Annotated in this window: 39 protein-coding genes, 1 tRNA gene and 2 pseudogenes (1 of these 42 running past the window's edge); 15 read left to right on the top strand and 27 right to left on the bottom strand. The window is 33.0% G+C overall.

Annotated features, from left to right (window positions below; all coding sequences use genetic code 11):
• The 10 genes from ACFEL2_RS08400 to yidC all read right to left on the bottom strand — a co-directional run.
• Window positions 1-859: the 5' end (the start) of a type IV secretion system protein gene (locus ACFEL2_RS08400; protein ID WP_375331974.1), read on the bottom strand. It extends 2,375 nt beyond the left edge of the window; the window shows 859 of its 3,234 coding nt (coding positions 1-859); it begins with the start codon at window positions 857-859; the stop codon falls past the left edge of the window.
• Window positions 860-886: 27 nt separating this feature from the next.
• Window positions 887-3,580 carry a type IV secretion system protein gene (locus ACFEL2_RS08395; RefSeq protein WP_375331973.1) on the bottom strand — a complete coding sequence of 898 codons (2,694 nt, stop codon included), beginning with the start codon at window positions 3,578-3,580 and terminating at the stop codon, window positions 887-889.
• A gap of 44 nt (window positions 3,581-3,624) precedes the next feature.
• Window positions 3,625-6,531, bottom strand: coding sequence for a type IV secretion system protein (locus ACFEL2_RS08390; protein ID WP_375331972.1), 2,907 nt, complete (start codon window positions 6,529-6,531; stop codon window positions 3,625-3,627).
• 15 nt (window positions 6,532-6,546) lie between these two features.
• A complete protein-coding gene (locus ACFEL2_RS08385) occupies window positions 6,547-8,631 on the bottom strand; it encodes a type IV secretion system protein (protein ID WP_375332411.1) in 2,085 nt (694 codons plus the stop codon).
• 265 nt (window positions 8,632-8,896) lie between these two features.
• Window positions 8,897-11,854: a type IV secretion system protein gene (locus ACFEL2_RS08380; RefSeq protein ID WP_375331971.1), complete on the bottom strand. Its 2,958-nt coding sequence runs from the start codon at window positions 11,852-11,854 to the stop codon at window positions 8,897-8,899.
• Window positions 11,855-11,861: 7 nt separating this feature from the next.
• Window positions 11,862-14,276 (bottom strand): VirB4 family type IV secretion/conjugal transfer ATPase, encoded by a 2,415-nt coding sequence (locus ACFEL2_RS08375; protein WP_375332410.1) that lies wholly within the window; start codon window positions 14,274-14,276, stop codon window positions 11,862-11,864.
• A gap of 32 nt (window positions 14,277-14,308) precedes the next feature.
• On the bottom strand, window positions 14,309-14,596 hold the full coding sequence (locus ACFEL2_RS08370) for a VirB3 family type IV secretion system protein (protein ID WP_341747912.1): 288 nt from the start codon (window positions 14,594-14,596) through the stop codon (window positions 14,309-14,311).
• A gap of 98 nt (window positions 14,597-14,694) precedes the next feature.
• Window positions 14,695-15,609, bottom strand: a complete 915-nt coding sequence (locus tag ACFEL2_RS08365) for an acetylglutamate kinase (protein ID WP_341751515.1) — start codon at window positions 15,607-15,609, stop codon at window positions 14,695-14,697.
• Window positions 15,563-16,171 (bottom strand): ribosome biogenesis GTP-binding protein YihA/YsxC, encoded by a 609-nt coding sequence (gene yihA / locus ACFEL2_RS08360; RefSeq protein WP_341751516.1) that lies wholly within the window; start codon window positions 16,169-16,171, stop codon window positions 15,563-15,565. Before yihA ends, ACFEL2_RS08365 begins: the two co-directional genes overlap by 47 nt.
• On the bottom strand, window positions 16,161-17,849 hold the full coding sequence (gene yidC / locus ACFEL2_RS08355) for a membrane protein insertase YidC (protein WP_375331970.1): 1,689 nt from the start codon (window positions 17,847-17,849) through the stop codon (window positions 16,161-16,163). Before yidC ends, yihA begins: the two co-directional genes overlap by 11 nt.
• 525 nt (window positions 17,850-18,374) lie before the next feature.
• On the opposite strand from yidC, the gene ACFEL2_RS08350 reads away from it, so the two are divergent.
• The 6 genes from ACFEL2_RS08350 to ACFEL2_RS08325 all read left to right on the top strand — a co-directional run bounded on the left by ACFEL2_RS08350 (window position 18,375) and on the right by ACFEL2_RS08325 (window position 27,554).
• Window positions 18,375-19,304 (top strand): AEC family transporter, encoded by a 930-nt coding sequence (locus tag ACFEL2_RS08350; protein WP_341747908.1) that lies wholly within the window; start codon window positions 18,375-18,377, stop codon window positions 19,302-19,304.
• 292 nt (window positions 19,305-19,596) lie between these two features.
• A complete protein-coding gene (locus ACFEL2_RS08345; protein WP_375331969.1) occupies window positions 19,597-21,876 on the top strand; it encodes an NADP-dependent malic enzyme in 2,280 nt (759 codons plus the stop codon).
• A gap of 61 nt (window positions 21,877-21,937) precedes the next feature.
• A complete protein-coding gene (locus ACFEL2_RS08340; protein WP_341747906.1) occupies window positions 21,938-22,114 on the top strand; it encodes a twin transmembrane helix small protein in 177 nt (58 codons plus the stop codon).
• A 76-nt stretch (window positions 22,115-22,190) separates the two neighbouring features.
• The gene (gene parE / locus ACFEL2_RS08335) at window positions 22,191-24,173 is read left to right on the top strand and encodes a DNA topoisomerase IV subunit B (RefSeq protein ID WP_341751520.1); all 1,983 of its coding nucleotides are present in this window, start codon (window positions 22,191-22,193) and stop codon (window positions 24,171-24,173) included.
• A gap of 42 nt (window positions 24,174-24,215) precedes the next feature.
• Window positions 24,216-25,595, top strand: coding sequence for a S41 family peptidase (locus tag ACFEL2_RS08330; RefSeq protein WP_342259368.1), 1,380 nt, complete (start codon window positions 24,216-24,218; stop codon window positions 25,593-25,595).
• 468 nt (window positions 25,596-26,063) lie between these two features.
• Window positions 26,064-27,554 carry a sensor histidine kinase gene (locus ACFEL2_RS08325; protein ID WP_341751522.1) on the top strand — a complete coding sequence of 497 codons (1,491 nt, stop codon included), beginning with the start codon at window positions 26,064-26,066 and terminating at the stop codon, window positions 27,552-27,554.
• A 31-nt stretch (window positions 27,555-27,585) separates the two neighbouring features.
• On the opposite strand, the gene ACFEL2_RS08320 is transcribed toward ACFEL2_RS08325, so the two are convergent.
• From ACFEL2_RS08320 to ACFEL2_RS08310, 3 genes are all read right to left on the bottom strand, one after another.
• On the bottom strand, window positions 27,586-27,837 hold the full coding sequence (locus ACFEL2_RS08320) for a BolA/IbaG family iron-sulfur metabolism protein (protein WP_341751523.1): 252 nt from the start codon (window positions 27,835-27,837) through the stop codon (window positions 27,586-27,588).
• A 103-nt stretch (window positions 27,838-27,940) separates the two neighbouring features.
• Window positions 27,941-29,485: a patatin-like phospholipase family protein gene (locus ACFEL2_RS08315; protein ID WP_375331968.1), complete on the bottom strand. Its 1,545-nt coding sequence runs from the start codon at window positions 29,483-29,485 to the stop codon at window positions 27,941-27,943.
• A 180-nt stretch (window positions 29,486-29,665) separates the two neighbouring features.
• A complete protein-coding gene (locus tag ACFEL2_RS08310; protein ID WP_375331967.1) occupies window positions 29,666-32,164 on the bottom strand; it encodes a valine--tRNA ligase in 2,499 nt (832 codons plus the stop codon).
• Window positions 32,165-32,796: 632 nt separating this feature from the next.
• Between ACFEL2_RS08310 and ubiA the strand changes: the two genes are divergently transcribed.
• On the top strand, window positions 32,797-33,654 hold the full coding sequence (gene ubiA / locus ACFEL2_RS08305) for a 4-hydroxybenzoate octaprenyltransferase (RefSeq protein ID WP_375332409.1): 858 nt from the start codon (window positions 32,797-32,799) through the stop codon (window positions 33,652-33,654).
• 29 nt (window positions 33,655-33,683) lie between these two features.
• Here ubiA and ACFEL2_RS08300 read toward each other — a convergent pair whose 3' ends face one another.
• The 6 genes from ACFEL2_RS08300 to cysS form a co-directional block, all read right to left on the bottom strand.
• On the bottom strand, window positions 33,684-36,506 hold the full coding sequence (locus ACFEL2_RS08300; protein WP_375331966.1) for a 2-oxoglutarate dehydrogenase E1 component: 2,823 nt from the start codon (window positions 36,504-36,506) through the stop codon (window positions 33,684-33,686).
• A 255-nt stretch (window positions 36,507-36,761) separates the two neighbouring features.
• On the bottom strand, window positions 36,762-37,847 hold the full coding sequence (gene mraY / locus ACFEL2_RS08295) for a phospho-N-acetylmuramoyl-pentapeptide-transferase (protein WP_341751528.1): 1,086 nt from the start codon (window positions 37,845-37,847) through the stop codon (window positions 36,762-36,764).
• Window positions 37,844-39,214: a UDP-N-acetylmuramoyl-tripeptide--D-alanyl-D-alanine ligase gene (locus ACFEL2_RS08290; protein ID WP_375331965.1), complete on the bottom strand. Its 1,371-nt coding sequence runs from the start codon at window positions 39,212-39,214 to the stop codon at window positions 37,844-37,846. Before ACFEL2_RS08290 ends, mraY begins: the two co-directional genes overlap by 4 nt.
• Before the next feature lie 27 nt (window positions 39,215-39,241).
• Window positions 39,242-40,159: a translation elongation factor Ts gene (gene tsf, locus ACFEL2_RS08285; RefSeq protein ID WP_341751530.1), complete on the bottom strand. Its 918-nt coding sequence runs from the start codon at window positions 40,157-40,159 to the stop codon at window positions 39,242-39,244.
• A 430-nt stretch (window positions 40,160-40,589) separates the two neighbouring features.
• Window positions 40,590-41,477 carry a 30S ribosomal protein S2 gene (gene rpsB / locus ACFEL2_RS08280; protein WP_341751531.1) on the bottom strand — a complete coding sequence of 296 codons (888 nt, stop codon included), beginning with the start codon at window positions 41,475-41,477 and terminating at the stop codon, window positions 40,590-40,592.
• A gap of 192 nt (window positions 41,478-41,669) precedes the next feature.
• Window positions 41,670-43,052, bottom strand: a complete 1,383-nt coding sequence (cysS, locus tag ACFEL2_RS08275; protein ID WP_341751532.1) for a cysteine--tRNA ligase — start codon at window positions 43,050-43,052, stop codon at window positions 41,670-41,672.
• Between the two features lie 67 nt (window positions 43,053-43,119).
• Between cysS and rodA the strand changes: the two genes are divergently transcribed.
• Complete coding sequence (gene rodA / locus ACFEL2_RS08270) at window positions 43,120-44,220, top strand: rod shape-determining protein RodA (protein WP_375332408.1); 1,101 nt, start codon at window positions 43,120-43,122, stop codon at window positions 44,218-44,220.
• A 173-nt stretch (window positions 44,221-44,393) separates the two neighbouring features.
• A tRNA-Asn gene (locus ACFEL2_RS08265) sits at window positions 44,394-44,468 on the top strand.
• Here ACFEL2_RS08265 and ACFEL2_RS08260 read toward each other — a convergent pair.
• The gene (locus tag ACFEL2_RS08260) at window positions 44,427-46,058 is read right to left on the bottom strand and encodes a recombinase family protein (protein WP_375332407.1); all 1,632 of its coding nucleotides are present in this window, start codon (window positions 46,056-46,058) and stop codon (window positions 44,427-44,429) included. The genes ACFEL2_RS08265 and ACFEL2_RS08260 overlap by 42 nt on opposite strands.
• On the opposite strand from ACFEL2_RS08260, the gene ACFEL2_RS08255 reads away from it, so the two are divergent.
• The 3 genes from ACFEL2_RS08255 (at window position 46,052) to ACFEL2_RS08245 (ending at window position 48,562) form a co-directional block, all read left to right on the top strand.
• Window positions 46,052-46,801, top strand: a complete 750-nt coding sequence (locus ACFEL2_RS08255) for an IS3 family transposase (RefSeq protein ID WP_375331964.1) — start codon at window positions 46,052-46,054, stop codon at window positions 46,799-46,801. The two genes, ACFEL2_RS08260 and ACFEL2_RS08255, sit on opposite strands and share 7 nt — an antisense overlap.
• A gap of 498 nt (window positions 46,802-47,299) precedes the next feature.
• Window positions 47,300-48,052, top strand: a complete 753-nt coding sequence (ltrA, locus tag ACFEL2_RS08250) for a group II intron reverse transcriptase/maturase (protein WP_375331963.1) — start codon at window positions 47,300-47,302, stop codon at window positions 48,050-48,052.
• 141 nt (window positions 48,053-48,193) lie between these two features.
• Window positions 48,194-48,562: a group II intron maturase-specific domain-containing protein gene (locus tag ACFEL2_RS08245; protein WP_375331962.1), complete on the top strand. Its 369-nt coding sequence runs from the start codon at window positions 48,194-48,196 to the stop codon at window positions 48,560-48,562.
• Between the two features lie 154 nt (window positions 48,563-48,716).
• On the opposite strand, the gene ACFEL2_RS08240 is transcribed toward ACFEL2_RS08245, so the two are convergent.
• Window positions 48,717-49,607 (bottom strand): IS982 family transposase, encoded by an 891-nt coding sequence (locus ACFEL2_RS08240; protein ID WP_375331961.1) that lies wholly within the window; start codon window positions 49,605-49,607, stop codon window positions 48,717-48,719.
• Between the two features lie 106 nt (window positions 49,608-49,713).
• Between ACFEL2_RS08240 and ACFEL2_RS08235 the strand changes: the two are divergent.
• Window positions 49,714-50,100: pseudogene (locus ACFEL2_RS08235) on the top strand (transposase); the annotation flags it as partial.
• Window positions 50,101-50,222: 122 nt separating this feature from the next.
• Here ACFEL2_RS08235 and ACFEL2_RS08230 read toward each other — a convergent pair.
• Window positions 50,223-51,173: a hypothetical protein gene (locus ACFEL2_RS08230; RefSeq protein WP_341751533.1), complete on the bottom strand. Its 951-nt coding sequence runs from the start codon at window positions 51,171-51,173 to the stop codon at window positions 50,223-50,225.
• Between the two features lie 225 nt (window positions 51,174-51,398).
• Window positions 51,399-53,051, bottom strand: coding sequence for a biotin--[acetyl-CoA-carboxylase] ligase (locus ACFEL2_RS08225; protein ID WP_375331960.1), 1,653 nt, complete (start codon window positions 53,049-53,051; stop codon window positions 51,399-51,401).
• Window positions 53,052-53,416: 365 nt separating this feature from the next.
• On the opposite strand from ACFEL2_RS08225, the pseudogene ACFEL2_RS08220 reads away from it, so the two are divergent.
• Window positions 53,417-53,937, top strand: a pseudogene (locus ACFEL2_RS08220) (IS6 family transposase); the annotation flags it as partial.
• 199 nt (window positions 53,938-54,136) lie between these two features.
• The gene (locus tag ACFEL2_RS08215; RefSeq protein ID WP_341751535.1) at window positions 54,137-54,385 is read left to right on the top strand and encodes a hypothetical protein; all 249 of its coding nucleotides are present in this window, start codon (window positions 54,137-54,139) and stop codon (window positions 54,383-54,385) included.
• A gap of 28 nt (window positions 54,386-54,413) precedes the next feature.
• Here ACFEL2_RS08215 and ACFEL2_RS08210 read toward each other — a convergent pair whose 3' ends face one another.
• Genes ACFEL2_RS08210 through ACFEL2_RS08195 form a run of 4 tightly spaced genes read right to left on the bottom strand, consistent with a single transcriptional unit; the run spans window position 54,414 to window position 57,079 of the window.
• On the bottom strand, window positions 54,414-55,199 hold the full coding sequence (locus tag ACFEL2_RS08210) for a BPL-N domain-containing protein (RefSeq protein ID WP_341751536.1): 786 nt from the start codon (window positions 55,197-55,199) through the stop codon (window positions 54,414-54,416).
• A 21-nt stretch (window positions 55,200-55,220) separates the two neighbouring features.
• Window positions 55,221-55,814: an energy-coupling factor transporter transmembrane component T family protein gene (locus ACFEL2_RS08205; protein ID WP_341751537.1), complete on the bottom strand. Its 594-nt coding sequence runs from the start codon at window positions 55,812-55,814 to the stop codon at window positions 55,221-55,223.
• Entirely contained in the window at window positions 55,811-56,485 is a 675-nt protein-coding gene (locus tag ACFEL2_RS08200) for an energy-coupling factor ABC transporter ATP-binding protein (RefSeq protein ID WP_375331959.1), read from the bottom strand. Before ACFEL2_RS08200 ends, ACFEL2_RS08205 begins: the two co-directional genes overlap by 4 nt.
• Before the next feature lie 51 nt (window positions 56,486-56,536).
• A complete protein-coding gene (locus ACFEL2_RS08195) occupies window positions 56,537-57,079 on the bottom strand; it encodes a biotin transporter BioY (RefSeq protein WP_341751538.1) in 543 nt (180 codons plus the stop codon).
• Window positions 57,080-57,671 lie beyond the last annotated feature (592 nt).

Here is a 57,671-nt window from a genome sequence, read left to right as displayed (position 1 = left end):
ATAGAGCCGAAACAGATACACGATACCCTGGTGTTTTAATAATACCCTCGTAAATTGACCTAACTAGCCCATGATTCTTACCATCACCAAATAACTCAGCTTTTATTAAATTCGTTAAAAATTCAATAGGGTCAGGTCTAGTGTCAGTGACCCCAGATTTAATAACTACACGATACTGACCATTATTATCATCATAAAATTTATCTAAAATCTTAAAATATAATGGGCATTGAACGTATTTAACTTTATCCTCACCTTCATATTGATAACTTATTCCTCCAGCTTTTACTAATTCCCCTCTTTTATTAAGATCATAAAGTTCATAACCAACAAGAGGTTCACCAAGGTGGGCGGTAATGCCATAGGGTGTACGCTGTGTATCCAAAGAGAGATTAGGATTTTTATCACGCTCAGCAATTAACATGTATAGCCCTACACCATTTTTAAATAAACACGGTGCATTACTAATTTTGGCATCCTTACTACTAGTACACATCCTGCCATCTATAAATTGGCATATTTGTAGTCTCTTACAAAATTCAGATAAAGTATTGGTATTCTTTTCTTGACCATACCACGCACTCCAAGCTGATAATTCTGTAGAGTTGTTTTTATCTCCTTTAGAATAATCCCAAGTTTTTACCAATATAGTAAGTGGTTGACCATTTACATTATATCCAGTATTGATCCAAGGAGCTGTTTGATTATCTTGTTGTTGTCCGCTTAACTCTTCTTTTTTATATCTTGAAGAAATTACAAATTTTATAAAGCCAAAATCATCTGCATCAATGCACCTATCGCCAGTACATCCTGAAAGGCACAACATAGAAATTAATAAAATAGCAAAAATATTCTTCATTTATAAAAACCTAGGCTTAAATAGTAATTATTCCTTTTTATTAGATCCACCATCTGCTTCACCACCAGTGTCTAAATCATTTCTTGAGGCAAATATTTTGCCAGTATATTCTTTGTTGCTTTCAGGATCTTCTCCTTTCCTTGCCCTATAATTTTGATCTATCACCTTATCCTTAAATATCCTAGCTGGAGCAAAAGCTAGATCCTTGACTGGTTTTGCTACAGTTTCCATATCATGCATAATAGATTTTGTAGGATTATTAGGTTTTTGGAAATCACCCTCTTGTCTTGCAGGTGTTACGTTGGTTAATTGAGCAACTACTATAGTCACATAATCGACAAGTCCATAACACATTAGGCAATAAGCATAGAATAACAAGCTACTGGTAAATATTACCAAGAATGTCCCGGTAGAATTTAATAAATCCTGTGCATTATTAATTTCCGTAACATCCGGTGCAAAGAAAGGTATCCCAGGTAAAAATGGTAATTTAAACGAAAAATTAATCGGCATGTTCATATGCGTTAAATCTAATCCTATCTCTATTGGGATGAACGTACTATCCCAACATGCTCTTACCACAATTTTTAAAAGTTGTTCAGACATCACCTGATCTATTAATAGAAAAAATATTAATAATATGGTTGGTTGCATCATGTAGCTAAATAAAGTAGATAACCAGTTATCGAAAATGCTTTTTGTCTTCTCAAATAGTACCAAAATTATGAATAATGGTGCTAAAGATATCATAACCGCAAGACTAATATATGCTATAACGTAACCTATGATAACTTCCAAAATAGCTCTAAAATAAAGCGTCAGAGAATAAATAGTTATGATAGCAACAAAAGTAAGACCATTATGGATTTGGAGTAATTGTATAAATAAAAGCCCCCAAAATCTGCCATTGGTATATTTATCAAATATTGGATCAATAAAACCAAAAATGTTAACTGTAGAACTAGTAAGCCCTACTACATTGGTCATTAGATAGTCAGTACCCTTAATAAAGGCATTAAATAAGTAATTATTGAAAAAGTTCCAACTATCATCTCCTATTAGTATTACTATCAAAGTTATTTTTATAATTCTTGTTAATAAGTCTTTGGCAGTTATTTGAATAGCACCCGCTAAAAAGGTTAAAGCATATATTATTACGTAAAGAATCAATGCAGCTTTTATGATTCGGTGTAATGTTACATTTTTAGTTAGTTTAGTATAAAAATTCATAGTAAATTTATGAAACTCATCGGTAATAGGTTTAACTGCCCCGTTATATACAATATCTGAAAACCAAGTACTCCCCGTATAATTAGCATAATTTACCTTAATTAACCCCATTACCTCTTTATTAGGATTCTTTACTCTAACCCATAAATAGCCATCTTTGTCAGCATCAGTTGCAAAATCTTGGTTGATTTGTGTACCCACTAGCGATGCAAGTGGTGTCCCACCATCTTTCATTATTACATATTCAACTTCTATGTCTTTTTGTTGTGCATCACTAATACTCTTATCACCATTACCTATTTCCACCATCATAATGTAGCGTCCAAAATGTAAAAAACTACTACTTAAGTCTACAGCTGGGCTACTAATATAAGAACTAAGTGCATTAATATCTGAAAAAGCTCCAATCCAATCACTCATTAAAGGTTTATCTAGGGAGGTAAACATGCCTTGGATTGACCAATCAGTTAAAAAATCTAAATCTCCAGCAATATCAGATTTATAATATAAGAAACTCTTTTTTAGAAATTTAGAATATACAAAACTTTCCGCTTCTCTCTTTATAATCTGGTTATTTACTAGTATCCTCATCCCTCTCCCTTGATCATAGAAGCACACTGGAGAGTTATCTTTATCATTAGCAAAATCAGGACAAATTGTAATAATCTGTTGTATAGAACCTTGGGTTAACGGTTTACCAACTAATACTAACTTATCTAAAGCCTTATATTTGGTACTTGCTCCAGCACCCTGACACACTTTATCCCTTGAGGGGTCAATAGAATAACACAATTTTTCTGCAGTTGAATATAGTATTTTATTATCAAGGTTGCTATTTGTATAAAGTGACGGAATTCCTAACATATTATTGTCAAGCTCTGACTTTAAAAAATCTTCGTCAGTAGCTACACTAAAAAAATCTCCTGCTCCTGCAAGAGTTATATTTATTACATCACCTTTTTCTACCCGAATTTTCTGACGATTTTCAACAAAATTAAAATAGTCTACATAATTCTGCATTTTGCTAAATGCTAGACTTATATAATCTTTAGTTGGATCAGTTGCCTTAAATTTAGGAAAATTAGTAGCTTCATACTTTTTAGTTAAATGATTAAAAGTTTTAATAAATATTTGTGGTCTATTGAACCTTGGATCTATACGGTACATCACTCGGTATTTTCTTGGACTACTTACAGCTCCACTAGTACTCCAGTCAAACTTAATGGCTTTATCTTTTTTGACATAGTTACCAGTAGAATTCCATTCATTTGGTTTTGTAAGGTCTAAAGAAATGCTACCTTCTTGAAAACTATTGAATTTTGGTACTTCTAGACATGCTGAAAATAGAGCTGCAAGTCCACTTAAACTCGAACTCATCCAATCAAATTTAGCATCTTTCTCACTATCATCAGCTTTGACAGGATTACAGGCTAATAGAACTACTAAGGCAATAAACAGTTGCCCTTTAAATAGAAAATCTATCAACAACATTAGATACCTGAAATTTCTCATCCTATTCACTTCATTTTCAGTTATTACTTTGGATTCACATTAGAATCACTTTCATTACCACTACCACTCTCAACACCACTTCTTGGATTCTGATCCTTATTATTACCATCACTATCCTTGGTATCACCTTTTGACCTAGCTTTATTCCCTTTATCAATTGCTTTATTCCTATCTTTTAATCTACCGGCAGCTTCTTTCTTAATTGTATCTCTAGATGCCTTATCTAAACCAACCTTTTTTAAAGCTCCTTGTTCCATTGCCGATGACATTGCATGCCCCATAGATGTTGCAGAAGGTCCAGCGGTACTAGTCAACTTTGCCACCATTTTTCCAGAAAATTCAACATAACCATACATTCCATAAGCAATCATAATTAATGCAATATAATGTTGCATATTCAAACCCATCATGCCAGAACGAGAATCCATTCCCCAAGGTACAAACCAATTGATACAAAAAATCTCTAAATTAGAGAAAATCGCAGGAAGACCTGGGATAGCAGGAAATGGAACTTTTATAGGTAAAGCACATTTCCAACACACACTATAACCAGTTGCAAAATCCAAATAAATTGTAAATAACTGAGTAAGTATAATAATTCCTGCCATTAAAATTACTGGCTCTATCATATATCTAAAAGTAAACCTCACCCAATTATCAAATAAATATCTAGTGAAATCAAATAGCATAAACGTAAGAAACAATGGAGCTACACCAATTAATATAGCGATTGCCATAAATGCCATAATATAAACTGCCACGGCTCGAAGAGCGGTGATGATTACTATCATTGTAGCAATAAATACTATAACAAAATAAATCAATCCACTAAGACCCATAGAGATTAAAGAAAGCACTTGACCAGCAAAAGTTTTACTGAACAATATTTTACTCATTAATGCATCTAGGAACATGAAAGGATTTGTTATCTTATTCGTCGATGAAAACATGCTATAGCCACTCATATTGGAGATAATTCCATCTGAAAAATTAGTTACAAAATCAAATATATAATTATTGAAAAATTCAAAAGTACTTTCATTCATTAACCCACTAACTATAGCGATTTTTACTATCCTAATTACCAAATCCTGATGGTTGATTTTGACCATACCTAATAAAAACATTGCTCCGTATGACATAACGTAAAGAATTAATACGGCTTTTATATAGTTAAAAAAGTTAGTACAAGTAGTAACTCCCCCACCATAGCAAGTCATGTTCTTAAAAATCATCACAGCTGCATTCTTGATTTTGCCTTTTAATAACTCAAATAAAGGGGTTAAAATATTTAAAGTAAAACTACCAACTTTTTCTGAGGTAAAGAATTGTACTTGGTATCTACCATAACTTTCTTTATAATCCTCTTGTTTATTGTAAATTCTCATCCATAGATATCCATTGGCATTGGCAGTAATTTTTGCATTGCCGTCTGCATCATCCACTTTAATATTACTAGCGCTATAAATTGTACCAGTTTTGTTAGGATTTTCACTATATGGCATTATTAAATACTGTACTCCACCGCGATTATACGTAACATCATCAAAACTATTACCATTACTTCTCCGACATTTGGTCTGTTTAATATTTAATACATAACCACCTGTATTTTTACTATAGTCGTCATATTTTGACCATAAACGATATTGTAAATAGCTTTTTGCTGGCTCGGTTATAATATTGTTATAAATAATTTTATATTTCTCATTATCCGTTTTACTATTATTTACCGGATCGTAATCTTTGTCTTTATCATTTATTTTAGCAAATTTATAATCTGCTCCTAAAGATTTGGCATTATCCGAAGCCTCATTTCTACCGATCCTATATAATAAACCTGTTGGACCATCGGCAGAATACCAAAAACGTTTTTGACTTTGGTAGGTACTACTCTTTATTATAGTAGCATCTTTTGTATTATAATTACCCGGGTCAGGGCAGGTATCCTTTGGAATATTATCTGTATAGCTACATCTCAATTCTGTATTAAAGTACAACTTATTTAAGTCATCCGACCAAGAGAAAGTAAAACTATCATCTTCTTTATAAACTTCCGGAGCAGTTTTATATGTGCTAACATATGCACCCGCTTTAGAACATTCTTTTGGACAACAATTACTATCAAAAAAGCAACCCAGTTTATCACATCCCAACTTTGACGTGACACATTCCGGCACGCAAAATTTGGTTTGTTTATTATAATAATTATCCTGCCACTGACAATTATCAACATACTGCCCAAAATATATTGAATATCTACCACATAATGGATTGTATGTTCTCTTCCCTTCTGAGCAATCTGCCGTTTCTATAAAATTTTTAGATTCACCATCTTGCTTAACAAACTTAAAGATATTTTTTACACTAACCATACCTGGCAATTTCTTTTGATCCGGCAAAATTGATATGACAACCTTATCGTTAATAAACAATTCAGCTATATTTCGCCATTCATCAGTTTTAGCATCAAAAATTAAATATAGTGGTTCTACATTAGTTTCTTCAACCCTAGGAATGGCAACTTTGTTACCATTGTCATCCAAATCTGAAAGCTGTTGAATATTATTCTTTGGTACATAAGCCCTGCAAAGGCTTATATTACCGTCTATTTTAAACTTAATCTCCTGTTCATTTGTAACAGCTAGGTTAGTATTTAACCATTCTCCGTAACGGTTAGGATCATACTCAGTTTCAAGCGACCCATCTGGTTTTGTTTTAGTAATTACAGTATAGTTTGCTGTTGCATTAAGCATGATTGTATTAGTAATACGATCAGTACTACCTCCTTTTGCGTCTTGATCATATCTAAGGAGACAACCGTTGGTAATTTTTACTGACCCTATCATCGCAAGTAATACCATAACAACGCTAACCACTAAAGCCGCTATGCCTAATACCATTATGAGTTTTGATAAATTTCCTTTCATACAATAATATCCAACTTAACCACCGCCACCACCACTCATACCACCACCTCCTCCAGAACCCATACCACCGTCGCTACCGCCACCACTAGAACCTGCCATACCTTCAGCTTTGCCACCACTATCACCACCACCTGAATCTTTTGCTTCTTCTCCTCCTTTTCTTGGTTTTTCTAAAGGATTTTTCTGCGGTGGTTTTCCACCGGAGCTTTGTGCAGCATCGGCAATAAATTCTGCCCCCTTCTTAACCATATCAACTATCTTAGTAGGACTAGCTGTTACAGAATCCATGATAGGACCACCAGTAAGCTCGGCAGCAAATTGCCCAATTGATTTTGAAAAATAATAAAAAATAATTGAAAAAATTAATACATAAAGTAAGTCTACTAACAGTGATACGACATCTACAACAATTGATTTAATTGGAAAAACACTTAAAAGATGCTTCTCCCAACCTTCCCCTGAATAATATCGCAATAATTTATATCCGGCACTATTTTTACAATCATCAGTATTAGCATTTGGTAATCTAAGCTCAAAAGTACTAAACTGAACATCACTGCTATACGTATAGTCATGCCTCATAAACTCACAATTCTTGTATATTGCCGAATCATACATAGTAAGTAACAAGGCAATAAAACCAGCCACCACTGCGGGTTGCACTGCACAAGATATACAAATTTTTAGCCATGCATCAAAATATGCTTTGGTTCTAGTAAATAAAACCATAGGAATAAATATAGGAGAAATATAGGTCATGACATATATGGTAACTAGACATACTAAGTAGTGTGTTATAAAATATAAAATTATTGAAACAAATATTACAGAAAATATTATTCCAGATGCTACTATTATTATTTGTCCAGATAATAATAGACCAAACATTACAGTAAGAAATCTGAATCCTCCCACTTTCCTCAATGCATCCGGAGCTTCATTTCCAGGTTTTTTAAAGTTTACAGGATTATTTTTATTTTTGTTCGGCACACTTCTACTAGAAATGTCGTTTAAAACGGACTCTGTGTTATAATATAGTCCCATACCCAAATAATAACCTATCCTGCAATCAACAGCATCCCAAAGTGCATAAAACTTATACCCATCTTTATACTTACTAGTATCGTACTCACATAATCCTCGAGAGCCACCAGCATTAAAAACTATTTGAGCAAATTGTGGAGTAAGCTCCGTGAGTAATGGTAACCCATACTGAAGCATACCATTTTCGGTAGTTTCCTTTCCACCTTTAAAATATACTGGTCCAAGACCTGTAGCAAAATAAGTGACAATTATTAGCTTCATAACAAAAGATGCTATTTTATCTAAATTACCATATTCTTTGCTTAAAATCATATTAACAGCAAAAAACATAACATATAATATTAACGCCGCCCTAATAGATATTTTCAAAGATTCTTGGAAGGTTGAGAAAGGATTAAGGGCAGTCAAACTAATCTGATCATTTTTTGGATCACAGCTACTATAACGAAAAAAAACTTTATCTAGAGTTTCCTTTACACAATCTACAGCTAAGCCAGAAAAATTAAGTAATGACTGACTCCTTGTAGTACCCATATAACAAGTTTTACCTATATTCCGGCATTGTTCGTTTGGTGGTGCTATCGGAGCTGGTGTGGTAGTATTTTTACAAGCTAGTGGAAGTTGTCCTTTTGAGGTAGCCATAACTAGGCACAATCTTTTATCGACAATTTTTACTGTTAAAATAATATCTTTTAATAAAGTATTTCCACCTAAATCGGGATTATTATCAGTGCTTAACTCACTAAGACGCTTAGAATCATTTAAATTAAGAGTAATAACTTTACACTCTATAGGACTACCATCTTTATTTTTTAAACAGAATTTAAATTGTGGGTCAGTTGCATCACACCCATTAGGAGTACCGGTCATATCAATACTATATAGAAGATGCCCGTAAGCTGTGTTTTGTCTTAAATAATCATCTACTGCAAATGAAACTGATGGACACGGATCTCCAAAACCAGCAAAAACTTTGCTTGAGAAAAGTACCAAACAACATTGTATAAAAACTTTTATGACTTTACCAAATGTACAAGTTTTAAGTAGGTATAACAGCCCTAAGGTATCATTTCTGTTTCCCTTAATGTCATCCCTGCGAAGGCAGGAATCTAAAAAAGTAAAATAACTAAAGCTGTTATTAGATACCTGCTTACGCAGGGACGACATCACCCCTAACAAGTATGATATCACCCTTGACATCGTCATTCCCGTGTAGGCAAGAATCCAATAAATAGCCTGAAAGGCTGTTAAATAGTATAGATTCCTGCCCACATAACATCGAGGACTATTATACCTACTTAAACTTGTACAGTTGGTGACTTTATGAATTTTCATCAGAGCCATCTTTTTTTACATTAGTTCTAGCAGTTGTAGTTTTCTTAGCTGGTCTAGTTTTAAGATAGCTTTCCTTCCTAACTTTTTCCTCACGATTTTTTATTTCTTGTTTAATGTCACCAGCCTTTCCAGCTTGCACCGTAGAATCCTCAAGTCCTCCCAAAGTTTTAGAGAGTAACTCATGGGTCTTTTGCTCTTTTGGTAATTCCTTAGCAGGACTTGATTTCTCTACTGTCCTTCCTAATTCTTGTGTATTTGTTGTAGCTATCTGTGGTGATCTATTAACAAAATCCTCTGTTTCTACTATTTTATTAGTTGGAGGTAGAATAGGTTCGTCAATAGTCTGCAAATTAGCCCTTGATTCCCTTGAAGAACCTCCTGCATTTGAAGAACTCGATTCAGATACACCAGCTGCAATAGATTCTGCTATATGACGGGTTGGAGAGATAGGAAGTCCACCACCACCTAGAGACTTACCACCACCTCCTCCTGTTGTTGATACAGTATCTCTAGATGAACCGCTGGTGTCTAAGCTATCTTCTGCTGATTCACCACCAGTAGCTTTAGTATCTTCAGCTGATCCACCTCCACCACCCATATCCTTAGTAGCACCTCCAGCACCTCTAGCTACTTTATCAGCCGCCTGCATTTTACCAGCAGCTCCAAGAGCAGCCATACCAGCTTTGTATATTGCTTGTGGATGTATGGCAACACCACTAAGAGGTACACCTTCAGTCATATCAGCCGCAAAATCTGCTAATTGGCTACTAAAGTGATACATTAAATACAAAGTAAAGCAGGCAGTAATTAAAGCTAGAGCAATATCCTTAATTTTCTCAAAAACTAATTTGGGTGATACAAAGAACATACCGGGTCCCATAATAATGCCCTGCAAAAATTGGTATTTAGATAAATGATCGCTTGTACTACCACTACCTGGTTTTTCTTTCACTATTTCATTTAGGTTATCTTTGGCAAAATCAAAAACTGTTGCTAGTGGATTATTAAGCATATAACCTAGGCTATTTTTACAGCTTTTGGCATCATCTATACCTTTACTTTCATCTTTCGCATATTCATTCCAATTATTATTAACAAAAAATATTTTTACATGCCTTTTTCCATCTCCCCCACTTTCTATACTATTTTGTATAGTTTTACTTGTATATTTACAGTGACCATAAAAACCGAAATCATAAACTGAAAACATCATAATCAGAAAGGTTACCACTACCATAGGTTGTAGCAAAAATGATATTAATAACTTTACCCATGATTCAAAGTAACCACGAGTATATTCAAATAAAAACATTGGCACAAAAAGAGGAGCTAAAACACCTAATATTACTATAGATATCATGCACATCACTGTAGCATTCACCATAAAAGCTCCAACAGAAATCACTAATAAAGGATAGGACATTGCCAAGGATACTAGAGTCATGTTACCTGAAATAATAGCAGGAATCAGTAAATATACATAAGGTGGGGCTGAGAAACTAAAAAAGTCAAAACTCTTGAAATCATGATTTTTATATTGATTTTCTACCAGTAAGGTTGATAGGATATCTAATCCTAAATAATGGCTTACATGACAGTCTAATGAATCCCATAATGCCATATAAGAAAGATTTTTATCGTAATCTTTAGCATCAAATTTACACAACTCTGATGGAGAAGCATTCATAACCCAACCAGCAAGTGTATCTATTCCTCCTAATAATAAAGGAAAAGCCCATTGTACCATACCATCTAGTCGATTATAGTCAGAATTACTACCAGGAGTAATGTTTATACCTACAGAAAAATAGGTTACAAACAACATCTTTAATACAAAATTAATTATTTCATTTTTAGGAGGAACATCACCAGAAAGTATAATTTTAAAACCAAAGAAAATTACATATATAGTCAATAAAGCAGTAACAGTGCGGTGCATATTACGTTGAAATTGAAATAATATGCTACTTTCTCTTTTGCTTGAATTAATTACTTTATTAATATCATCAAATGTACAAACATCTTTACTAACCAGTAATCTTGCTGTCATTTCTTTAATACATTCTATTAATGGTGAAGAGATAACGATGGCTGCCTTAGAATTATTATAAGCTCTTTGGTAACAACTAGAAGATGATAAACCACAATCAACTATTGCCATTGGGTCAGTAGCGGTATTAGGACCTTTCTTAGTTCCACCATCAAGATTCATAAAAGTCGCATAAATCGATTCAGGGTAAGGTTCTCTAATATACTTACAGCCAACTGGTACCCAATCTGCTAATATAGTAGGAGCAGCCACACACATGGTATCTTTTATTTTTACTACTTTAAAAATAACTGGTATAGGTACGTCCAACATTACACTAGAATAACCATCTTTTGTGTCCTTATAAATAGTATGAAATGATGCTTTATTGCTCTTCCATGCTTCCATAATCTCTTCCCACGGATCAGAACCGGTTAATACGGCTTTAGCAATAACAAGAGCAGAAATGGCTATTGCCTGTACTCTAACAGCTGCTAGCTTAACATTATTACAAAATGCAAAGGTTAATTTAGGGTCATTTGGATCAATTTTATTATTTCTTGCACATTGTCCTCCGGGGTAATCTCCATCAAATAATTCATGGTCATTTATTTTAAGACGTAGCATGGTATTTGCATATAATCCTGGCGAAATTATATTAGCAACAGCAAAGGTAAAAAATGATGCTGGTATACAAGTGTGAGAAAATTCTGTACGTAATAAATCACCGATACCTTGAGTTTCACAGGTCAAACCTGAGAGAATATCAATTATAGTATCTAAAGTATCTTTTTGTTTTGGTTCTTCTGCATAACTATTATGGATAATAGTAAAATTTAGTAGACTGCATAGCACTACTATTTTAGCAAATATTTTTGTCCCACTAAGTAAATTTTTTATAAAATTATAATGCATAAATTAACTAAAGTGATTTTACTTCCTCATAAAATACCGGTAACCATTTCTCAGGATCATTACCATATTTCTCTCTAATCCGATCTAACAATAACACTGTTTCAACCCGACCAGAAAGAACATTGATAATATCAGTCATACCATCTAAACTTATTTTTGCAACAACTGCATCTACCCCTTGTTTTATTAAGAAATAACGCGATGTTGGATCTGTAGTTTTTATCAAAATATATTCACGTTGACTAAGCATAAAAGCACTACGATAAATATCAGTTGCCTTAAGGTTTGGTAAGAATATTTGTGTTGCAGTTTGTTGGATCAAGGTATCACTAATCCTGCTTTTAGCTGCATCTTCAACACTTTGGGTAGCAAAAATTACAAAAGTATTTAACTTACGCAAAACCTTTAGCCAGTCCTTAATTTTGGGAGCAAATACTGGATTATCAATCAAAGCCCACGCCTCATCAAGAACTATCATAGTTCTTTGACCATCTAAAGAAATACTAATCCTATGGAAAATATATAGTAGTACAGGAGCAAGACTAACTGGATCTTTTAACAGTTCGGTCATATCAAAGCCAAATACTCGAGCTTGCTGCAAATTAATATTATCTGCCTCATTATCAAATATTCTAGCATGAGAGCCTTTACCAACCCACATAGCAATCCTGCCTGCTAAGCTATTAGGACCATCTATGCCTAAAAATGCTACAACATTTTTTAATCTTCTATCTTTTTTCTCTAACTTAAAATTACCACTTACTGCTTGTGATAAAATCTTATTATCTTCTGATGATAACGACTCTCCATTAGAAGTCACCAATACTTTAAGCCATTCTAATATAAATGTTCTATTCTCCCCAGTATCATCAAGTTGCAAAGGATTAAAGTTACATTCTCCTCCTGGATCAATTGTGGTATAAATCCCATTAAGTGATCTAATAAATATTTCAGCACCGTGGTCTTTATCAAAGAAAAACATTCTAGGTTTAAATTTTTGTGCTTGTGCACATAAAAAATTCATTAATACTGTTTTACCAGCACCAGTTGGACCAATGATCAGAGTATGCCCAACATCTCTAACATGAAAACTGAAATAAAAAGGTGTTCCCGAGGTAGTATCGAGTACAGTTACATATTCTCCCCAGTGATTATTAAAAACCTTACCTAATGGATAATTGTGCATAGATGCAAAACTAGCCATGTTTAAAGTATTTATAGTCGAACCCCTTACTATATAATCCATATTTCCAGGAAGTTGCCCCCAATAACTTGGTTCCATATTAATTCTTTCTCTAACAGGTTGAATTCCAGAATTGGAGAGTTCAACAGAAGCCATAGATAGGGTATCCTCAAGGGATTTTAAATTACTATCAGAGCATAGAAGCGAAAAATGATGCTCTCCAAAACCAATATCACCACTGGTAGCCATATCAAGTGCTCGAGAGATTTCAGCAATTTGTGATACAGCTTTATCCCCTGCTTGAATCATTCTATTTTGTTGTAATTGCATTTTGCTAATCGCCACTGTCCTATTAGCAAAAACAAAACTTTGGGTCATTACAAACTCAAAAGGCATTTGTAAAAATCCGTCAAAAATTCCAGCTGACGTAGATGGTCCATACTCTAAAATACTTAATATACCGGCGTATCTTCTACCCTTTGGACCACGTGCTTCTATAGATCTAGAACCAAAAAACAATCTATGAGTGGGGAGATATTGGTCTATTGAATTTCTTGGAACGGCCATTTGCATTGAAGATCCACAATTCACCAAAGTACCCAAGAATTCCATAATATCACAACAATAGCCACTATTTGACTTGCGTACGCCAAGTAACCTCGCCGAATAACTATGGAATGTATTAACTACTCTTGAGGACATTTCTCGCAAACTATCCTGCATATCTCGCATGTCATTTTCCCAAGCTGATTTATCAGACTTTTGCATCAGCTTTTTAATGAAATATTCGATTATAGCAACCCCAGCTTTATCTAGTCTATAAAGAATACTAACATATAATTCATTAAAAAACGACCTAGAACCTGCATGTTTCTTACGCCATTCATTTGATAAATAAGTTGTGAAATCATTAGGTACTTTTATGGTAGGGTCAGAGGTATATTCAAGCCCATCAAAAATCACTGGTTTGCGTCTCCTGATCGTGTGGAAATACATCACAATATTGCCTGATGACATATTTTTAAGTAACGAATTCCTGATATTTTTTTTAATATCTAAATCTTCATCATCGGCTGTTTCAAAGGAGAAACCACCTACTTTTACTACTTGTAATAATTCATTATTTTTAGTTAAAATAGTATTACTATCCCAATGGCATTTATAAGGAATAAAATGAGAAGTAGGTTTTTCTTTCCTAGATCTCGACTCTTTGGCTGTTTTTGTTACAGATAATTTTATCATTTTGTCATTTTATACTTTGCTCATAAAACCTAGATACCGTATGAATTCGCTCCATAGAATGATTTATTAGGACACTGACTACATTTAGAAGATTTATTTAAAAGCAATTCTATAAATCTTGGTTCTTTAAAACATATTACATACCCTATCATATGAATCACAAAAGCAACAAGCAAATTCATAACACTATTACTTTGAATAAATAATGACATAGATATAATCATATTAAGTGCTGCAAATTTTATACTCACACCAAATATCATTGCAGGTCTTGTTAAACCGACAAATAACGGGTCTGATACTAAACTGCCTGACATAAATTACCTCTCTTTTGCTTTTTTACCAAAAATTAAATCTATAACTCACTACCCCAATTTGGGATAAGAATTAACTAATTCTTATCCCAAATTGGGGTTCACTCATATTCTTTACTTATAAACATACTTAACAATATCGAATCAGGGAAAGCCGAATTGAGAAAATGTACATAATTGCTACTGTTTTGAGTAGCACTTAAAGCTGCTTCAAGCAAGCTAACTTTTTCAGGATCAACAGTATTATTCAACATCTCTTTCAATACATTAATATCCCTTACTCGTATGTACTTCTCTCCGGCAAATTCTATCCCATCACATAATAATACTAAATGATCTGCATCTAATGAGGAAGCAATTATCGAGGTCGTCAGATTTACATCCAGCAGATGAGTATTGCCTTTCTCATCACTAGCTACTGGTGTTATAACAGGAATAATGTTGCTATCTTCAAAATTTATTAAAATCTCAGGGTTTATTATAACTGGTTCACTGACAAACCCAATATCTATTACAGCTTGATTACTGTCTCTCCTATGTGATAATTTTGATTTTTTAGCTTGAATAAGATTAGCATCTTTGCAGGAAATACCAATAGCATAACAACCTAAACTACAGAGCTTTGAAACTATACGCTTATTAATATAGCCAGACAGAACCATTTCCATAATCTGCGAGCTTTTATAATCGGCTACCTTAATATTATTGATAAATTTTTCATCACAGCCAAACAATTTTAGCGTATCATTTACCAAATTAGTATGATCATGAACTATAAAGATTTTAATGCCACAACTGTCAAGTAACTGTATTACCTCTGCAAAATTCGTTAACAATTTGTCATCATCAATAATTAATGACGGTAGCTTAAATACCATGACTTGGTCTCTAACTTCACTACTACGTCTTATTATGTCTTTAATTAGGCTAGTATCTTTGACACGGGCAAAACCTTTTCCCTCCTTTTCTTTATAATTTAATGCATTTTGCCAAATTAAACTGCAATTCTTTTGCACCTTCTTTACTCCTGCTACTTGTATAAATTACATTACAGGAGTAGCCTAAAGTTGCAAGAAAATTCTGTGTTAACGTCGTTAGGTTTTCTCTATGTGTTACCTTATCCGACTTTGTAAAAACAATTTGAAAATTTTTATTACAAGAAAGTAATAATTTAGCAATCTCTATGTCATTTTGCTTTATTCCTCTTCTAGCATCAATCAATAAATTTACCAATTTGAGGTTTAAACTCGTTCTGAGATAACAGGCTATTAAGGTTTCCCACTGCTGCCTTATGTATATTGGTACTTCTGCAAAGCCATATCCAGGAAGATCAACTAAAATAAGTTTATCGGCAAGGGAGAAAAAATTTATTTGCCTAGTACGACCAGGGGTATTAGACACCCTAGCAAGACTTGAATTATTGCATATACTATTAATCAAACTTGACTTGCCAACATTTGATTTGCCGACAAATGCAATTTCTGGCAAAAATATGCTAGGAAACTGATTTATTTTTGCCACACCAGCGATGAATTTTACTTCTTGACGGAAAAGTTTTGTAACCTTATCAACCGACATTATTGTCTAACTTATTGATGTAATATTGTTGAATTATCGATAAAATGTTATTCCAAGACCAGTAAATCAGCAATCCTGCTGGAAAACTACTAAACATTACTAAGAAAACCAGCGGCATAAATTTCATTACTTGAGCTTGAACTGGATCAGCTGGCTCTGGACTCATCCTTTGCTGTAGAAACATAGTCAGAGCCATAAAAATGGGCCATACACCAATCATCAGGAAGCTTGGACACGTAAATGGCAGTAATCCAAACAAGTTGAAAATTGTTGTGGGATCTGGAGCAGATAAATCTTTTATCCAACCAAAAAATGGTGATTGACGCATCTCAATAGTTACATTTAACACTTTATAAATTGAGAAAAATACTGGGATTTGTACAATAAGGGGGAGACAACCAGCTATGGGATTAACCTTTTCTCTTTTGTACAATGCCATAACTTCTTGGTTAAGCCTCATTTTATCATCAGCATATAAAGCCCTAATTCTCTCGACTTCAGGCTGAAGATTTTTTGTCTTTTTCATCGAACGATATGATTTATTAGCTAGAGTAAACATTAGCAGTTTTATGATAACAGTTACAATCAAGATACTAATACCGAAGTTACCAACATAGTGATAAAAAAAGTTCATAGCATTAAAAACTGGCTTAGTGATTATATAAAACCAACCAAAGTCAATTGCCCTGTCAAATAGCATAATATTATATTGCTTTTCGTATTTATCTAATAAATCAACTTTCTTTGCTCCGGCAAATAATCTTTGTGATATAGTAAATTTGTTTCCTACTTCTATAGTTTGAGTTGGTGAAATGAAGTCAACCTGATATTTTTCAATACCGTTTTTTATTACACAATTGAAATTAGAACTATACTTGCTAATTTTATCCGGAATTAAGGAAGCTAGCCAATATTTATCTGTTATGCCAATCCAATCAACAACGCCTTGCGGAAATTTTTCAATCTTTTTATCTTTTAAGTCATCAAAGGAATGTTCTTTAAGCCTACCATCAATAGCACCAATTGGTCCTTGATGCAGGATATTAGCCACTTTCTCTTTGCCATTATATTTACGGTTAATTAGTCCATAATATTGCACTGAGATTGGTTGCTTACTATCATTTACCGTAGTTTGCTCTATGGTAAATAAGTAATTACTATCCATATTTATCGTAATCAAAAATTTAATCCCATCTTTGTTAGTCCATGATAAATTTACAGCTTTTTCAGGAGTTAACTCATCATTATCAGCCTGCCAAAGAGTTTCGCTATCAGGAAGAATAGTACTGTTATCTTTATTAAACCAACCTATTTCAGCAAAATAAGCTTCTTCTGACTGAGAATTAGCAAATAATACCACAGGTTTACTATTTGGTGATAAATCTTGCTTATATTTCAACAAGATTAAATCATCAAATCGAAGACCTTTTAAAGAAATTGATCCGGAAAGTAATTCTGAGTTTATCTGAATTCTCTTGGTAGCAACAAAGGATTCAGCTTCTTTAGATGCTTCTACTTGAACATTCTTTTTCTTTAACTCTTGAACTTGCTTATTATATATTTTATTTTGCTGTTCTAATTTTTGTAATCTTGGTTTATCGTAAAAATATTGCCATCCAAAAATAATACCAAGGGACAAGACAATGGCAGCTGCCAAGTTAACTATGTTATGATTCATCACGGTCTAAAAATAATTTAAGTTTACTAGAATATATACTACTCGTAAATGAAGAGTTGATAGACGAAGATCAAAATCATGATAGTAGCAGGAGTCGAAGGGTCGAGGTGCTAGGCGTACATTTAGTACGTGGCTACCTACGAACCCTGAAGACGACAACGCAATTCTTGATTTTCATCGAGTATATCAGAATATTTGATTCCACTAAGTATTTTATATATAATTAATTTAGGTACATACAATAAAAATAGCTCCCTCATCTTAGGAACTTCATTAGACTTCCCTATGAGTTCTATAAGATTTAAGCAAAATAATCAAGAAATTTGATTGATACTCAAAGGGTCATTTGAGTATACGTCTTGATTTGCAATCAAACTCTGATATTATGCGAGGTAAAATTTTAATCGTAACACGCGAATTCGGCATAAGAATTTGTCAATTCTTATGCCGAATTGGGGTATAACATAATATTTACAGCCAATTGCTAATTGTCTAGCAATTGCTAATTGGGATAATTGTAAACTGATGAACGAAATCTTCTCTAGTACATTACCTGTTTTGTTGATTCCCTTGTTTGGTAGTATTATCAAAAGGAAATGGTTGACTTCTGAAGAATTTTGGCGAGGATTAGAGAAATTATCATATTTTTTTCTTTTCCCTATTATGCTTTTTAATAATATATCTGCAGCCGATTTAAATGCATCGTCTATAATAAAACTGGTATTTGCATTAATCATCTCCACCTCTATTATTTCTTTGGCTTTAATTATCTATCAGAAGAAAACCAATTTTGACAAGGTTCAGTTTACTTCAACTTTTCAAGGTGCAATACGTTTTAATAGTTATATATTTTTTGGTGTTAGTAGTCCTCTCTTGGGTCAGGAGGGACTTGCTATAGTATCTGTGATTTCATCCTATATGATCATTTTTACTAATATCATATCAGTAATGATTTTTGCACGTTATATCCCTGATAGTTCAGTAGCTAAGTCGCCTAAAGCTAGCTTTATATTGATACTTAAATTGATAGTACAAAATCCCTTGATTATAGCTAGTATAATTGGATTTCTTTTTAATTATTCTGGTTTAGAATTACATCTTGGTATAAAAAAAACCTTATCTAGCCTGTCCAACTCTGCTTTAGCTATAGGTATGCTAAATGTTGGGGCAAGTCTCAAATTTTTTATGCGTGGTGCTATTTTACAAAATGTATTGCTTACTAGTTTTGTTAAGTTAGTGGCTTTTCCTGTTGTCACAATAATTGTGTTGTCACTAATGTCAATAACTGGTACTGCTAAATCAGTTGGTGTCCTGTATAGCTGTCTGCCGTGTGCTAGCACTGCTTACGTTCTATCACGCCAACTTGGTGGTGATCCAGAATCTATGGCATCAATCATTACGTTCACAACACTTTTTTCAATAGTATCATTGTCAGTTCTTATGTGGATGATATAACTAATAAACTCAATTTCGGATTAATTTCATTAATCCGAAATTGGAATGAGAATGTAAACAATCAGGCTTAAAGCGGTTTGACGCCTGATTGTTAAATATTTCATTTGCTAATAATCTTATTTTTATACCAATAAAAATAAGATTATTAGCGATAATAGATTAAAATGCATTCGTAGAACCGTTTCAAGAATGCATTTTTCTGATATTTTAACCAGTTTTGGATTAAAATTAAAAATTTTAATCCAAAACTGAGGTTAATAAACACTTGAAGTAATTAAGAAGGAATAACATCATGGGTGAAATGAATAAAATAAATTATCTCAAAGCCTTAGAATATCATCAAAAAGGTAAGCCAGGCAAAATTGCTATTGTGACAACTAAGCCTTTGGATACTGCACATGACTTGGCTTTGGCTTATTCGCCAGGGGTAGCAGCTCCGTGTCTTGAAATTGCGAAAAATATAGATGATATTTATAAATATACTGCTAGAGGCAACTTAGTTGCTGTAATAACTAACGGTACGGCAGTTCTTGGTCTTGGTAGTATAGGGGCAGCTGCGTCGAAACCCGTAATGGAAGGAAAAGCCGTTTTATTCAAGAACTTTGCGGATATTGATTCTATTGATCTTGAAATAGATACGACTGACCCTGATGAGTTTGTTAATGCAGTAAAATATCTTAATTACAGTTTTGGAGGCATTAATTTAGAAGATATTAAATCTCCAGAATGTTTTATAATTGAAGAAAAATTAAAAAGCTGTATGCAGATACCTGTTTTTCATGATGATCAGCATGGCACAGCTATTATTGTTGCTGCAGGTTTAATTAATGCAGCTTATCTTACCAATCGTTCATTTGATAGTCTAAAAATTGTCGTAAGTGGTGCAGGGGCAGCGGCAATTGCTTGCATTGAATTATTAATTGCTCTTAGTGTAGACAAAAAAAATGTTATACTATGTGATAAAATGGGGGTAGTTTACCAAGGTCGGCAAGAAGGCATGAACAAATGGAAAGAATTATATGCAGTCGAGACCGATCTTAGAACTCTGAGTGATGCTATGAAGTCAGCCGATGTATTCCTTGGTTTATCTGTTAAAGGAACAGTATCTAAAGAAATGGTAGCTAGCATGGCTGCAAATCCTATCATTTTTGCCATGGCTAATCCAGACCCAGAGATTACTCCGGAGGATATACAGCTAGTTAGAAGCGATGCAATTATTGCTACTGGACGCTCTGATTATAATAATCAGATTAATAATGTTATGGGATTTCCATATATTTTCCGTGGAGCTTTAGATGTTAGAGCTACTACTATTAATCAGGAAATGAAAATAGCGGCAGCAACTTCTTTAGCTGAATTAGCAAGACAAGCTGTTCCGAATGAAGTTTATAAAGCATATCCTGGTAAGAAAATGGTTTTTGGTCCAAATTACATAATTCCTGTACCATTTGATCCAAGATTAATTACCACTGTTCCGGTAGCGGTAGCTAAAGCTGCCATAGATAGTGGGGTTGCTAAAATTACCGAATTTGATGTTAAGAATTATGCAAAGGAGCTGGAAAGTAGGTTAAATCCTACCTCTCATTACATGAATCTATTATTTGAGAGAATTCAACAATCAACACCTCAAAGAATAGTTTTTGCTGAAGGTGAGGAGGAAGAGGTAATTATAGCTGCTATGAGTATGCGGGATGCTTCGTATGCTCATCCTATCCTAGTTGGTAGATCTGATAAAATATCTGCTGTTTTAAATAGAATAGGTATGAATTATGATTTAGATGGTATTACCATAATGAATGCTGCTATTAACCAAAATCTTGATAAATATATAGATACTCTTTATAGCCGGTTACAGCGTAAAGGTTACTTATACCGTGACTGTGCTAGACTAGTTAAAAGTGATAAAAATATATTCTCAGCTATCATGGTAGCTTGTGGCGATGCTGATTGTATGGTTACTGGTGTAACAAAGAGCTATTATAGTAGCTTAGAGGATATTATGAAGGTAATGGAAGCCAAAGAAAATAACAGAATTTTAGGTTATTCCATTCTGATTGCCAAGGAGCATAATATAATTATTGCTGATAATAGTGTGGCTGAACTGCCAAATGAGCAAGATCTTGTAGAAATAACCTTGCAGACTGCTAATATAGCAAAAAATATGGGAATGACACCAAAGGTTGCACTACTTTCCTTCTCAACTTTTGGTAATCCAATGAGAGAAAAGGCAAATAGAGTACGGGAAGCTGTTAGAATTTTAGATAGTATGAGTCTAGATTTTGAATATGATGGCGAAATGTCAGCTAATGTTGCTCTGAACCCTAATCGTAATTCATATAAGTTTTGTAGGCTATCAGGTCCTGCTAATGTATTAATTATGCCCGGTCTACATTCGGCTGCAATATCAACACAATTGTTGCAAGAATTAGCTGGAGGTGTTTTTATAGGACCAATAATTAATGGTTTTGAATATCCGGTACAAATAGTACAAATGGGAGCGTCAGCAAGTGAGATAACAAAAATTGCCACATTTGCCTGTATAGATGCAATAAATCTCTTGAACGAAAGATAATTAATTTTCGGATTTTATATTATTTATGAATAGGTTATAATAACTCTTTCGAGGAATTTTAATGATATATACGTTAATTGCTTTAAGCTTGACTACATTAGTCTTAGTGATAGGGATTGTCTCTATGGCTATTGGTGGGAAATTTGATAAAAAATTTAGCTCAAAATTAATGTCACTACGGGTTATATTTCAGGCAGTTGCTGTATGTTTGCTTGCTTTTCTCTATCTTTCAAAATAGTGCAAAAGGCTCTATAGTAGTGGCTTTCACCTTTTGCACAAATTTTACCCAAAAACTTGTAAGTTAATGCCATAATATGTCTGATCTATTTAGTTTTAATGATAAAAAGCCTAAAATTAATAATTCATATACTGCAAAAGATATTGAAGTATTAGAAGGGCTTGAACCTGTACGCAAGCGTCCTGGTATGTATATTGGCGGAACAGACGAAAATGCTATGCATCATCTTGTTTCGGAAGTACTGGATAATGCTATGGATGAAGCTGTTGCTGGTTTTGCTAACATTATAACCATAAGAATGCATGTGAATAACAGTATCACTATTTCTGATAATGGTAGAGGAATTCCTGTCGATAATCACCCCAAATTTCCTGAAAAATCTGCTTTGGAGGTGATTCTAACTCAGCTTCACTCGGGAGGTAAATTTGCGAATAATGTATACCAAACAGCAGGTGGATTACACGGAGTTGGTATTTCTGTTGTTAATGCTTTATCTGACTATTTAGAAGTTAAAGTGTACAAGCAGGGTAAATTATTTAAGCAATCTTATTCTAAAGGGCATAAATTGAATGATTTAGAAAGCGAAGATGTTGCAAAAAAATTAAAGGGAACATCTATACACTTTCATCCTGACCTAGAAATTTTTGGTGAAAAATCGTGTTTTTCTCCTAAAAAAATATACGAATTAGCTAAATCAAAAGCCTATTTGTACAGGGGAGTAATGATAGAGTGGCAATGTGAGATTGAGACTAAAAGTGATGTACCGACAACAGCCCTGATCCATTTTCCAGATGGTTTGAAGGATTATTTAATATCAAAAATAAATCATGACGATTTAGTTAGTGGAGAGATTTTTTGTGGTAATATTGATTGGGATCAAGATCACGTAAAAGTGGAATGGGCAATTGCTTGGAATAAAAATGAATACCAACCCTTCATACAATCATATTGTAACACTATTCCCACCCCCCTTGGTGGAACTCATGAACAAGGTTTGCGTAATGCATTACTTCGCGGCTTAAAAATATACGGCGAGATGATAGGTAATAAAAAAACAACTCTACTTACTATTGAAGATATTCTTGAAACTTCTTCTATTGTTCTCTCTATCTTTATCCAAGATCCAATATTTCAAGGACAAACAAAAGAAAAATTGGTTTCACTAGGGGTTAATAAAATAGTAGAAAACATTATTAAGGACCATTTCGATCATTGGTTGAGCAGTAATAAAGTAGCCGCAAACCAATTAGTTGAGCATATAGTCAATATTGCTGAATTCCGAATAAATAAGCGTAATGAAAAAAATACCTTACGTAAAACTGCTACACAAAAATTGCGACTACCAGGTAAATTAGCCGATTGTACAAGAACGTCTCCTAATGGGACGGAGCTATTTTTGGTTGAGGGAGATTCAGCTGGAGGATCAGCTAAGCAGGCAAGAGATCGAGAAACACAAGCTATTTTGCCTCTTCGGGGCAAAATCCTAAATGTTGCCAATGCGACTCTAGAAAAGATTACTAATAATCAAGAAATTCAAGATCTAGAAGTGGCACTAGCATGCGGTAGCCTTAAAAATTACCGAGAAGAAAATTTACGTTATGAAAAAATAATAATTATGACAGATGCTGATGTTGACGGAGCTCACATCGCCTCACTGTTAATGACGTTTTTTTACCTTCGTATGCCAAAGCTAGTATCATCGGGTCATTTATATATTGCAAAACCACCACTTTATCGACTAACACAGTCTAATAAAACTTACTATGCAATAAATGATCAACAAAAGACTGATTTAACTGCTAGATTATTAAAAAATAGTAAAGCTAAAATAGACATTGGTAGATTTAAGGGACTGGGGGAAATGATGCCAGCTCAGTTAAAAGAAACAACAATGAATCCAAAAAATAGGTCACTTTTAAAAGTTACTATAGATGATTTTGATAATATTGCTAAGATGGTAGACAATCTTATGGGCAAGAAACCAGAAAAACGTTTCCAGTTTATTTATGATCAGGCTTTAATTAAAATGGATACTATTATAAACAATCTAGATATTTAAAATTGTGTCATCTACCAACTACTTATAAATTACAGGAGTACTATGTTCTTACGTTTAATTACAATATTATTATCAAGTTCTATCATTTTTTCTAATATAACATTTGCTGAAGAAGTAAAGAAGAAAGAATTACCAAATTCAGCTTATTTAAAACAATTCCAAGATATCTTTGAACGTGTTAATAGAGACTATGTCCAAGATCCTGAAAAACAAAAAATGACTGATGCAGCTATAGAAGGCATGTTAACTTCGCTAGATCCTCATTCTAACTACATTACTGATGAGGATCTAGAATATTTTCTTGACCACACTAAAGGAGAATTTGGAGGTATTGGTGTTGAAGTGCAGTATGACAATGGTGCTATCAAAGTCATTTCCCCTATTGATGATTTACCAGCTTATAAGGCAGGTATAAAAGCTGGAGACTATATTGTGGGGGTTAATGATGAGTTGGTATCAAATTTGGGATTTAATAAAGCGGTCAGAGAGATGCGTGGAGAACCAGGGGCAAAGGTAAAATTATTGGTAATCACGGAAGGTGAAAGCAAGCCAAAGGAACTTGAACTTACTAGAGAAATAGTTACAATTACACCAGTAAAAGCCCATTTAGAAAGAAATAATATCGCTTACGTAAGGATAGGGAGTTTTAATGAACATACTATTGCAGAATTAAAAAAATCTATAAAAACTTTAAAAAATGAAAGTAAAAATGGTCTAAAAGGTATTATCTTAGACCTACGTAATAATGGTGGTGGTTTGTTAGATCAGGCTGTTGCGGTTAGCGAATATTTTATTGATTCTGGGGTAATCGTTACTACCAAAGGCAGAAGCAAAAATAGTAACTCGGTATTGACTAGCAATAAATTTGCAGAAAAAGCACCATCTGTCCCGATTGTTGCTCTTATTAATGTTGGATCTGCTTCAGCTGCAGAAATCGTAGCTGGTGCATTGCAAGATCATAAAAAAGCAGTAATACTTGGAACAAAATCTTTTGGTAAAGGGTCCGTGCAAAGCTTTGCTACAATTAGTCCTAGAGCTGCTATAAAGCTTACAACAGCTAAATATTACACTCCTAGTGGTCGTTCAATTCAAGCAGAGGGTATTGAACCTGACATAGTGGTTGAGATGGCAGAAGTTAAGTATCCCGAAACAAAATCAATAGATAAGAGATTTTCTGAATCTTCTCTAAAGAATTATCTAAAAAACGATAATAATAAAAATGATGATAAAAAAGTAGATACTACAGATAAGAATAAAGAACTTATTAAGAAAACAGATGATACTACAAAAAATACCAAACCAAAAAATACTCTAGAACAATTATCTGATCTTTATAAAAAAGATTATCAATTTGCTAGAGCTTATGATTTAATTATGGGATTAATCTTGACTAATAAAAGTAGCAATGAATTGAAAAAATAAAGGGTATACTCAGGTAGAACTTCAAGAACTGGCGTTCCCGCGACCAAAGATCGAAGCTGCTCCGTTACTCATGTACGCTACGCTGCTCGATTTTACTACTGCTAGCTCTTCTTGAAGTTATACTATCGTCTACCAACTCTTCATTTACGAATAGTATACAATGGGTAGGGTAATTGGGCATAACTGTTGAAAGTTAAAAAATCGTCTATTAGCGAAGCGTTGTTGTAAGGCTTAAACCGTCTATTAGCGAGCGAACGTACGTGAGGCTGGCAATCCATGAAACTTGTCATATAGATTGCTTCGTCGACCTTATGGTCTCCTGGCAATGACATGCTAGATTCTTAAGTTGACGCCTATGCGAATTCGTGTGATTAGGAATGATAAGGTTACAAAGGAAATATCAGCTATTAGTTATGACTTTAATATTGTCCTGTGTCTATATGTGTAAGTAATATATGTGCAAACCTAATGATTCAAAATAAATATATTGTTAGACTGTCATCCATTGGCTTATTTATAAACATTATTGTAAATATGATTTACTATCGTTACTTCATTATTGAAGAAATGATTTTAAAGCAAGTCGGAGAAACAAATATTAAAATAGCTGATGTTTATACAAAAAATGTTTGGGATAGGAATAGAACTGCTGTAGATAAGATACATGAATTTGGTTATATAAATTTATTACAAGATACAGATTTTATTAGGTTTGCAACTACTTCAGTTGATATTTTTGTTAATCTTAATGCCTATATTTCTTTATATGATCTACAAGGTAATAAAATTATAACTAGTTCGCCAATTCAAGTAACAAGTCACCTGAATTTTCCTGAAGATACTCTGTATCAAAAAATTCTTACCAAAATTGATAGATATTTTTTAAAAGAATTGAGTATAGAACAAGCCTTTAACAAAGCTTTTAAAGGGATAACAACTCATCTATTAATTCCTAGAGCCATGTTACATATATCAGGGGAGGTAAAGAAAGCATCTTGTATAACAAGTTATATCCCAATAATAAACCGTGATCCATTGAACTATCCTGTTGATGGTGTATTAGAGATACATACCAATATTACTAGTTTATGGGCAAGTATTATAGAGCTTGAAAGAAAAGTATTATTAACTTTTATTATCATTTTGGTAATATTTTTAGTTATAGTTATGAGCAACACAAATTATGCACAAAAAATTATAGACCGGCAATTTGAGGCTAATAAAGCATTAGAGGAAGCAGTAACTAAGGTTAGAAATGAAAGTTCTGCTCATACTAAATTTTTTGCCAATGTTAGTCATGAGCTGCGTACCCCTCTAAATGCTATTATAGGTTTTTCAGAAATTATGATGTCTACACCTTACAATAAGGAACATGATGTTTATGTAAAAGATATTCATAACGCAGGCAAGCATTTACTAGGTATAATAACCGATATATTAGACTTGTCAAAAGCATCTGCTGACAAGCTATTAGTTGATTTTGTAGAGTTAGACCTAAATAAATTAATTACTTCTACTATAAGGATAATGAAACCAAGAGCTGACCAAGCGAATGTAGCATTAATTGAAAAACTACCAAAAGATCATATTATTATAAAAGCAGATCCCAAAAGGCTTAAACAAGTATTTTTTAACCTTTTATCTAATTCTATAAAATTCACCAACGCATTAGGTTCTATAACAATTCATGCTGAAAAAAATGAATCTCAAGGACTGGTTTATGTGCAAGTTATAGATACTGGTATAGGAATTGATGAGAAAGATATTCCAAAAGTACTCTCAACATTTGGTCAAATTGATAGTGCCGTTGGCAGAAAATATCAAGGGACTGGTCTTGGTTTACCACTCACTCGAAAGTTGGTTGAACTAATGAGAGGTAAATTTGATCTACAAAGTAAAATAGGTATAGGTACAACTGTAACACTAACTTTTGCTTATGATAGTAGTATAGAACAATAACTACCCCAATGTTGGGAATGCAGGTGTATGATTATTTGACTATATTTAATGGAGAACTGGTAGTTTTTATGGTGATAGCATGTAATTTATTATTATTCAGTATTTCTGCTAAAGCTTTTTTTACCATCTTGTGCTGATTAATTAGACTAATTCCAAGAAAAGCATCATCTTGTATTTCTAAGGAATAATGATCCTGATCTCCAGCTAAATCAACAATTTTTATTTTGGCATTTGGAAAACTATAACGTATAATTTCTTCAAGTTCTTTAATAGATATTGCCATTGTTCTTTAGAGTTTTTTATGTAACATACAACAAAAGCTTAAAGTCTGCAATCAGAGAAATTTAAAAGTCGGTCGACTGGCAAAGTAATGCATTTTTTACTTTCTAATAACAGTCAACTAAGTCGTCAGCATGCTCGTATAGTGTATCCTGTCCCTCAAGTTTAGTCACTTCTTGAACACAAGAAATATTATACTTATCATCATGAGAGGTACTAATTATTAATGACTTAATATTTTCTAATAGCTCTGAACGACTCTCTGTATCTAACCCTACAATCCATTGAACTCTTTTCTCTACTTCTTCAGGTAGTGATGCAATTGTAGTAAGATCTAACTCTTCAGGAGATACATTATTAACATATTCTAATGCACACTTGGAATCCTTTGCATATAACTCTTTAATCCACTGCAGTGTTGTTGTAAATTTCTCACTAATTACAGTAGTATCTATTTTTTCATTAGTCACTATAGTACTACTAGATTCTAATTCACTACTTACCATTGCATTTAAGCCTTCAGGTTCTGCAGTAGCTACCACTATATCAGAATAGTCTGATTTTCTATCACCTTCATAATCTTCATCATTAGCTCCATTACTTACCGTTATATTTGAGACTTTAGATTCCTCAATATTATCTTTCAAATCAACTTTTAACCTATCACACAGATCTTGTACTAACTTGGAATTATTTTCCAAATATTGCTCAGCAACTATTTTTAACTTTGCTATATTATTTTTGCTAGAATTGTCTAATTTGCTACATTCTTTTGGAATAGGAACCCATATCTCTGTATTTTGTCCTTTACTTGTTAGATCTAACCTAACCTCATTTACATCAGCTTCTTCGTCATTTTCCATAAGTGTATCAATTAAGCCATTAATTAACCACCCTAATGCTCCATCAAAATTAGGTGATGGTATTCGGGCTTTTGTTTGCTCACCTTTCCCAAAATTGATAGAACAAATCATAATGTGTTCCATAATGTCTGCTTGTTCATGATAACTAAGCCCTTCTTTAAGCACCTGTAGCACTGTAGCAGCTGGACGATTAGCACCAAGACCACCATCGGCAAAAGCATAAGGCTTACCTGCAGCATAATCATAATCTCTTACAGCTTCTTCATTAATAACAACTTCAAAATAAGTTGGGGCTGCTACAGTTGCAAGAAGCACATCCTTTATTCTAACATGTGGACTATGTTTATCATGACTGTCAAAGATCTTCATCCTATTCTTTCCTTCACTCAAATCAGCAACTGGTATAATAAGACGGCATAGACTATCATCTAATCTATTATCCCCTAAATGCTTTTCTAGCATTTCCTTCAAAGGTTCTTGACTATATTTGTGTTTTATTATTCCCAAGTTAAACCAGCTTTGAGGGAAGATTTTAGGAGCAGCGTTTTCAAATAATTCCAAAACTTCTCTAGCTGAATAAGGTTCTGTCGATCCTCCTTCTTTAGGAGTGGTCAATAAGGCTGCAATTAACGCACCAACACTAGTGCCAGAAATAATATTAAATAATTTATATATAGGTTGCTGGGTTATTTCTTCTATTCTCGCTAGTATAACTAACTCAGCTATTCCTTTTACCCCACCACCTGAAAGGCAAAGAACTTTATTTTGTCCTGTTTGATTTGTAGTCATAAACTGTGCCTCCGTAACCTTTTAAAGTTTTATGATATTTAATTTAGGTTATCATAAAATTTATATGATAACAAATAAAATTTGTTATCATAATAAATAAAGGCAAGGAGTAAATTATATAGTATCATAGGAAACCCTAAAATATTACACAGCAAATTTGTAAATTGATTTATTAATTTTTCAAAGCATTTGAGTATATGTTACATTAACTACGATATCACCATTCTTTAAAACTTGATTTGTTGATGAAAATTGCTCAACAAATTCTATGGTGCGAGCAGACGTAACGTTTTTGAGATCTATTATTAGGTCGTCAGGAAGTTTTTCTCCTATAATTTCTAGTAGCTTAATATCAGCTTTGACTGACAAATTCTTTTCCGCTTTAGCTTTTCTAACCAAGTCTAGTATTCTAACAAGTCTATCAGGCTGAGTTTGATCTACCGGAAAAGATAAATTTTTGATTTGAGGCCAGCTGCCCCTTGTATGTATAGATTTTGTACTATACAAAATTTGCCAAATTTCTTCTGTTATATGTGGAAGGAAAGGAGCTAATAATTTAAGCAAGATTTTTATAGAATGATATAAGGTTATTATGGCACTATACTGCCCTTTATTATCTGAACCATCCATATTATAAGCTCGGGTTTTAGTTATCTCGAGGTAATTATCACAAAATACTGACCAAAAAAACTTTTCTATCAAATCCACAGCATTGGCATACTCATAATTTTGCATATCTGATTCAATTTTGCTTACTAACTCAACTAGTTTTACTATTAACCATTGGTCAAACTTATGACAAATCTTGCTTTCTATATCAGAAATCTGGGAATTTTTATCTAGTGGGTCTAATTTATCAAAATGAATAGCAGCAAATTTAGCAGCGTTCCATAATTTATTAACAAGCCTCTTACCATTTTTCATTACGTCTTCAGAGTAAACAGTGTCTGCCCCAAGTCTAGATTTAGAAGTCCAATAACGCGTTACATCAGCACCGTATTGCTCTAGCAATTTTTGTGGCACAATAATATTCCCTTTAGATTTTGACATTTTGCTACGATCGAATGCAAGACACCATCCACTAATCATGATGTTTTTCCAAGGTAGGGTATTTTCATGCAATTGGGCTTTAAGTATTGTGTAAAAAGCCCATGTCCTAATAATTTCATGAGCTTGCGGGCGTAAATCAGCTGGAAATAATTTATGGTGACGCTCAGCATCTATATTAAACTTTTCAGATATACCGTAACTACTTAATTGCGGCGAGATGGCACTAGTAGCCCAAGTATCCATAACGTCATAATCTGGCTCTACCTCTTCCCGTGAATAGCCAATTGGTAAATCTTGGGTGGGGTCTACTGGTAGTTGGGTTATATCTGGAAATATAGCTTTGCCTACTTCGCCAATTCTTTTAGAATACCAAACAGGGAATGGCACACCAAAATAGCGTTGACGACTTATACACCAATCCCATGATAGGCTATTTATCCAGTTCTCAAGCCTAATTTTCATATTTTGGGGATGCCAATTAATCTCATTTGCTCGTTGCATTAAAATGTCTTTATGTTTTATCGTACGAACAAACCATTGAGGTGTTGTAAGTATTTCTAGTGGTGCTCCCGAACGTTCAGCACATTTTACTGTTTGAGTAACTTCTACTTGTTTAATTAATAAATTTTTCTCTTTTAAGATTTCAATAATTTTACCTCTAGCATCTTTTATTTTTAAGCCATTTATCTGATTATAAGAAGATGAATTTGATAATTCGGCTGGGAAATCTATCATACCTTTTTTATCTATAATAATCTTCATAGGTAAATTATGTGTTCTCCACCAAGTTATGTCGGTTACGTCGCCAAAAGTACAGCACATAACAAGCCCAGTTCCTTTATCTATTTGCACTAAATCATCTGCTAAAATAGGTACTTTAACATCAAATAGCGGTGTTATAGCAAATTGCCCTTGCAAATGTTTGTATCTATCATCATTTGGGTTATAAAATACCGCAACGCACGCTGCTAACAATTCTGGTCTAGTGGTAGCAATAATAATCTTCTCACCCTTATTAGTTTGGAAAATTATGTCATTCATCATTGAGGTTTTTTCTTGATCTTCGATATCAGCCTGAGCCAAAGCCGTTTGATCAACTGTATCCCACAATATTGGTTGATTATTGCGGTAAATTTCTCCTTTATCGACTAAGTCTAAAAATGACATTTGTGATATTTTTCGTGATAACGGATTAATTGTTTGATACTCTAAGGTCCAATCAACCGATAAAGCCATTTGATTAAATAATGAACGAAACTTTTCTTCCTCAGAAATAACGACTTCTTTACATATTTCAATAAATTGCTCTCTTGCCATACTAGCTGCTTTTAGCTGCTTTTGTTTTTCAACTAAACGTTCGGTAGGCAAACCATTATCATCAAAACCGATTGGATAAAAAATATTTTTACCCAGCATCCGTTTAAAACGGACGATGAAATCCGCCTGGGTATAACTATAAACATGTCCTATATGCAGTTGTCCTGAAACTGTTGGTGGCGGAGTATCTACTACAAAACTATTTTCTCTTGTTTCATTTTTATCCCAAAGATAAATTTTTTGTTCTTGCCACAATCTTTGCCATTTTCTTTCGCTTTCACTAAAGCTATAATCTTTTGGAAATGCTATCATAATAATATCCTAATTATATAGGGGGTGTTGCTAACTAACCTGAATTCGATATATAGCTAACTCTGACTAGTATTACGCCGTCATTACGAGGGGAGACCAAAGGTCGACGAAGCAATCCATTTTTGATTATTTTTTGTGGATTGCTTCGTTGCCACTAAAGCGATTCCTCGATAATAGACGTTTTCGAGTTTGGTATAATATACTCGGTGAACTTCAAGAATTGGCGTTGTCGTGTCTAAAGATCTCCGCTGCTCACGTACTAATGTACGCTCCGCTGCTCGACTTTGACACTCCTAGCTCTTCTTGAAGTTGACCTTCGTCTACCAACTCTTCATTTACGAGCAGTATACTAATCGGGTTAGCTATAACGAGTTATGCCAAATTCGGTTATATTTGAATATAGCAGATTTTTATGTTCCACTAATAGCAATTATCATTATTTTTGTGGTATTGCGCATTTTTTTAACCAAGATATATAATAGACTTACTGCATAAGTCAATCTAGTTGGTGATTTTGTCGTCGAAACTCGCCTCCGCTCCTCACGTACGTCTGTGTACGCGAAGGTAGCCGGCTTCGTTTCTCCTAAAAATCCCTCAACTATCTTTGATTTATGCAGCAAGTCTAATAATTAATAGTAATGCCAAATAAATTTTTTCTAAGCCTTAGTTTGATGAGGCTGTACAATCCTACTGGTTATCTGTTGGTATTTTTCTCAGCCTGCTTTGGGGTTCTTCTTACCAATATTACAATATATAGTTTGCTAAAATTATTATTATTATTCTTTATCGGAAGTATCATTACTAGGGGAGCTGGTTGCATTCTTAACGATATTTTTGACAAAGATTTTGACAAACATGTTTTACGAACAAAAAACAGACCTTTGGCGAATGGATCATTGAATGTAAGTGACGCGATAATTTTATTAACTATATTATCAATTATTTCCCTGACCATTTTATTGTCATTAAATAAAACAGCTATTTGCCTAGGGTTCTTTTCCTTTATCTTGATCGTTTTATATCCACTAATGAAGAGAATTACTTTCTTTCCACAAGTATTTCTAGGGTTAACATTTAATGGAGTTTTAATTGGTAATAGTGCGGTAATTGATAAAATATCACTAGAAGCTGTTATTATGTATATTGCCTGCTGTTTTTGGACTATCGGTTATGACATTATTTATGGCTTTATGGATATAGAGTACGACAAAAAGATTAATGTCAAATCAATGCCTATATTGTTAGAAAAGAAAAATTATAAACTGCATTTATATGTTTATTATACTATTTTCATAATATTATTCATAGTTGCTAACATTATAGCGACCCATCACCTTAATTATATAGCTATCCTTTGTGCTTATATGATGCTGATTTGGCAGGTAATAACACTAGAAATCTCAGACCCACAAAATTGTCTTACTAGGTTTAAAAATAATAATTACGTTGGTTTAATCTTGGCTTTAGGTGCATTAGATTTGTATAACTAAATAATTATGCTAACGTTTCTAACTTAACTCTACCCCTTAATTATCAAGGCTTCTTCAAGCAATTTTTTCTGTTGCTCATTATGTATAATCGGTGAGCCAACTGCTGGTGAAGCAGACTCATTCCTACCAACATATACAAATTGATTATTAATAGATGCATTTTTTAGGATATCATTTAAGTGATCTTTAACAAAATTCCATGCCCCCATATTTTTAGGTTCTTCTTGACACCAAATAAACTCTTTAGCTTTATGATATTTACCTAATATTTTAACTGCTATATCCGTTTCGAACGGATATAGCTGTTCAAGCCTAATAATCACAATATCTAAAATATTCTTTTCTTCTCTTTTTTCTAATAAATCATAGTAGACTTTACCACTACATAATATAATTCGTTTCACTTCCTTGGCATTTATAGCATCATTAATTTCGTCTAGTACAGGTATAAATCTCGTATTCTCATCAAGCTGGGAGAGAGGTGATACAACCATTTTATGTCTTAATAAAGATTTTGGTGACATTACTATTAGTGGTTTACGAATATTACTGTATATTTGACGACGTAATAAATGAAAAAATGAAGATGGCGTCGTAGGATATGTAACTTGCATATTATTTTCAGCAGCAAGCTGCAAGAACCTCTCGAGTCTTGCAGAGCTATGCTCTGGACCTTGTCCTTCAAGTCCATGTGGTAGTAGTACTACTATACCGCTCATCCTCAGCCATTTGCTTTCGCTACTGGAAATGAATTGGTCGAAAATTATTTGAGCTCCGTTAGAAAAATCGCCAAATTGAGCTTCCCAAATTACTAAATCTTTTGGATTAACTAATGAATAACCATACTCAAAACCTAAAACTGCATATTCAGATAAATTACTGTCAGCAATTTCAAAATTTGCTTGCCCAAAATTTTCTTGGTTTTGCGATAAATTATTTAATGGTGTATAAGTTCTATCATCCACCTGACTATGTAGCACTGAATGACGGTGAGAGAAAGTGCCACGCCCACAATCTTGACCAGTAAAACGTATTCTAGTGCCTGAATTTAATAAACTAGCAAAGGCTAACTGTTCTGCAGTTGCCCAATCAATAGGTCTATCTTGCTTTAAGGTATTTTCTCTTAATTCAAATAATTTTGCAAGTTTGGGATTTAAAGGAAAATCTTTTGGTATCTGACAAAGCTTTATACCAAGTTCTTTTAAGGTATTTTTGTTAACACCAGTAGGGAGCATTTGAGCATTTGATCTAGTATAACTAGACCATAAACCTTCTAAAAACTGAGCTTGCGGTTGATAATTTTTGGCTTGTTCATATTCTTGATCTAATTTTAGTTTAAATTGTTCTTTCAATGCAGGAAAATAATTTTTGTCAATTATTCCGCCTGCTATTAGGTTATTTGCAAAAATAGTTGCCGGGGATTGCTTATTTTTTATTACATTATACATAACAGCTTGAGTATACATAGGTTCATCACCTTCATTATGACCATATTTACGATAACAAATGATCTCAACGACTATGTCTCTAGCAAATTTATACCGATAATTCACTGCAATATTGGTAGCCTTGATCACTGATTCAATATCATCACCATTTACATGTAGAATTGGACTATTAATTATCTTAGCAAACTCAGTAGAATATCTACCTGGTCTAGTGTCATAACTATTCGCTGTAAATCCAAGCTGATTATTAATGACAAAGTGAATAATCCCGCCAACATTATAAGGCTTTAGATCCGACATAAATAAACTCTCAGCTACTACACCCTGACCACAAAAAGCACTATCACCATGAACCAAAATACCCATTACTTTTTTACGATTAGTATCTTGGATGCTATCCTGTTTTGCTCGTACTTTACCAGCTACTACCGGATTCACCGCTTCTAAATGCGATGGATTATCTGCCATAGAAAGATGTACCTTAACCCCCTCTCTTATCTGATCTGATGAATAGCCAATATGATACTTCACATCACCTGAAACACCTAAATCGGTTGGCAATATACTACCTGTTATAAATCCGGACAAAATAGCTTTATAAGGTTTAGTCATTACCTTAGCCAGTGTGCTAAGTCTTCCTCGATGAGCCATACCTATTACTACATCTTCTATTCCATGGATAATAGACATATCTATAGCTTTATCTATAGCCACTACACTTGCCTCTCCACCTTCCACTGAGAAGCGTTTTGCTCCAGGAAATTTGGTATGTAGATATTGTTCAAATCCTTCAATTTCTACTAAGTCTTGTAATATATTCTTCTTGTCTTGTTCTAATTCTAATAGACTCTGGTTATTTTCTATCTGCTCAAAAAACCAAATTTTCTCATCTTCATTGGTCACATGAGCAAGTTCTACGGCAATATCTTTAGTATAAGTTTGATCAAGTAAATCAACTAATTCCTTAAGTGAACATGCTTTTATTCCAAAAAATTCATCATCAATTTCTATAATATTATTCAACTGATCTTTGGTAAAACCAAAATCTTCTATATTAAGTCTCAAGTCATTTTTAGTCTTAAGAACCTCAAGATTTAAGGGATCTAGCTTGACTAAATAATGTCCATAATTACGGTAGCTGGCAATCATTGCTTTTGCTCTGAGCTTGTTAGTTGCAGCAGAAAATTCCGTAACATACGGTAGAGGTTTTTCTTGAGGTGAAGTAATAACATGAGCAATACTTTTTGTGTTCTGAGGGCTATTATTATTTCCAATATTTTGGAAATAATTTTGCCAACTTTTATCAACTGCTGTATGATCTGATAAGTATAGCTGATATAATTCTTCTATAAAGACAGCATTACTACCAAATAAAAAGCTGGTTTGTTTAAAATTCTTATCCATAACTCCTATTCTTGATTAGTAAAAAACCTAGACAATATTCTCCGTGGGGGATGACATCGTTTTTGGTCTTGTAACCTCATTCGATATAAGAATTAGTAATTCTTATATCGAATTGGCTTCTTATAATGAAAAATGCATTCTTGAAGCGACTGGTACGAATGCATCTTTCTGATATTCTAGCCAGTTTTGCATTAAAATTAAAGACTTTAATCCAAAACTGAGGTTATCCATCCTCCTGAATTGACTATAGCTTTTTTACCGCAGTTTTAGCGAGGATAAACCAATTAGAGCAAATATTATGGCTATAATCCAAAAACGTATCACAACTTTTGATTCCGGCCAGCCATGTTTCTCAAAATGATGGTGCAGCGGGGCCATTTTGAAAATTCTTTTACCATTAGTAGCTTTAAAATAATATACTTGAATAATTACTGATAAAGTTTCAATAACAAATAATCCGCCAATAATTGCTAGTACAATTTCATGTTTGGTTATAACGCTAATAACACCAAGAACGCCACCTAGACTTAGGCTTCCAGTATCTCCCATAAAAATTTCTGCTGGCTGGGCATTAAACCATAAGAATCCTAGGCTAGCACCAACAATTGAAGCACAGAAGATAGTTAATTCAGAAATATTTGGTATATACATAATTTGTAGATAATTTGCATAGAAACTATTACCGACCAAGTAAATAATTAAGGTAAAAGAACCTGCAGTAATAGCAATAGGCACTATGGCAAGACCATCAAGACCATCTGTTAGATTTACCGCATTTGATGCACCAACTATCACAAACATGCTAAATGGTATATAAAACAAACCTAAATCAATCAATAAATTTTTAAAAAATGGAATAGTGAGCAGATTGTTTCCCTGACTATTGGAGTCTCTTAATAGTAAACAGGCAATTAGACAAACAGTGAACTGAAATAATAATTTCTTCTTTCCGCTAACGCCTTTATGGTGGTTTTTTGTTACTTTAGCATAATCATCCATAAAACCAAGTACACCAAAACTAACAAAGACAAATAACACTATCCATATATATTTATTAGTAAGGTCAGAGAATAATAGAGTGGAAAGACAAACGGTGAAGAGAATCATTATCCCCCCCATAGTTGGTGTTCCTACTTTTGCTTTGTGCGTTTCTGGTCCGTCGTCACGAATTGGTTGACCATATTTTTGTAAATTTTGTAAAAATCTAATTAATCTAGGTCCTATTAAAAAAGAAAGGGTCAAACTAAATAATATGGCAAGTCCAATACGAAAAGTAACATAGTGGAATAAATTTGCTATATGTAATTTATGTATATAGGGGGCAAGAAGGTTGTATATCATTGTAGCAATTCAAAAGATTGTATAATTTTACTAAGTTGGATACTGTTAGATCCTTTTAGTAAGAGTAATTCATCGCCTTTAAGTAATTTATTTAAGTTTTCTATCAACAAATCAACATTATAAAAATGCATTTTTTCTATGTCATTTGGCAAAGAATCGTATATATGTTTGGTAAGATTACCTACTAAAAAAACCCTCTTAGTACCGGAGTCAATAATTGCTGGTATTAAGTCTTTATGGAATTTTATGGAATTTTCTCCCAATTCTAGCATATCACCTAGTATAGCAACTTTTTTCTGTCCACTAAGCTGTTTTAGATATAATAAAGCAGCTTTTACTGATACTGGATTAGCATTATAATAATCACAGATGATTTGATAGTTTTGACCATTATATTTAGCGTTGACTAATTTACCACGTCCTTCAGTTAATGATATTTTGTTTAATTGTGTTGCTGCAGCATTAATATCTAAGTTCAGTATTGTTGCCACCTGAAGAGCGGCAGTATAATTTCTAGCATAATGTTCCGGTACAAAAGGAATTTTAGTATCTATTTTAGTGTTACAGATAGAATAATGTAGACGTACTTCTTGTCCAAAATGCTCATATGATGTTAATCTAGAATCTGTGCCTTCAGATTTACCAAAACTATATATATTATTAATCGATAATTGTTTAAGATTCTGTAAAATTCTGTCATAATATTGATGGTCTGAATTTACAACAGCTATGCCATTTTTTGGCATTCCTTCAAAAATTTCACATTTGGTATCAACCAAACTAAGCATAGATTCAAAAAATTCAAGATGGGCTTCCGCTATTGTGGTGATTACTGATATGTTAGGTCGTACCATTTTTGTCAGCTCTCTTATTTCTCCTGAATGATTCATACCCATTTCAAAAACAGCATATTCTATATCATCAGGCATCGAAGCAAGATTTATAGGCACGCCAAGGTGATTGTTAAAATTTCCTCTGCTAGCAAAAGTAGGTCCAAAATAACTTAATATAGTTTTGATTGCTTCCTTAGTACCCGTTTTACCAATACTACCGGTAACACCAATAAACCTTGCTTTAGATTTTTTACGTTTATACTCAGCCATGTGGTGTAGAGCAGTTAAGGTATCAGAAACCATAATTACTTTATTATCAGATAATCCTTTTATTTCCTTACTAATAATTACTGCATTTGCCCCTCGCTGCAGAGCATGTAAGGCATAATTATGTCCATCATTATTACCTTGCAGAGCAATGAACAGATCGCCGTTTGTAACGGAATTGGAATTAAACTGAATCTGCCTCCCCTGAATATCAGGATGTACTTCAATATTCAACGCACTAGTTAAGTCTTTTGCTGACCAAATCATTATTTTCTCAAATATAATCAGTTTTTCCTAACTTTGCATGACAGCTGCAACTTCGTCCGCAAAATTTTTATCTTCTTGCTTTATGCCTGCACCTAGTTCATATCTTATAAATTGTGTAATTTTAATCGAAGTTCCTAATTCTTTTGCAGCGTTATCCATAACTTCAGAAACTGTTAATTTATCATCAAATAAAAAGTTTTGTTCAAGCAGAACAACTTCTGCTAGGAACTTACGTATTCTACCTTCAACCATTTTTTCAATGATATTGTCCGGTTTACCGGAAGCTTTTGATTGTTCAAAAAATATATTTCTTTCACGTTCAATTAATGTTTGATCCAAACTTGATGCATCAAGACTATAAGGATTACTTGCCGCTATATGGGTAGCAATTTTCTGTCCTAATTCTAGAAGCTTAGCTTTATCTTTAGTAGTTGATTGTAAACCAACAATGACAGAAATCTTACCTAGACCATCAGCAACAGTATTATGTACATAAGATGCAACTACACCTTCTGATACCCGTAAAACATCCATACGACGTAGATTTAAATTTTCACCAATTGTAGCAATATTGTCTAATATTTCTTCTTCAACTGATCTACCTGTTGATGTTTTTGCTAATTTTAGTGATGGTAAATTATCTTGTTTCAAAGCTAGTTCAGCAATATTCCTAACCAATTGCTGAAACTTATCGTTTCTTGCAACAAAATCTGTTTCCGAATTTACTTCTATAATAGCCCCAACATTATCTTTAATGCTTATTGCTGTTAGTCCTTCAGCAGCAATTCTATCTGCTTTTTTTGCTGCAGCTGATAATCCTTTTTTTCTTAACCAATCAATAGCTGCTTCAAAATCTCCCTTTGCTTCAAGCAAGGCCTTCTTGCAGTCCATCATTCCTGCAGCAGTTTTCTCTCTTAATTGTTTTACAAGTCCAGCATTTATCATTTTACTCTCCTTATTTAAGGTTTATAGTTATTTTTATTGGATTGAGGAGTAGTATACTCGGTGAACTTCAAGAATTGGCGTTGTCGTGTCTAAAGATCTCCGCTGCTCACGTACTAATGTACGCTCCGCTGCTCGACTTTAACACTCCTAGCTCTTCTTGAAGTTGACCTTCGTCTACCAACTCTTCATTTACGAGCAGTATATACTCAAGTATAACTTCAAGAATTGGTGTTCCTGCGACCTAGCATCCCTACACCTTCAATGTCATCCCAGCCTAGGATATAAAATGTCTAAAGCACCATTCCTGTCTGTTTCTTTAGATTCCGCACTGAAGTAGGAATGACATCGAAGGGGAATCAGAGATAGCATCAACCCTAACAGGAATAACATCGAGGCTACTTAATTAAGTTAATACCCCCATAAGTACTAGTTATTTTGTTGTTGCAGCAACTTCTGCAAGCTCTAAAGCTGTCTCAAACTCTGACTCTAGTGCTTCTTGATTATTTAGATTTAAAGTTTTAGAAAATTTCTTGGTTGATTTTAACTTAGTAACACCTTTTATATTTGTACCTTTTTCTTCATGAGTAGCTATGCTTCCTAAATCAACGCCAGATGCAGCTAAAGCCTCTTCTATACCGGCAAGTACGGCATCAGCAAACAAGGTGCAATAGAGTCTTATAGATCTTATTGCATCATCATTACCGGGAACAGGGTGGTCTATATTATCTGGATTGGAATTAGTGTCAACAATAGCAATTATTGGAATACCTAACTTTACTGCTTCTTGGATTGCTAAATGCTCCTTATTAGTATCAATTACCACAAGCAAATTGGGTCTTGTCCCAATATGTCTAATACCCCCTAAGGATTTAAGTAATTTATCCTTTTTACGGGTCATTTCCAGTATTTCTTTCTTAGTATAACCGGAATATTCCTCTTCATTCCCCAAAACTTTCTCAAGATTATCCAGCTTTTTTATTGAGCCAGAAATTGTCCCCCAATTAGTTAACATACCACCAAGCCATCTGTGGTTAACGTAATATTGCCCACATTTCTCTGCATACTCAGCTACTATATCACTGGCTTGAACTTTAGTACTGACAAATAATATTTTACCGTTTTTCTTGACAGTTTCATAAATTACACCCAAAGCTACCTGCATTAGAGCAGCAGTTTGTTGTAAGTCAATTACGTGAATATCATCTCTTACACCATAAATGTAAGATGCCATTTTTGGATTCCAACGTGAGGTTTTATGACCAAAATGCACCCCAGCATCAAGTAAATCTCTGACATTAACAGCTTTTAGTTTAGACATTATTAAATCTCCTTAAAATGTTAGTTATGTACCTACATATTATAGGTACTCCTCCGCAAGAGTTGATACCAAAGAAATTGGACTAACAACTAGGCTCTTACGTGTGAATTTTGCTTTAATATTAATAAGCAAAGCTTATTATATATTTGATCAACATATTTGCAAGGGTTATGTTGAACGTAATATTCTTAATTAAACTTTTCTCCAACTAGTTGATCCATCTAGCTTGTCTTCTAGAATTATGCCATCTTTTGATAAATTTTGACGAATTTGGTCGGCTAATAACCAATTTTTTTGTAATTTGGCTTGCCTACGTTGCTCAATATGTTGGAGAATCGGTTCATCATTTATTTCACAGTAAAACCACTTACTCGCTGGTTGGGTCATTAGACCTATAAAATTGCTGCATGAAAGTAAGTAAGAGGCATATAAGTACTTATCATCTTCTTTGTTACTTGCAAAGATCAGTTTAGCATAATCGTTTATTACTTTAATGGCTAGAGGTGTATTCATATCATCGAATAAGTGAGATAAAAATTCTTCTGGAATGTTCTGCACGTTAAGTTTGTTAATGTCCAAATTCTCTATCGCTCTATACCAATAATTCATTGTTTTTGTAGCATCTTCTAGAGCTTTATTGTTGTAATCTAATGGTTTACGGTAGTGACTACTCAGTAACAGTAATCTAACTACGCTACCAGGGATTTTTTGGTCTATTAAGTCTTTTACCGTAATAAAATTATTGAGCGATTTACTCATTTTCTCACCATTACAGGTTAGAAATCCATTATGCACCCAATATTTAGCAAAATGAGAGCTCGGGAAAGCACATGTACTTTGTGCTATCTCATTAGTATGATGAGGAAAAATTAAGTCTGCCCCTCCACCATGAATGTCAAAATTTTCTCCGAGATATTTATAGCTCATCGCTGAACATTCTATATGCCAGCCTGGTCTACCTCTTCCCCAAGGACTATTGAAATTTGCCAATATTTCTTCATCTTTACCAGCTGGCTTCCATAATACAAAATCATGTGATTGCTTTTTTGATGGATTATTTTCAATACGCACTCCCTCTAGCATTTCATCAAGATTACGATTTGATAATTTTGTATAATTTGGGGCGGTAGAAATATCGAAATAAACGTGATTATCTGCGATATAAGCGTGATTTAGGTCAAGTAATTTTTGAATAATCACAATCATGTCATCAATATGCATGGTGGCTTTTGGCTCGATATTTGGCGTTCTGCAACCTAGATATTGCATATTAGCATGAAATTCTTCGGTGATTCTAACTGTTAAGTCAGAAATCGTTATTTTGAGTTCTTTGGCTCTATTTATTATCTTATCATCAACATCGGTAATATTACGCACATATTTTATATGATTTTGACCAAATATTTTGCTTAGTGAGCGGTATAAAATATCGTATACTACTACGGACCTAGCGTTACCAATATGGGGATGATCGTAGACAGTTGGTCCGCAAACATACATTTTTATTAAATTACTATCTAGCGGTACGAAAACTTCTTTCTTGTGAGTAAGTGTGTTATGTAATAATAATTTCATGTTTTTTAATCATAATCAATAATGTCATTTTACAACTAATTTTTATGGATATCTACCTAGAATGTCAATTCAAAGAAATTATTTTGAAAAACTAAAGAAACTACCGATTACTTTAATTATTCTTATTAGTGTGATTTGTAGCATTGGTTTTGTTGTACTATATTCCGCTTCAGATAGTAATATTCACCCTTGGGCGTATAAGCAGATGATGCATTTTCTCCTGTTTTTACCAGTTGTGATTATTATCGCAACCATTGATATAAAATATATATTTAAGTTTTCATATATATTTTACATTGCTATTATTATCTTATTAGTTAGTGTTGAGCTTTTTGGATCTATTTCTATGGGAGCAAAGCGTTGGATAGATTTAGGAGTTATCCGTGTGCAGCCTTCTGAACCAACAAAACTAGCATTAGTGTTAATGTTAGCTAGGTATTTTCATCAACTAAAAACTGAGGATTTTGCCAAATTTTACAAGATATTATTGCCTATAATAGGTGTGATAGTACCAGTTATACTGATAATAAAAGAACCGGATCTAGGTACTGGAGTAATTAATGTCATTATTGCTAGTATTATTTTTTTTGCTGCTGGTTTTAGAGTGAGAAATTTTGTGATAATTGGTATTATAGTCCTTACTTGCATACCAATTATGTGGCAAGTGATGCATGATTATCAAAGAAAACGAATCATGGTTTTTTTTGATCCTGAGAAAGATCCTCTTGGAGCTGGATATAACATTATTCAATCAAAAATCGCTATTGGTTCTGGCGGGTTATGGGGCAAGGGGCTAGCTAAAGGTAGCCAAAGCCATCTAGATTTTTTACCAGAGCATCAGACCGATTTTATCTTTGCTACTTTTGCTGAAGAATTTGGTTTTGTTGGTAGTTTGTTTCTGTTAATTCTTTATTCTGCAATTATAATAATTTCATTAATGATTGCTGTGAATTGTAGAGCTATATTTAGCAAACTGATGGTAATAGGCATAACATCAATCCTATTTAGTCATGTATTTATAAATATAGCTATGGTAATGGGATTATTACCAGTGGTAGGTGTGCCTTTACCTTTTATATCTTACGGTGGTACAATGATGGTATCAATGCTTGTTGGTTTTGGATTAATAATGAATGCTCAGGTACACCAACATAGTAATGTTTCTTAAATAGACCTCTTGCATAATATACTGCGGGTCGAGGTTTCAAGTTCCCTTTAAATTCCTCAGCATAAACGAATTCTGTAAGAGGCCTATTGATTTTTTATAGATAAAACAAGAAAATACTAGACCATAGTCAAAAGATTTGTTATAAGAAACCTAGTCTATATAAAGGCAAATGTTCCTCGGTAGCTCAGTGGTAGAGCAAACGGCTGTTAACCGTTCGGTCGCTGGTTCGAGTCCGGCCCGGGGAGCCATTCTTCGATTTTAGTACATTTTACGAATGCGTCAAACGGTGGACGCAAGGTATAGTCTAGCTTACAGCTATTCAATTCTAGGTTCGAAAATACAAGATTTAACAATTTGCGTTTTTTCTCAATGTTCGAACCTTTAAAGGTTTCTAACGCTCCGGAAGCCAGTTCTACTAGGTTAATCAAGAGTTCTGAAAATTTATCATCAGCATTTGTATGATTCTCTATTTCTCTAATAATATCTTTACGTTTTTGTATTAATTGTTTATGTTTTGCTTCATAAGTATTTTTGTCAATATCACCATCTAAAAATAAATCAGTCAATTTATCCACACGTGTCGTAATCTTTGCATGTTCACAATTAAGTTCCTTAATACGTTGTTGATAATATTCTTGCTCCGCATTGACACCGCTTTTAATATGTGATATCACATTAGCTAACACCTGTGGTTTCAAATGCATAGATTCAAAGACTTTTTCTACTTCTTCTAATACTTTTTCTTCTTTTACGTATATTATCTTATTAGAATTAGTGGAATCCCAAGTTCGTAAATATGTCCATTCTCCAATCTGACCATTAATGTAGGTTTTCTTTTTAGTAGCAGCAGTGACTATTCGGTCAGTAGCAGCACATTTTATTAACCCCCTAAATATATACTCTTTTCCTCCATATTTAAACGGTTTTTTATTCCAACCAAGGCGTATTGCTTGACAAGCATCAAATAACTCCTTACTAATGATTGGTGGATAAATATGCGGGTATTCTTTTTTAGTTTTTAGTACTCGCATTACTCCGTAATAAAATGGATTGGTAATAATAGAATGAAGATGAGAATGACACAAATAACCTTGATGACCTCTAGAATTACGCAGCCCCCATTCTTTGGTTTTCTTTAGTATTTCGGGAAGAGTATGACTACCTGTAGCATATGTTTCAAATATTTTTTTTATTAAATGTGAGCGTTCATGATCAACTATTATTTTCCCCTTACCTCGATCGTTACTATTACCACTTTTTACATGCAAGTAACCAATGGGAGCAGTGCTTATCCACTCTCCTTGACGTAGTTTTTGGGCTATACTGCGGTTTACGTTATCTTTAAGGCTGTCAACGTAATTTTGAGCCATCATTACAAACATATTCCATATCATCCTATCTTGCGAAGTAGAATGCTTATGGATAATACAATTTTCCGTGTAAAAATGTAGTTCGATTTTTGCTCTTTCAATTAGATCATTTAGTAGAGGTGTTTCTTTATAACTACGTTGTAACCGATCTACCTTATCTGCTACTACTGCTATAACTTCTTTTTGTTTTTTAGCAAAGTCTATAGCTTCCTGAAACTTTTTACGATTACCTACTGTTGACGATTCCGAGAATTCAAATATCTTTAGAATTGCTAAACCTTTACGCATACAATATTCTTGCAATCGGTATTTTTGTGCTTCAATAGAGTAGCCATCTTCTTGTTCTTTTGTTGAAACGCGAGCAAGTAAAATAGTATAATGGACTGAAGAAAATGGACAAGAAAATAGAGTAAAAAGTTTCCTAATTAAGATAAAATAATAAGAAAAAATTAGGAGGAAAAATGACAAAAGAAAAAGCAAGAGTTTTTAGTGCTGAAGAAAAAACTAGGATAGTATTAGAAGTGCTGAAAGAAGAGAGTCCATTATCAGTGATAGCATCAAAATATGAGATAAACTCCAAGACAATTAGTAATTGGAAGAAACAATTTATATCAAATGCAGCATTGGCTTTTGAACCAGCAAAACTGGTAAGTAAATATCAGGAACAAATTAATATGCTGAAAGAACAAAATGATGAATTAGCGAAAACGCTTGGAAAAACAATAGTAGAGAGAGATTGGGCTGTGGGAAAGCTACAAAGCTTGGACTTATCAAATAGAAAAGAACTTGTCGATTCCAAGCTAGCAATGTTACCAAAGACAAGGCAATATGAATTATTAAAGATTAATCGTTCTTCAATGTACTATAAAGCAAAACCATTTAGTGGGTATAACTTAAATATTTTAAATAAAATAGATGAAATATATACTGATAATCCTGAATTTGGTTATCGTTATATCCATAGACAATTATTAGAAGATGGCTTGTTTATTGGTAAGGATCGGGTTCTAAAATATATGAACATGATTGGCATAGAGGCTATTTATCCAAAGAGGAAAAAGTTAACATCTGGAAAAGATAAACAGCATAAAATTTATAGTTATTTGCTTGATAAATATTGGACTAATCTAGGTACAACTAGGACTGTACACGTACCTAACGCTAACGAGGTTTGGAGCGGAGATATCAGTGTGCCGTGCCAAGCGGCTTGAGAGATGAAGGTAGGTCCTTCGCAGTCGATTTACAGGAATAGGCTGCAAACCACTGCATGCGGCAATTGTTTAAGGGCATTGTCGTGAGCGATGCAGAAAAGGCATCCTTGAGGTGTCAGGTATAGACTTAAGAAGACGAACAACAGTGAACCACCGTTCAAGTGTCGAAAGTGCTTCAGATGATGTCAAAACCAAGGAGGTGATGTTGCTTTGGGATAAATTTAGCGGGAACCTGTTTACTGGCTAGGTGGCATCCGGCATAGAGGTGGCGTGAGCTTAAGTCAAGGCTTTCAAGCTGAACACGGGAGCCTGTGCAACGATGTTAAAGGAAAGGTACAAGCGGAAATAAAACCGTGAGGCTGATAGTACTGATGCGTATACACAGGGGCGGACAGACATGTAGTAATGATGAAGTTGCTGTAATGGCAATGGAGTGAAGGTGTCTGACCATTTTAGCTGTTCATCACAGTGTCAACTAAATTTATTTAGGAGGAGCTTATGAAGACAGTAAAGCCTTTTGAAATTTCTAAGCAATATGTATGGCAAGCATACCAATGTGTTAAGAATAATAAAGGTGCAGCAGGAGTTGAACAACAAACTATGGAAGAATTTGAGCGAAACCTAAAAGATAATTTGTATAAGATATGGAATCGTATGTCCTCAGGCAGCTATTTTCCTCCTGCAGTAAAAGCTGTGCCTATTCCAAAGAAATCAGGTGGAGAACGAATCCTTGGGATTCCAACTATTTCGGATAGAATAGCACAAACTGTAGTGAAGATGGTACTTGAGCCATTAGTTGAGCCCATATTTGACGAAGATTCATATGGTTATCGCCCAAAGAAATCTGCACATGATGCCATAGCAGTTACAAGAGCAAGATGCTGGAAATATGACTTTGTTGTTGAATTTGATATCAAAGGTTTGTTTGATAATATCGATCACAAACTATTAATGAAAGCATTGGAGAAACATTGTAAGTGCAAATGGGTACTACTTTACGTACAAAGGTGGCTTAAAGCACCATTGCAAGATAAAGATGGAAATATTATTATGCGCGATAAGGGAACACCTCAAGGAGGAGTGATAAGTCCAATATTAGCAAATTTATTTTTACATTATGTATTTGATGCATGGGTAAGAAGAGAAATGCCAAGTGTAGCATTTTGTCGTTATGCTGATGATGGTTTACTCCATTGTCAGAGTCAAGAACAGGCAGAATATGTGTTACAAGTTATTAGACAACGATTCTAGGAATGTGGCCTTACGATACATCCTGATAAGTCGGGTATTATATATTGTAAGGACAATAATCGTCGTGATGAATATGAACGAATCAGCTTTGACTTTCTCGGATATAGTTTTAGACCAAGAAGATGTGTAAACAAACAAGGCATGGTTCATCCAAATTTCTTACCTGCGATAAGTAATAACTCTAAGAAAGCAATCATACAAACCATAAGGAGTTGGCACATTCAGCTTAAGAATGACAAGTCCTTATCTGAACTTTCGGAAATGTTTAAAGCTGAGTTAAGAGGTTGGTATAACTATTATGGGCAGTTTTATCCATCGGCAATGCACAACATATGGAAGCACCTGAATTGGTATTTGGAGCGGTGGGTTAGAAGAAAATATAAGAAACTTGCATGGCATAAAAGACGTGCAAGAGAATATCTAAATAGATTAGCAAATCTTAATCCTGAAGCTTTTATACATTGGAAATTAGGAATATATCCAAAGGCTAAAATGGTGGGAGCGGTGTGAGCTGAGAGGTTCACGCACCGTTCTGAGAGGGGCTGAAGCTGCAATGCTTCAGTCTACTCACCCTTATGTTCGAACTAATTCGGGATTTATGTACATGGCGGCAATTATAGATTGGCATAGTAGAGCTGTGTTGAGTTATAAATTGTCAAATACGTCAATTCGGGATAAGGATATTGAGAACATGTAGATTAAAATCAAATTTTGTTGAAGGTTTATTTTTCTTTAATGAATAAGCAACAAGAGTAGATAATATATGGACAAAGGCATTTATTGGTGATCTATGTCTAGTATGTTCAAGGTTCATTTTATTTTTTAGATAATCAAAAACTGTTTCAATTAAGTTACGCTTTCGAAGTAAGATTTTTTCTTTCAAATCCATTAATTTATTTTCCATATTCTTCTTAATTCCATGAATCATTTTTAAGCCTCTTTCATATAAATTTAAGAACAAATTTTGCTTAATATAACCTTTATCAGCTGCTATAATTCCAGTTAATCTTTTTGTTAACTCCGGTACTGGAACCCTATCATCTACATTGCCTTTGGTCACTTTTAATGCCATAAACTCCCCTTTATTATTGATTATTACATGTAATTTAAAACCATAAAAATACCCCATAGAGGATTTACTATGTTTGGCTAATCCTTTAAAAACTTTATTGCTATAACGCCTTTTATTGTGACAAGCTCTAATCGTTGTAGAGTCAATAAAATAAATACCTGTTTCCTCACCAAACAACAAATGAATCAACATATTTAGCGGTATGAATAATCGTGCCATTAATTCAACAAATCTATTATAACTCAAGGCTTTAGGGAAATCATCCTTATGCATGCACTCTATATAACTTTTATAGAAAAATTTAAAATTCTTAGCATAGGATGTATGAAACATAATTATTATTGTTAACATTTCACTTAAACTCATGCTACAACAGCGATTTCTCTGCTTATTTGATGGTAATAACTTTCTCTGTTCATACTCCAAATAAATTTTACAAAAATCATCTATAAAACTATATAATTCTGTGATATCTTTTTTCATGCCTGTAGTTTGTTTTTTTGTTTAAAAATATAAATACTGCAGGCACTCCTTTTTGACAATCCTTTTATCTATTACTATTTCATCTATATCTTATCCCGAACTGACGTCAAATAGTATGGATGTAAGTTTGGTAACTGAAGTATTGCGGGATGCACTTAACAAATATCCTGCACCGCAGATATTTAATAGTGATCAGGGCAGTCAATATACTAGTCATGAACACATTGAAATTTTACAAGAGCATAACATTAAAGTTTCGATGAATGGTAAAGGAAGAAGTATTGATAATATAATAATGGAGAGATTTTTCCGAACTTTAAAATATAATTGTATATTTATTAATGATTTTAAAGATGTTAAAGAGCTAAAGCGTGGTATTGATGATTACATCAATCACTATAATTATAGAAGATTTCATTCAAGTATTGGTTACAAAAAGCCCATGAATGTCTATCTAAATTCTATGCAAAATTATGAACAAATTGCAGCTTGAAAAATGCAAAAATGGGAAACAAAATTATTATTTTTTTTGTCTTGATTTTTCAGTCCAGTATCAGCTAGAGGAATTGTTATTATATAAACTGATAAATTACATGTTTTAAGGCTATTATTAGTTTAATTAAGGTTATGAATTTTCTTAATCATACGCTTATCAATGTTATCAAAATAGCTACTTTCAATAAAAAGCTGTCCGTCCTCTAAGTTCATTTGTTTATGAGTTTGTGCGAACAAAGTAGCGCCATATTTTCTTGCAGGATAGTCAATATTTAAGGCCTGCTGTTTATTAAAACGGGAATCAACTCCCATAAAGCGTAAAATAAAAGCGGCTCTTTTTGCCAAAGGCCCATCTTTAAGACGAGAGCTTCTATGAATTACATTTTTATTGAACAAGAGTACATCTCCCACTTCATAATCCTCTTCAATCTTATGAGTTTCTAAAATGTCCAATATAGCGGAAGAATTTAAAAAACCATGTCTAAGGGCATAATAATCTTCTAAGCTTGTTTTTACTCCCTTTTCTTCCTTCTTTTCAAGGGTCGATACGATTGCAGGTTCAATCTTTTCATAAATAACTTTTCCGCAAATAATGCTTTGTGATACATAAGCCATTCCTCCAGCTTGTTTTTCTACGTAAATTGAGTTAAGTGGTATCCATATAGTGCAACCAAAGTTTTCTAATTTTTGTATGGCAAACGTTTGTATTCCTACATGCCAAGGAAAACCCGAACTCTTATTTTTTTCAATCTCAATAGCCATATCAAAAGCAAAAAACAATTCCTGCATTCCTGTAATCGTTAATAGAGTTTCTTGGAAGAATGGTTGAGATATTAATTGATACATCTTATCTTGCTGCTGTGTTAGCTCGTATCTCATTCTCTCGTATCTCATTCTACTGACAAAATCTTTGAAATGGCTATCCTGCATTTCAGATTCTGCTCTTTCTTGTAGAAATGATATAGCATTATCGTTTAAAAATTTGCTTAACTTAACAAAACCATGTTGTTTAAAGTGTTCAACATGGTGATTTTGCAATTTAAAATCCTTGTTATCAAAGTGATTTAACATAGTTTAGCCCTGTAAAATTTATAAGATAAAACAGATTATTATTGAGACTAAATCTCAACTACTTTAATAGTCATATGTTACCCTACCTAATCAGCTATCAGTTATTAGATAACAAACCTTCTATCAAGAGTTTGCTTCCTATAGAACTTGTAGATAATTATATATTGTCGGTAAACATTTTTAGCTCAGAAGTTCACATAATCCTTTACAGATTATATTACTAGACTACATATATATTGAATCGTTGTAATCAATACTTATTTTACCATTAATTACTTCATGAATTGAATCAGAATCAATCAATAAACTTCCTACATCGCCTAATCCAATTAATTTACCTATTAAGTTAGTTTTTGTATCTTCATCAAATACTTTAACTACAGTATTTAAAAATGCTAAATTACTTTCTATATCAGCCTTACTATATTCATATCCATATTGACTAGCAGTAGTAATATTTAAATATAAGTTTTTTTCTAAGAGTAAAAATATTTCTTCTACAGAAAGGTTAGACTCAGAATTAACTGCTATTTTTAAAGAAGTAATAGGTTGATTTACCTCCTTTAAAGATTCTTCATCCTGATTAATATTAATTCCTATTCCGATAAGACATATTTTATGGTTATTATAATCTAAAATTTCGGTTAAAATTCCTGATACTTTTTTTCCTTGCACTTGTACATCATTTTGCCACTTAATTTTTATTTCTTGAGTTACACCACATTCTTTAAGTGTATTTAATACACTTAAAGCCGCAATTTGGTCTAATTGTAAATCATTGAGTTTATTTGGATGGGGTAATAAAAAAGTAGCTAAAATACTTTGCTTTCTTGGAGAAATCCCATCACCAGAAAGACCTATACCTTCGTTTTGATAATCTGCAACTACTACCTTCCAATCATTTTGTATTAAATTAAGATGATTTTTAGCATAGACCTGTGTTGAATCTATAGTGTCAAAGTGTATTTTACTTATTAATTTTTCTAATACGGATGTATTTGAAAGAGCTTGTTCTATTTCTTTGCCCCGTAAAATTCTACCATTAAAAAAACTTTTTTCTTCTTCCGTATTTTTAATAGTTAGTAATAATTCTCCTTCATTTCCTATACCTTTTATAAATCCTACAATATACCGATCGGGTGAGTCAGATGTGGTATCAAAAATTATAGGTAAATTATCAAATTTTTCTAAGTGTTGTTCGATAGGTACTTTAAATATCTTAAAGTTGTTGATAATTAAAGAATTAATATTTGTTTCAAAAATATTGGACAGTTTGTAAATAACTTCTTTTAAGTCATAATTTCTTCCTGTTTCTATTTTCATAGAAGTAGCAGGTTGTAATATATTAGATAAATGTTTGTACTCAGAATTTACATTAATCCCTATACCAGTTAATACAGATACAAAGCCTCCTCTATCTTCATTTGTGCATTCGCTTAAAATTCCGCTTACTTTTTTTTGATTTATTAGGATATCATTTGTCCACTTTAAACTGCATTTGATATCATAACTTTCTAAAACTTGAGTAACTGATAATCCTACGATTGGGGGTATATATAAAACTATCGTGCTAACTTCTTGTTTTAAAAAAAAGCAATAAGTAGCATATACATTAAGACCATATGGTGATTCCCATTTTCTATCGTGCTGTCCTATTCCACCAGATTGTCCATTTGATGTATATAAGTACCACTGATCAGGAACAGGAATAAGATTGTTAACTTGCTCGCGAGCTAAAAGTTGAGTAGAAGGAATTAAGTCATAATGATAATTTATAAGTTTGGTTCTAGAATTTAATACAGTTTCTGATTGACTATATGTAATCATAGTATTTTGTGTTATGCTTTTCTCTTGGAGTAGCCCTGCTTGATTTTTCATAAAATTATCTATTTTTAATTAGGTTGATTTATAATCATACAAATTATAAATCAACTGATCTTAAGGTTGTTGATATATGAATGGTAAAATTAAGAAACCTCTTTATTTTACTTTATATAAAGTAAGGTATATTTTTTAATTTGCAAAGTATTTTCTTATAAAAAATAACGTAGATATTAAGTTTAGTGGCAAATATACAATAAACTTATACGCAATTACTGGTTCGCATCTGTTTTAAATGGTAGAAAAGTAGGTTAAATAAAAGATATATCTATGCCATTTCATATTGCTTTAACAAACTGGTTTAAAGAAGGTTTTATTTTTACCATAGTTCACTACCAACAGTTTGTTTATGTTATTACATAATGCTTAGCATTTTGTTTGGTGCTTCAGAGTTGCTAAAATATTTTAAAGAATTTTGTTCTTCACCAAAAATAATTATGTTATTGTGTACATGAAGCAATTATCAGGGGTGAGAAAATAGAGCATGCTACTCTACAAAGGTGGGTAATCAAGTTTGTAAAATTAATAGACATGCAAGTTAGAAAATACAAGAAACCTATTAGTAATAGCTGGCGGATGGATGAAACATACATTAAAGTAAATGGTGAATGGGATATACCTTTATAGAGCAGTTGATTCATTAGGAGCTACTATAGACTTTTTACTATGTAAATACCGAGATAAAGCAGCAGCCAAAGCATTTTTTCGTAAAGTATTTCAATATAATGGTCGTCCTGATAAAGTAGTAATTGATAAAAGTGGTAGTAATATCTCAGCGTTGAACAGCATTAATAAAGACGTACCAAACGACCAACAGATTCAAATTTTGCAAAATAAATATCTGAATAATATAGTCGAACAAGATCACCGGTTTATCAAGAAATGAACTAAACCAATGCTTGGTTTTAAAAGTTTTCGTTCTGCTGCTATTATACTCTTTTGCTTCTACGAATTGTTTTTTGAAAATATCATGGATTCGCATGCTCACGTACTAATATGTCATATCTTTACCCACATCTTTTTAAATAGGTTATACATATCCGGTTTAAATATCAAAAATGTATTTTTAAAGCCTAATAAGTATGCCACTTTTAAAAGATGTGGGTAAAGATATGACTATATGTGTACGCCTAGTACCTCGATTTGGTAATGCCTGCTACTATCATGATTTTGATTCTATCGTCTATCAACTTTTCATTTACAAGCAGTATACTATCACTGGTATAGAAAATATTCATATAATTCAAAAAAGACAAATTACTGGAGCTAATAATAATTTTTTTACTTTTGAGAATTTTGTTATGCTCATGGCAATAATGTCCAAAATCTGAGGTTTTACGACTTTTGCTAAACCACGATTTACAAATGAACCTTATGTCGTGTACTAAGCCCTAAATATTTAAAAATAACACCCGCGAATTTAATTTTATCAAATTCACTTTGTTCTAATTCAGATACAATTTGAGCATGAAATTTATCATTCATATTTAATAACTTTGTAGAATACTCAAAGTGTACGGCAGATAAAATCACATTTCCCTTATTATATTTGATTTTTAAAACTGCTGGTAAAACTGACTGGTCTAGAAATTGATAGTATGCAAGAGTGTTTATATTTTTATATAATTGAGTATCTACAAAATAAGAACCTCCATTATAATAAATCATAATTTTTTTAGATAAAGAATTATCGTCTATAGCTAACTTAATTAATGCTGCACGTACACCACTATTATCGTCATAATTGTATTTTGCAAGGACAGGGCCGATAGTTTTGTTGGGAAAAAATGCTAATTCTCTTTCTCCTAAAACTTCTAAAGAACCATCTTTATCAAATTCTACAAATCCTGAACCGTAATACGCCCCGGCACAAATACCTAAATAATTACCTCCAATTTCTACATAATCTTTTATAGCTTTATTTCCTTTACCATTAAGTTGTTTAGCATAATATATATCCCTCCCGCCGGGTATTATTAATAGAGCAGCTTGATTTGACCATTTGTTTTCTATAATTTCTGAGGCACTAATGAAATGTATTTTATAGTTGGGTAAAACAATTTGCTTTAGTGTATACATAGTGTGCTTAATAGATTCGATAGACACTCCTAAATCATTATATAAATATATGATATTCTTCTTCATTCTATAAATATAATTAGTTAATTACCAAGAACGTGATTCAATAGCTTCAGCAATATTTTCTGCCGTTTTTAGAATTTTTATAATTGTAGGAATTATAGTTGCAATAAAATTACGTTCTAAACCACGGGTACGCTGAGCTACACTTATTTCCTGAAAGATACTAACAATCACAGGAATAAATCGTATGGCAAGAGATAGGGATAGACTTATTTTCTTATGATTAATCCCAACATAAGATAATAAAATTAAAATTTCATTAAGGCTATCAATCATTTCAGATATACGTGTTGTAAGTGTTATCAATGAAGCGAAAAGTAATAATGTTGCGAATCGAATGATGACTTGTACTCCTATTATCCAATTATTGGTAAATATATGAACAAGTAGAATAATTAATAATATAATAATAATCTGGCGTAATTGAATAAATAATTTTTGTAGTGGTATTTTAGCTATAAAATATAAAAAAAATGTAAAAAATAAGCTTATACTAAGCAAAAATAAATTAGATACTAAAAATAATCCGCTTGAAAAAACGACTAGAGAATATAGCTTAATCCTTGGGGATAAGCGATGGATAGGAGAGTTATATTGATAATAAGTATCTAAATTCATATCATCATATTTTTATATAAAGGTATAGTAATAGAAGGATGATCATCCCCAACTATTCGCCCTTGATCAAAAACAATTACACGATCAAAATTTGATAATAATTCAAGGTCATGAGAAATCATAATAACAACTTGCTTTAAATCTTCTATTACTTGGAAAATATTTTTTTTATTTCTTAAATCTAAAAGCGTCGTAGGCTCATCAAATACTATGTAATCAGGTTTCATAACTAATACCCCGGCAATAGCTAATAATTGCTTTTGTCCGCCACTAAGAAGATGAGATGGAGATTTACGCAAATTATGTATATTATATAAGGATAAGATTGAATTTATACTTTGCTCAATCTTATCTTTATTGTAACCAAGATTCTTTAAACCAAAAGCAAGGTCTTCTTCAACTATTGGAAAAACAATTTGATTGTCTGGATTCTGAAATACAAATCCAACTTTACGTCTTATTTCTTTACCAAATTTACGTGTATCTAAACCATCAATTGTTACAAGTCCAGTAGTAGGTAGTTTAATGCCATTAAGAAGTCTTGCAAATGTACTTTTTCCACTACCATTTGCTCCGACTATACCAATCTTTCTTTCACCTAATATTAAACTTATATTTGATAAAATGTCATAATTATTAACACTGTAACTAACATTTTCAATTTTTATCATATAGACTTTATAGCTTTACTTTCACTAATATTAAAATTATAAAATAAAAACTTAATCTTGTATTATAGGGTAAGAACGTTTTACTACCATTGTTATAGTAGTAGCAATAATTGCTTTAATAACATCTCCTGGGATGAATATCATGCTTCCAATAAGAGCTTGATTTATAGGAATATTAGTAATTATATTAAGCCATAAAATACCTATAATATACATAATTAGTATGCCTCCAATTATTATATATATAAAAGCACTAATATTAGTTAAATTAGACCAATTTTTTTTAAATAAAAAACCAATAACAAACGCTGCAATCGGCCATCCTAAAAGAAATCCACCACTCGGACCTAAGATTGATCCTAAGCCTCCATACCCACCAGCAAGAACTGGAAGACCAAGTGATACTATTACTAGAAAAAGAATTTGAGATAAAGCACCTCTTTTAGCTCCTAAAATACTGCCAGAAAGCATAGCTCCTAGAGATTGTACACTTATAGGAACACCAATAACAGAAATTACGATACCAGGTATGATACCTAACGCAGCTGTAATTGCAGCAAAAAGAGCTATGCAAACTATATCCTGAGTATTCATTAATTTATATCTTCAATTTCATTTAGCAATTAACTTTATAAATCAAATATATCATTTTTATTTAATAATCCAGTTTTTTAATTATTAAATTACCTTAGTTCAACGTAAGAAAAAGTATTTGAAAAGTAAGAAGGGAGTGATTATAAACTTCTTTAACCGTGACAAAACGTGTGCTTCCTTAAACTTGGTATCCATTCACGACACCGGTCAAAATTTAATCATTAGTCTATTTTATATTCAAAAACTCACCCTAAAGACGCAAAAACCACAATCTTAAATTTAAAAAACTTATATGACATTATCCTATAGTTAAATTTTGGTCGGAGTCGTGAATAGATATTAAACTTGACTCTAAGCATATACTAGTTGTAATACTTTTGAAGCGATAGCTGAAGTAAGAGATACAATTGTTATGCATACATTACAAATAAAAAATACTAAAGTACAGCTTGCAAACATGCAAGTTGCATTTGATGAAGTAACTGCTAGGAGTCTGTCGGAGATAACTAATTAATTATATTTTGAGCTATTTTTAGGCAAGGCAAGCACCAAACAAAATGCAATAGCATTATGTAAAAACATAAACAAACTG

It is taken from the genome of Candidatus Tisiphia endosymbiont of Temnostethus pusillus (genome assembly GCF_964264675.1).
In the GTDB taxonomy this organism is placed as follows: Bacteria; Pseudomonadota; Alphaproteobacteria; order Rickettsiales; family Rickettsiaceae; genus Tisiphia.
The sequence above is the reverse complement of the archived record's forward strand: the minus strand, read 5'-3'. Positions and strand labels throughout refer to the sequence as shown.

Bases quoted from the DNA above. Each gene is read 5' to 3' on its own strand.
- ACFEL2_RS08395 (WP_375331973.1), bottom strand. From the start codon at position 3,580: ATGTTGTTGATAGATTTTCTATTTAAAGGGCAACTGTTTATTGCCTTA.
- ACFEL2_RS08390 (WP_375331972.1), bottom strand. From the start codon at position 6,531: ATGAAAGGAAATTTATCAAAACTCATAATGGTATTAGGCATAGCGGCT.
- ACFEL2_RS08380 (WP_375331971.1), bottom strand. From the start codon at position 11,854: ATGCATTATAATTTTATAAAAAATTTACTTAGTGGGACAAAAATATTT.
- ACFEL2_RS08370 (WP_341747912.1), bottom strand. From the start codon at position 14,596: ATGTCAGGCAGTTTAGTATCAGACCCGTTATTTGTCGGTTTAACAAGA.
- yihA (WP_341751516.1), bottom strand. From the start codon at position 16,171: ATGTCGGTTGATAAGGTTACAAAACTTTTCCGTCAAGAAGTAAAATTC.
- yidC (WP_375331970.1), bottom strand. From the start codon at position 17,849: ATGAATCATAACATAGTTAACTTGGCAGCTGCCATTGTCTTGTCCCTT.
- ACFEL2_RS08350 (WP_341747908.1), top strand. From the start codon at position 18,375: ATGAACGAAATCTTCTCTAGTACATTACCTGTTTTGTTGATTCCCTTG.
- ACFEL2_RS08345 (WP_375331969.1), top strand. From the start codon at position 19,597: ATGGGTGAAATGAATAAAATAAATTATCTCAAAGCCTTAGAATATCAT.
- ACFEL2_RS08340 (WP_341747906.1), top strand. From the start codon at position 21,938: ATGATATATACGTTAATTGCTTTAAGCTTGACTACATTAGTCTTAGTG.
- parE (WP_341751520.1), top strand. From the start codon at position 22,191: ATGTCTGATCTATTTAGTTTTAATGATAAAAAGCCTAAAATTAATAAT.
- ACFEL2_RS08330 (WP_342259368.1), top strand. From the start codon at position 24,216: ATGTTCTTACGTTTAATTACAATATTATTATCAAGTTCTATCATTTTT.
- ACFEL2_RS08325 (WP_341751522.1), top strand. From the start codon at position 26,064: ATGATTCAAAATAAATATATTGTTAGACTGTCATCCATTGGCTTATTT.
- ACFEL2_RS08320 (WP_341751523.1), bottom strand. From the start codon at position 27,837: ATGGCAATATCTATTAAAGAACTTGAAGAAATTATACGTTATAGTTTT.
- ACFEL2_RS08315 (WP_375331968.1), bottom strand. From the start codon at position 29,485: ATGACTACAAATCAAACAGGACAAAATAAAGTTCTTTGCCTTTCAGGT.
- ACFEL2_RS08310 (WP_375331967.1), bottom strand. From the start codon at position 32,164: ATGATAGCATTTCCAAAAGATTATAGCTTTAGTGAAAGCGAAAGAAAA.
- ACFEL2_RS08300 (WP_375331966.1), bottom strand. From the start codon at position 36,506: ATGGATAAGAATTTTAAACAAACCAGCTTTTTATTTGGTAGTAATGCT.
- mraY (WP_341751528.1), bottom strand. From the start codon at position 37,847: ATGATATACAACCTTCTTGCCCCCTATATACATAAATTACATATAGCA.
- ACFEL2_RS08290 (WP_375331965.1), bottom strand. From the start codon at position 39,214: ATGATTTGGTCAGCAAAAGACTTAACTAGTGCGTTGAATATTGAAGTA.
- tsf (WP_341751530.1), bottom strand. From the start codon at position 40,159: ATGATAAATGCTGGACTTGTAAAACAATTAAGAGAGAAAACTGCTGCA.
- rpsB (WP_341751531.1), bottom strand. From the start codon at position 41,477: ATGTCTAAACTAAAAGCTGTTAATGTCAGAGATTTACTTGATGCTGGG.
- cysS (WP_341751532.1), bottom strand. From the start codon at position 43,052: ATGAAATTATTATTACATAACACACTTACTCACAAGAAAGAAGTTTTC.
- ACFEL2_RS08255 (WP_375331964.1), top strand. From the start codon at position 46,052: ATGACAAAAGAAAAAGCAAGAGTTTTTAGTGCTGAAGAAAAAACTAGG.
- ltrA (WP_375331963.1), top strand. From the start codon at position 47,300: ATGAAGACAGTAAAGCCTTTTGAAATTTCTAAGCAATATGTATGGCAA.
- ACFEL2_RS08245 (WP_375331962.1), top strand. From the start codon at position 48,194: ATGGTTCATCCAAATTTCTTACCTGCGATAAGTAATAACTCTAAGAAA.
- ACFEL2_RS08240 (WP_375331961.1), bottom strand. From the start codon at position 49,607: ATGAAAAAAGATATCACAGAATTATATAGTTTTATAGATGATTTTTGT.
- ACFEL2_RS08230 (WP_341751533.1), bottom strand. From the start codon at position 51,173: ATGTTAAATCACTTTGATAACAAGGATTTTAAATTGCAAAATCACCAT.
- ACFEL2_RS08225 (WP_375331960.1), bottom strand. From the start codon at position 53,051: ATGAAAAATCAAGCAGGGCTACTCCAAGAGAAAAGCATAACACAAAAT.
- ACFEL2_RS08215 (WP_341751535.1), top strand. From the start codon at position 54,137: ATGCCACTTTTAAAAGATGTGGGTAAAGATATGACTATATGTGTACGC.
- ACFEL2_RS08210 (WP_341751536.1), bottom strand. From the start codon at position 55,199: ATGAAGAAGAATATCATATATTTATATAATGATTTAGGAGTGTCTATC.
- ACFEL2_RS08205 (WP_341751537.1), bottom strand. From the start codon at position 55,814: ATGAATTTAGATACTTATTATCAATATAACTCTCCTATCCATCGCTTA.
- ACFEL2_RS08200 (WP_375331959.1), bottom strand. From the start codon at position 56,485: ATGATAAAAATTGAAAATGTTAGTTACAGTGTTAATAATTATGACATT.
- ACFEL2_RS08195 (WP_341751538.1), bottom strand. From the start codon at position 57,079: ATGAATACTCAGGATATAGTTTGCATAGCTCTTTTTGCTGCAATTACA.